Origin of the sequence: Amycolatopsis sp. WQ 127309 (assembly GCF_023023025.1) — a bacterium.
GTDB lineage: Bacteria > Actinomycetota > Actinomycetes > Mycobacteriales > Pseudonocardiaceae > Amycolatopsis.
In genome coordinates this window covers 7,260,521-7,316,949 of sequence record NZ_CP095481.1, presented here as the reverse complement: position 1 = coordinate 7,316,949, position 56,429 = coordinate 7,260,521, and the positions used below count along the sequence as shown (strand labels likewise).

49 protein-coding genes and 1 pseudogene (2 of these 50 running past the window's edge) are annotated in these 56,429 nt (G+C 73.1%); 18 read left to right on the top strand and 32 right to left on the bottom strand.

Annotation, left to right across the window (positions count from 1 at the left end):
* From MUY22_RS33060 to MUY22_RS33005, 12 genes are all read right to left on the bottom strand, one after another.
* A protein-coding gene (locus MUY22_RS33060) for an SDR family NAD(P)-dependent oxidoreductase (protein ID WP_247051089.1) crosses the window boundary here: on the bottom strand, window positions 1–1,930 show its beginning. The gene continues 7,067 nt to the left of window position 1, outside the view; the window shows 1,930 of its 8,997 coding nt (coding positions 1–1,930); its start codon is at window positions 1,928–1,930; the stop codon falls past the left edge of the window.
* A 24-nt stretch (window positions 1,931–1,954) separates the two neighbouring features.
* A complete protein-coding gene (asnB, locus tag MUY22_RS33055; protein WP_247051088.1) occupies window positions 1,955–3,925 on the bottom strand; it encodes an asparagine synthase (glutamine-hydrolyzing) in 1,971 nt (656 codons plus the stop codon).
* 5 nt (window positions 3,926–3,930) lie between these two features.
* The gene (locus tag MUY22_RS33050) at window positions 3,931–4,197 is read right to left on the bottom strand and encodes an acyl carrier protein (RefSeq protein WP_247051087.1); all 267 of its coding nucleotides are present in this window, start codon (window positions 4,195–4,197) and stop codon (window positions 3,931–3,933) included.
* Window positions 4,190–5,755 (bottom strand): ACP S-malonyltransferase, encoded by a 1,566-nt coding sequence (fabD, locus tag MUY22_RS33045; RefSeq protein ID WP_247051086.1) that lies wholly within the window; start codon window positions 5,753–5,755, stop codon window positions 4,190–4,192. Before fabD ends, MUY22_RS33050 begins: the two co-directional genes overlap by 8 nt.
* A gap of 17 nt (window positions 5,756–5,772) precedes the next feature.
* On the bottom strand, window positions 5,773–6,432 hold the full coding sequence (locus MUY22_RS33040; RefSeq protein WP_247051085.1) for a nitroreductase family protein: 660 nt from the start codon (window positions 6,430–6,432) through the stop codon (window positions 5,773–5,775).
* Window positions 6,429–7,205: an AfsR/SARP family transcriptional regulator gene (locus MUY22_RS33035; RefSeq protein WP_247051084.1), complete on the bottom strand. Its 777-nt coding sequence runs from the start codon at window positions 7,203–7,205 to the stop codon at window positions 6,429–6,431. Before MUY22_RS33035 ends, MUY22_RS33040 begins: the two co-directional genes overlap by 4 nt.
* A gap of 28 nt (window positions 7,206–7,233) precedes the next feature.
* Window positions 7,234–7,440, bottom strand: a complete 207-nt coding sequence (locus MUY22_RS33030) for an acyl-CoA carboxylase epsilon subunit (protein WP_247051083.1) — start codon at window positions 7,438–7,440, stop codon at window positions 7,234–7,236.
* Window positions 7,437–9,029 (bottom strand): acyl-CoA carboxylase subunit beta, encoded by a 1,593-nt coding sequence (locus MUY22_RS33025; protein WP_247051082.1) that lies wholly within the window; start codon window positions 9,027–9,029, stop codon window positions 7,437–7,439. Before MUY22_RS33025 ends, MUY22_RS33030 begins: the two co-directional genes overlap by 4 nt.
* 216 nt (window positions 9,030–9,245) lie before the next feature.
* Window positions 9,246–9,458: a hypothetical protein gene (locus tag MUY22_RS33020; protein WP_247051081.1), complete on the bottom strand. Its 213-nt coding sequence runs from the start codon at window positions 9,456–9,458 to the stop codon at window positions 9,246–9,248.
* Window positions 9,459–9,517: 59 nt separating this feature from the next.
* Window positions 9,518–10,618, bottom strand: a complete 1,101-nt coding sequence (locus MUY22_RS33015; protein WP_247051080.1) for a hypothetical protein — start codon at window positions 10,616–10,618, stop codon at window positions 9,518–9,520.
* Window positions 10,619–10,815: 197 nt separating this feature from the next.
* Window positions 10,816–13,857, bottom strand: coding sequence for a BTAD domain-containing putative transcriptional regulator (locus tag MUY22_RS33010; RefSeq protein ID WP_247051079.1), 3,042 nt, complete (start codon window positions 13,855–13,857; stop codon window positions 10,816–10,818).
* 660 nt (window positions 13,858–14,517) lie between these two features.
* A complete protein-coding gene (locus MUY22_RS33005; protein WP_247051078.1) occupies window positions 14,518–17,205 on the bottom strand; it encodes an AAA family ATPase in 2,688 nt (895 codons plus the stop codon).
* Window positions 17,206–17,327: 122 nt separating this feature from the next.
* On the opposite strand from MUY22_RS33005, the gene MUY22_RS33000 reads away from it, so the two are divergent.
* Window positions 17,328–17,756, top strand: a complete 429-nt coding sequence (locus tag MUY22_RS33000) for a hypothetical protein (protein WP_247051077.1) — start codon at window positions 17,328–17,330, stop codon at window positions 17,754–17,756.
* Here the strand turns inward: MUY22_RS33000 and MUY22_RS32995 are convergent.
* The 3 genes from MUY22_RS32995 to MUY22_RS32985 all read right to left on the bottom strand — a co-directional run bounded on the left by MUY22_RS32995 (window position 17,744) and on the right by MUY22_RS32985 (window position 21,967).
* A complete protein-coding gene (locus tag MUY22_RS32995) occupies window positions 17,744–19,225 on the bottom strand; it encodes a glycosyltransferase family 39 protein (RefSeq protein ID WP_247051076.1) in 1,482 nt (493 codons plus the stop codon). The two genes, MUY22_RS33000 and MUY22_RS32995, sit on opposite strands and share 13 nt — an antisense overlap.
* Entirely contained in the window at window positions 19,209–19,934 is a 726-nt protein-coding gene (locus MUY22_RS32990) for a TetR/AcrR family transcriptional regulator (protein ID WP_247051075.1), read from the bottom strand. The genes MUY22_RS32995 and MUY22_RS32990 overlap by 17 nt, the downstream gene beginning before the upstream one ends.
* Before the next feature lie 83 nt (window positions 19,935–20,017).
* A complete protein-coding gene (locus MUY22_RS32985; protein ID WP_247051074.1) occupies window positions 20,018–21,967 on the bottom strand; it encodes a potassium transporter Kup in 1,950 nt (649 codons plus the stop codon).
* A gap of 166 nt (window positions 21,968–22,133) precedes the next feature.
* On the opposite strand from MUY22_RS32985, the gene MUY22_RS32980 reads away from it, so the two are divergent.
* Window positions 22,134–23,588, top strand: a complete 1,455-nt coding sequence (locus MUY22_RS32980; protein ID WP_247051073.1) for a phosphatidylserine/phosphatidylglycerophosphate/cardiolipin synthase family protein — start codon at window positions 22,134–22,136, stop codon at window positions 23,586–23,588.
* A 4-nt stretch (window positions 23,589–23,592) separates the two neighbouring features.
* Here the strand turns inward: MUY22_RS32980 and MUY22_RS32975 are convergent, their stop codons facing one another.
* Window positions 23,593–24,750, bottom strand: a complete 1,158-nt coding sequence (locus tag MUY22_RS32975; protein WP_247051072.1) for an MFS transporter — start codon at window positions 24,748–24,750, stop codon at window positions 23,593–23,595.
* An 86-nt stretch (window positions 24,751–24,836) separates the two neighbouring features.
* Between MUY22_RS32975 and MUY22_RS32970 the strand changes: the two genes are divergently transcribed.
* Window positions 24,837–25,265, top strand: a complete 429-nt coding sequence (locus MUY22_RS32970) for a helix-turn-helix domain-containing protein (RefSeq protein ID WP_247051071.1) — start codon at window positions 24,837–24,839, stop codon at window positions 25,263–25,265.
* Here the strand turns inward: MUY22_RS32970 and MUY22_RS32965 are convergent.
* Complete coding sequence (locus MUY22_RS32965; protein ID WP_247051070.1) at window positions 25,255–26,190, bottom strand: AraC family transcriptional regulator; 936 nt, start codon at window positions 26,188–26,190, stop codon at window positions 25,255–25,257. The two genes, MUY22_RS32970 and MUY22_RS32965, sit on opposite strands and share 11 nt — an antisense overlap.
* A gap of 82 nt (window positions 26,191–26,272) precedes the next feature.
* Here MUY22_RS32965 and MUY22_RS32960 point away from each other — a divergent pair, with 82 nt between their 5' ends.
* From MUY22_RS32960 to MUY22_RS32950, 3 genes are all read left to right on the top strand, one after another.
* The gene (locus MUY22_RS32960) at window positions 26,273–26,695 is read left to right on the top strand and encodes a pyridoxamine 5'-phosphate oxidase family protein (RefSeq protein WP_247051069.1); all 423 of its coding nucleotides are present in this window, start codon (window positions 26,273–26,275) and stop codon (window positions 26,693–26,695) included.
* Between the two features lie 110 nt (window positions 26,696–26,805).
* Window positions 26,806–27,903, top strand: coding sequence for a ferredoxin reductase (locus MUY22_RS32955; protein ID WP_247051068.1), 1,098 nt, complete (start codon window positions 26,806–26,808; stop codon window positions 27,901–27,903).
* Between the two features lie 31 nt (window positions 27,904–27,934).
* Complete coding sequence (locus MUY22_RS32950; protein ID WP_247051067.1) at window positions 27,935–29,218, top strand: acyl-CoA desaturase; 1,284 nt, start codon at window positions 27,935–27,937, stop codon at window positions 29,216–29,218.
* A gap of 30 nt (window positions 29,219–29,248) precedes the next feature.
* Here the strand turns inward: MUY22_RS32950 and MUY22_RS49820 are convergent.
* Window positions 29,249–29,440 (bottom strand): annotated as a pseudogene (locus MUY22_RS49820) (hypothetical protein); the annotation flags it as partial.
* A gap of 67 nt (window positions 29,441–29,507) precedes the next feature.
* Between MUY22_RS49820 and MUY22_RS32945 the strand changes: the two are divergent.
* Together MUY22_RS32945 and MUY22_RS32940 are read left to right on the top strand one after the other, a co-directional pair.
* Window positions 29,508–30,668: an alpha/beta fold hydrolase gene (locus tag MUY22_RS32945; protein WP_247051066.1), complete on the top strand. Its 1,161-nt coding sequence runs from the start codon at window positions 29,508–29,510 to the stop codon at window positions 30,666–30,668.
* Window positions 30,665–31,282, top strand: a complete 618-nt coding sequence (locus MUY22_RS32940; protein ID WP_247051065.1) for a hypothetical protein — start codon at window positions 30,665–30,667, stop codon at window positions 31,280–31,282. Before MUY22_RS32945 ends, MUY22_RS32940 begins: the two co-directional genes overlap by 4 nt.
* A gap of 7 nt (window positions 31,283–31,289) precedes the next feature.
* Here the strand turns inward: MUY22_RS32940 and MUY22_RS32935 are convergent, their stop codons facing one another.
* Window positions 31,290–31,739, bottom strand: coding sequence for a MarR family winged helix-turn-helix transcriptional regulator (locus MUY22_RS32935; RefSeq protein ID WP_247051064.1), 450 nt, complete (start codon window positions 31,737–31,739; stop codon window positions 31,290–31,292).
* Between the two features lie 113 nt (window positions 31,740–31,852).
* On the opposite strand from MUY22_RS32935, the gene MUY22_RS32930 reads away from it, so the two are divergent.
* A complete protein-coding gene (locus tag MUY22_RS32930; protein ID WP_247051063.1) occupies window positions 31,853–34,279 on the top strand; it encodes an FUSC family protein in 2,427 nt (808 codons plus the stop codon).
* A gap of 34 nt (window positions 34,280–34,313) precedes the next feature.
* A complete protein-coding gene (locus tag MUY22_RS49530; RefSeq protein WP_256476013.1) occupies window positions 34,314–34,448 on the top strand; it encodes a hypothetical protein in 135 nt (44 codons plus the stop codon).
* On the opposite strand, the gene MUY22_RS32925 is transcribed toward MUY22_RS49530, so the two are convergent.
* The 9 genes from MUY22_RS32925 to MUY22_RS32875 form a co-directional block, all read right to left on the bottom strand.
* Window positions 34,445–34,855, bottom strand: coding sequence for an STAS domain-containing protein (locus MUY22_RS32925; protein WP_247051062.1), 411 nt, complete (start codon window positions 34,853–34,855; stop codon window positions 34,445–34,447). The genes MUY22_RS49530 and MUY22_RS32925 overlap by 4 nt on opposite strands.
* A 202-nt stretch (window positions 34,856–35,057) precedes the next feature.
* Complete coding sequence (locus MUY22_RS32920; RefSeq protein WP_247051061.1) at window positions 35,058–37,190, bottom strand: SpoIIE family protein phosphatase; 2,133 nt, start codon at window positions 37,188–37,190, stop codon at window positions 35,058–35,060.
* Window positions 37,191–37,360: 170 nt separating this feature from the next.
* Window positions 37,361–38,329, bottom strand: coding sequence for a glycine betaine ABC transporter substrate-binding protein (locus tag MUY22_RS32915; RefSeq protein ID WP_247051060.1), 969 nt, complete (start codon window positions 38,327–38,329; stop codon window positions 37,361–37,363).
* Window positions 38,330–38,356: 27 nt separating this feature from the next.
* Window positions 38,357–40,741, bottom strand: coding sequence for an ABC transporter permease subunit (locus MUY22_RS49815; RefSeq protein WP_371827516.1), 2,385 nt, complete (start codon window positions 40,739–40,741; stop codon window positions 38,357–38,359).
* Between the two features lie 146 nt (window positions 40,742–40,887).
* Window positions 40,888–41,655: a sigma-70 family RNA polymerase sigma factor gene (locus MUY22_RS32895; RefSeq protein WP_247051059.1), complete on the bottom strand. Its 768-nt coding sequence runs from the start codon at window positions 41,653–41,655 to the stop codon at window positions 40,888–40,890.
* A gap of 265 nt (window positions 41,656–41,920) precedes the next feature.
* Window positions 41,921–42,487 (bottom strand): SRPBCC family protein, encoded by a 567-nt coding sequence (locus tag MUY22_RS32890; protein ID WP_247051058.1) that lies wholly within the window; start codon window positions 42,485–42,487, stop codon window positions 41,921–41,923.
* Between the two features lie 98 nt (window positions 42,488–42,585).
* Window positions 42,586–43,173: an ABC transporter permease gene (locus tag MUY22_RS32885; RefSeq protein ID WP_247051057.1), complete on the bottom strand. Its 588-nt coding sequence runs from the start codon at window positions 43,171–43,173 to the stop codon at window positions 42,586–42,588.
* A complete protein-coding gene (locus MUY22_RS32880; RefSeq protein ID WP_247051056.1) occupies window positions 43,170–43,802 on the bottom strand; it encodes a TetR/AcrR family transcriptional regulator in 633 nt (210 codons plus the stop codon). Before MUY22_RS32880 ends, MUY22_RS32885 begins: the two co-directional genes overlap by 4 nt.
* Window positions 43,799–44,851 carry a medium chain dehydrogenase/reductase family protein gene (locus MUY22_RS32875; protein WP_247051055.1) on the bottom strand — a complete coding sequence of 351 codons (1,053 nt, stop codon included), beginning with the start codon at window positions 44,849–44,851 and terminating at the stop codon, window positions 43,799–43,801. The genes MUY22_RS32880 and MUY22_RS32875 overlap by 4 nt, the downstream gene beginning before the upstream one ends.
* Window positions 44,852–44,957: 106 nt before the next feature.
* On the opposite strand from MUY22_RS32875, the gene MUY22_RS32870 reads away from it, so the two are divergent.
* The 3 genes from MUY22_RS32870 to MUY22_RS32860 all read left to right on the top strand — a co-directional run bounded on the left by MUY22_RS32870 (window position 44,958) and on the right by MUY22_RS32860 (window position 49,190).
* Window positions 44,958–45,590 (top strand): TetR/AcrR family transcriptional regulator, encoded by a 633-nt coding sequence (locus MUY22_RS32870; protein WP_247051054.1) that lies wholly within the window; start codon window positions 44,958–44,960, stop codon window positions 45,588–45,590.
* 61 nt (window positions 45,591–45,651) lie between these two features.
* On the top strand, window positions 45,652–47,625 hold the full coding sequence (locus tag MUY22_RS32865; protein ID WP_247051053.1) for a hypothetical protein: 1,974 nt from the start codon (window positions 45,652–45,654) through the stop codon (window positions 47,623–47,625).
* A 2-nt stretch (window positions 47,626–47,627) separates the two neighbouring features.
* Entirely contained in the window at window positions 47,628–49,190 is a 1,563-nt protein-coding gene (locus tag MUY22_RS32860; RefSeq protein ID WP_247051052.1) for a hypothetical protein, read from the top strand.
* Between the two features lie 4 nt (window positions 49,191–49,194).
* Here MUY22_RS32860 and MUY22_RS32855 read toward each other — a convergent pair whose 3' ends face one another.
* Window positions 49,195–49,743 carry a TetR/AcrR family transcriptional regulator gene (locus MUY22_RS32855; RefSeq protein ID WP_247051051.1) on the bottom strand — a complete coding sequence of 183 codons (549 nt, stop codon included), beginning with the start codon at window positions 49,741–49,743 and terminating at the stop codon, window positions 49,195–49,197.
* A 110-nt stretch (window positions 49,744–49,853) separates the two neighbouring features.
* On the opposite strand from MUY22_RS32855, the gene MUY22_RS32850 reads away from it, so the two are divergent.
* Complete coding sequence (locus tag MUY22_RS32850; protein ID WP_247051050.1) at window positions 49,854–50,867, top strand: NADP-dependent oxidoreductase; 1,014 nt, start codon at window positions 49,854–49,856, stop codon at window positions 50,865–50,867.
* 128 nt (window positions 50,868–50,995) lie between these two features.
* On the opposite strand, the gene MUY22_RS32845 is transcribed toward MUY22_RS32850, so the two are convergent.
* On the bottom strand, window positions 50,996–51,817 hold the full coding sequence (locus tag MUY22_RS32845) for a MerR family transcriptional regulator (RefSeq protein WP_247051049.1): 822 nt from the start codon (window positions 51,815–51,817) through the stop codon (window positions 50,996–50,998).
* Window positions 51,818–52,041: 224 nt separating this feature from the next.
* On the opposite strand from MUY22_RS32845, the gene MUY22_RS32840 reads away from it, so the two are divergent.
* Window positions 52,042–52,386 (top strand): putative quinol monooxygenase, encoded by a 345-nt coding sequence (locus tag MUY22_RS32840; protein ID WP_247051048.1) that lies wholly within the window; start codon window positions 52,042–52,044, stop codon window positions 52,384–52,386.
* Here the strand turns inward: MUY22_RS32840 and MUY22_RS32835 are convergent.
* Entirely contained in the window at window positions 52,352–53,134 is a 783-nt protein-coding gene (locus MUY22_RS32835) for an oxidoreductase (RefSeq protein ID WP_247051047.1), read from the bottom strand. The two genes, MUY22_RS32840 and MUY22_RS32835, sit on opposite strands and share 35 nt — an antisense overlap.
* 75 nt (window positions 53,135–53,209) lie before the next feature.
* Here MUY22_RS32835 and MUY22_RS32830 point away from each other — a divergent pair, with 75 nt between their 5' ends.
* The 3 genes from MUY22_RS32830 (at window position 53,210) to MUY22_RS32820 (ending at window position 55,147) form a co-directional block, all read left to right on the top strand.
* Complete coding sequence (locus tag MUY22_RS32830; RefSeq protein ID WP_247051046.1) at window positions 53,210–53,698, top strand: MarR family winged helix-turn-helix transcriptional regulator; 489 nt, start codon at window positions 53,210–53,212, stop codon at window positions 53,696–53,698.
* Between the two features lie 86 nt (window positions 53,699–53,784).
* A complete protein-coding gene (locus MUY22_RS32825; RefSeq protein WP_247051045.1) occupies window positions 53,785–54,393 on the top strand; it encodes a TMEM175 family protein in 609 nt (202 codons plus the stop codon).
* Between the two features lie 19 nt (window positions 54,394–54,412).
* Window positions 54,413–55,147, top strand: a complete 735-nt coding sequence (locus tag MUY22_RS32820; RefSeq protein ID WP_247051044.1) for a hypothetical protein — start codon at window positions 54,413–54,415, stop codon at window positions 55,145–55,147.
* Here MUY22_RS32820 and MUY22_RS32815 read toward each other — a convergent pair.
* Window positions 55,114–56,429, bottom strand: the 3' portion of a protein-coding gene (locus tag MUY22_RS32815; protein ID WP_247051043.1) for an MDR family MFS transporter. The gene runs 157 nt beyond the window's last position; only the last 1,316 of its 1,473 coding nucleotides appear in the window; its start codon lies off the right edge, out of view; its stop codon occupies window positions 55,114–55,116. The two genes, MUY22_RS32820 and MUY22_RS32815, sit on opposite strands and share 34 nt — an antisense overlap.

The window sequence follows — 56,429 nt, the reverse complement described above, 5'->3', positions numbered from 1 at the left end:
CCGGCACCACCGGAACCCCGTTGACCACGTGGTCGCGGATGACGTCCTGCCCGGCGCGGAACGTCAGCGGGTACGTCCACCCGCCGTCCTCCTCGACGCCTTCGCCCAGCGACGGGTGGCCCGCTTCCAGGGGGCGGAACCAGAACGGCGTGCGCGCGAAGGCGTAGCCCGGCAGGTGCACCCGGCGGCCGGTCGCGGGCCACGCCGACCAGTCGACCGGCAGGCCGTGCGCCCAGGCGCGGGCGAACTTCTCCAAGCGGCCCTGGGCGAGCCAGGCGGCCGCCAGCTCGGTCACGTCGGACTCGTCGAGGCCGCCGGTCAGCTCGGCGGCCGAGCCACCGGGAAAGCAGCCGTCCGGCGCAGAACCCGCCGCGACGCTCTCCAGCTGCCCCGCCCAGGTTTCGAGGTCGCGGGCGCGGAACACCACCCGCGCGGGCATCGGCACCCGGCCGTGCCGGAGGGTGTGGGCGATGTCGGCGACCGCTATGACGTCACCCGACGCCAGCCGGGTCCGGGCCCACGCCGCGAGTCCGGCGCACGTCTCGCGCAGCCGCTCGTCGTCCATCGCCGACACCGGCAGCCATTCGTCCTCTTCGGACGGTCCGGACGGCTCGGCCGGGGACGGCGACTCCAGCAGCGCGTGGGCGTTCGTCCCGGCGAAGCCGAACGAACTGACCCCGGCCCGCAACGGCGAACCGTCGGGCGCCGTCCACTCCGACAGCTCGTCGACGACGCGGAACGGGCTGCCCGTCAGCGTGATCAGCGGGTTCAGCCGTTCGAAGCCGACCGTCGCGGGCAGGGCCCGGTGCCGCATCGCGGCGATCACCTTGAGGATCCCGGCGACGCCCGCGGCGCCTTCGAGGTGCCCGATGTTCGTCTTGACCGAGCCGATGCCGCAGTGCTGGCCGGAACTCGTGTCGCCCAGTTCCGCAAACGCTTTCTTCAGGCCGCGTACCTCGATCGGGTCACCGACGGGCGTGCCCGTGCCGTGCGCCTCGACGTAGCTCACCGACGCCGGCTCGATCCCGGCACGGCGGTAGGTGTCGGCGATCAGCTGCGCCTGCGCGTCCGGGTTGGTCACCGTCAGCGAGCTGGTCCGGCCGCCGTGGTTGGTGCCGACGCCCTTGATGATCGCGTGCACCGCGTCGCCGTCGCGAAGCGCGTCCTCGGCGCGCTTCAACAGCAGGACGCCGCCGCCCTCGCCGCGGACGTAGCCGTTCGCGCCGGCGTCGAACGCCTTGGCGCGGCCGGCCGGGGAGAGCATGCCCGCCTTGCTGAACGCGATGAAGTGCCGCGGCGACCAGATCAGGTTGACGCCGCCGGCGAGCGCCTGGTCGCAGTCGCCCGACGTCAGCGCCTGCACCGCCTGCTGCACCGACACCAGGGAGCTCGCGCAGGCGGTGTCGTTGACGACGCTCGGGCCGCGGAAGTCGAAGTGGTGCGAGACGCGGTTGGCGATCACCGCGTACGCCGCACCGGTCGGGTAGTAGGCGTCGATCGTGTCGAGCTCCTGCTCGATCAGCTCGGCGTAGTCCCAGTGGCACACGCCCATGAAGACGCCGGTGCGCGAGCCGGCGAGCCGGTCGGCGCGGTAGCCGGCGTCCTCGACGGCGTGCCAGCTCAGCTCCAGCGCCATCCGCTGCTGGGGGTCCATCAGCCGGGCCTCGCGCGGGGACACCTGGAAGAAGTCGGCGTCGAAGCACTCGGCGTCGGTGATGAACCCGCCCCAGACGCTGCTGGTCTTGTCGCCGTCGCGGCGCGGGTCGCCCGCGTGGTCGGCGGCGCGCCAGCGCTGCTCGGGCACCTCGCTGATCAGCGAGCGCCCTTCCGCGAGGTTCGCCCAGAACTCGTCGCTCGTGCGGGCGCCCGGCAGCCGCAACGCCTGGCCGACGACGGCGATGTCGTGGGAACCAACGGAACTGTGTGCCATGGGAATCCTCGTCTTCCGTGCCGGTCAGGCCGGCAGAACGCTGGTACGGCGGTCGACCACGCGCAGTCCGGCGCGCAGCGGCCCGCGATCCAGGGCCTGCCCGCGGACGAACCAGTGGTGCAGCCAGAACAGCGACGCCAGCAGGGTGAACGCCTGGTTCTCCTTGGTGCCGATGCGTTCGGCGGGGCCGTCGAAGACCCGGTCGACGAGCGCGCGGGCGAACCGCGTGTCGAGGACGCCGATCGCGTCGAGCGTGGCCTGGTCGGTCAGGGTGTCGCGGTAGTCCGGCCACGCGCGCACGAACGCGGCGCTGTCCGTGGCGCGGTAGGGGAACTTGCCCTTGGCGACGACCTGTTCCGGCAGCACGTCGGCGTAGGCGCGCTTGAGGAGGTACTTCTCGTCGAACGGGTCGCCGAAGCGGTGGTTGACCGACGCGGCCAGCCGCACGACCGCCGGGTCGAGGAACGGGCAGCGGTTCTCGACGCCGTGCCCGAGCGTCATCCGGTCGCCCTGGGTGGAGAGCAGGTAACCGGCCAGCAGCGTGCGGAACTCCAGCCACTGCGCCTTCTGCACCGCCCCGAGATCCGCGTAGCCCGGCTCATCGGCGACCAGCCGCTGGGCCGCGTCGAACGGCTCGCCCGCGTCACGCAGCAGCCGGGCGGCGAAGCGGCCGTTCTGGAAGCGCATCTGGTGGGAGAACAGCCCGGGCAGGTGCTCCTCGGTGAACTGCCGGTACAGGCCCAGCATCCGCTTCGGCGCGCCCTCGCCGGAAAGGTGTGGCAGGTACGGGTAGATCCGCGCGATCCGGTCGAGCCGGGTCCGCTCGTCGAGGTCGTGCCACGCGTCCAGCAGCAGCGCGTCCTTGAAGATCCCGTAGCCGAGGAACGCCTCGTCCGCGCCCTCGCCGCTGAGCACCACCTTGATCCCGGCCGCCTTCACCTGCTCGGCAAGCAGGTACATCGGGACGAACGCGGTGCGGAACGCGGGCACCTCGGCGTGTTTCACCGCGGCCGGGAACGCCTGGACGACGTCCTGGTCGCGGACGCGCACGGCGTGGTGGCGGGTGCCCAGCTCGCCGGTGACCGCGGCCTGCTCGGCGGACTCGTCGACGACGGCGTCCTCGAACTCCAGGGAGAACGTGCGCAGCGGCGCGGCCTGCCGGCTCGCGGCGAGGTGCGCGATGATCGAGGAGTCGAGCCCGCCCGAGACGTAGACGCCGACCTCGACGTCGCTGCGCAGCCGGACGTCGACGGCGGCCGCCAGCTCGGTGCGGACCAGCTCGATCGCGTCCGCTTCGGACTCCGGCGCCGGGCCGGGCTCCAGGTCGAGGGTGGCCCAGCGGCCGCGTTCGACGTCGTCGCCGCGCAGGCACAGGTACTCCCCCATCGGCACCTGCTCGATGTCGCGGTAGCCGCTCTGCGCCGGCAGCGGCGTCCAGGTGGCGAAGATCGACGCGAGGTGCTCGGGGTCGAAGGAGAACCGGAAGCCGGGGTAGGCCAGGAAGGCCTTCATCTCGGAGGCGAACAGCCACGCGCCGTCGTGACGCGCCACGAACAGCGGGCGCTTGCCGTACCGGTCGCGGACCAGCGTGAGCTCGTCGGCCAGGGAGTCGTAGACGGCGAACGCGAAGGCGCCGTTGAAGCGCGACAGGCAGTCGCGACCCCACGTGAGCCAGGCCTGCAGCACGACCTCGGTGTCGGAGTCGGTGCGGAACCGCGCGCCGAGCCGCTGCAGCTCGCGGCGGAGCTCGCGGTAGTTGTAGAGCTCGCCGTTGTAGCAGAGCCACCAGCGGCCGTCGGCGCTGCCGACGGGCTGGGAGCCGCTCGCGAGGTCGATGATGCTGAGCCGGACCGTGCCCATCACGAGCTTGTCGTCGAGGTAGCAGCCGGCCTCGTCCGGGCCGCGGTGCTCGATCTGACGCAGCAGGCCCGCGATCAGGTCCCGGTCGTCCCCGGGCGGACGCCCACTGCCGTAGACGCCGGCGATTCCGCACATGCCGGTTACCGGCCGTCCGCACTCGGGACGGCGCTCGCCTCGACGAACTCGACGATCGCGCGCAGCGACACGAGCACCGAGTCGAGCATGTCCTCGCCCAGTTCGACGCCGTAGCGCTCGTGGACGTGGTTCATCAGCGAGATGTAGCCGAACGAATCGAGCACCCCGGCCTTGAAGAGATCGGTGTCCCCGGTGATCTCGTCGCCGAACCGGAACAGCGCCTCGTCCTCCAGGTAGCTCTGCAGCTCGGCGGTCAACGTCGCGTCAGGCATGGGGTGCTCCCTCGATCAGTCCGGCCAGTCCGGCCCAGTGCTCGCGGATGAAGAAGTGGTCACCGGGCAGCCGGTGGCGCTCCAGCGGCTCGGTGGTTTCGCGCTGCCACGCGCTGATCTCGGCGTCGCTGAACGGTTCGCGGTCGCCGGTGACCACGGTGATCGGCACGTCCAGCGGCGGCTCGTCGTCGTGGACGTACCGGCCGAGGACGGTGAAGTCCGCGCGCAGCACGCGCTCGTAGTGCGCCATCAGGTCCTCGAACTGCCGCAGCTGCGCCGGGACACCGCCCAGCTGGTCGAGGTGCGCCCAGAACGCGTCGCCGGTCAGGCGCCAGGTGTCGCGCTCCCGGCTCGGCACGGCCGGCCCGCACTCGCCGGAGACGACGAGCCGCACCGGCGCGGGCAGGCCTTCGGCCCGCAGCCGGCGGCAGAGCCGGAACGCCAGCCGCGCGCCGAGGCTGTGGCCGTAGATCGCGTACGGCTCGCCGACGTGGTCCCGCAGCTGGTCCATCAGGTCGGCGACGACGGCGTCGGCGTCGGCCAGCAGCGGCTGCGCCACCCGCCGGCCGCGGCCCGGCCGTTCGAGCGCCACGACGTCCAGGTCGCGGGTGTGCTCGGCCAGGGCGCGGTAGGCGTTTTCGTCGCCCCCGGCGTAGGCCACGGTGAACACGCGGCGCGGTTTCTCCGGCGCCGCCACGGGTGTGTCGATCTGCCGGACCATCCGGGTCAGCACTCCTTCCCCGCCGATTTCACGGAAGTTCTCCGCCGGGCTCCGGCGCAGCACCGCGCGGACGCTGTCGGCCCAGCGCACGGTCCCGGCGATCTGGTCGCCGAGCGTCCGGGCGATGTCGCCGTCGCGGTACGGGCGCGCGGTCACGTTGGCGATCACGGTCCCGGCCAGCGGCGCGAACCGGAACCCGCGCAGGAAGGCGGCGAACTCGTCCCGCGCGGCGCGCATGTACCGCGAGTGGAAGGCGGCCGAGACGCGCAGCGCCGCCACCCGGAACCCGCGCCCGGACAGCGTTTCCCGCGCCCGCTCGATGTCGGCCACCGGTCCGGACAGGACGTTCTGCACCGGGGTGTTGCGGTTCGCCACGTCCAAAGCAGACAGTTCGTGCTCGGCGAGCACCTCGGCGAGTTCCGCCTCGGACGGCCCGACGACGGCCAGCATCGCGCCGTCGCGTTCGGTGGCCATCAGCGCCGCCCGCTGGGCGACGAGCTTCAGGCCCGTCTCGAAGTCGAACGCGCCCGCGGCGAGCAGCGCGTTGTACTCGCCGAGACTGTGCCCGAGCAGGACGTCGGCCGCCGGTTCACCGCGGTCGAGACCGTCCTGATAGGACAGCGCGTTGACGACGTAGAGCGCGGGCTGGGTGTAGCGGGTGTCGTCGAGGCGGCCGTCGGGGTCTTCGAGGCACAGCCGGGTGATGTCGTAGCCGAGGACGTCGCCGGCGAGGGCGACGTGCTCGGGGTAGCGGTCGAACAGGCCCGCTCCCATCCCCTTAACCTGGGTTCCCTGGCCGGGGAAGAGCGCGACGCTCGTGCGGTGGGCGACCGGCATGACTCCTCCGGATCTCTTCAGGACAGCGGGTTTCCCCAGGTGTCGAGGAACGCGACCGACTCCAAGGGCTGACGGGCCGGGCGCCGGAAGTCCGTCGTGGTCGTGTACGCGACGGGCAGCAGGCCGACCTGGGCGACGTCCGCCGGCAGGCCGAGGATCTCCGCGGCTTCGGCTTCGCGCTGCAGGTGCAACGTCGTCAGCACGGTGCCGAGGCCGCGTGATCGCAGCGCGAGCTGGAAGCTCCACACCGCGGGGTAGATGCCGCCGTAGAACGACGTCGCCTCGACGTGCCCCGACGGCCGCTCCCCCTGCACGCACGGCACGACGAACACCGGGACGCGGTCGATCACGTCGATCAGGTGCTGCACCGAGCCGACCATCCGGCGCACGGCCGGCACCGCGGCCGCCGCGCCGAGCTGGGCTCGGACCCCGGCCAGGTAGTCGCGGCCGACGTCGCGGAACAGCCCGCCCAGCCGCGCGCGCCGGCCGGCGTCCCGGACGACCAGCCAGCGCCAGGACTGCTGGTTGCCCGGCGACGGCGCGTAGGTGCTCAGCCGCAGGCAGGTCGCCAGCACGTGCGGCTCGACCGGGCGGCCGAGGTCGAGCTTGCGGCGGACCGCGCGGGTGGTGCTCAGGACGTGGTCGACGCTCGCGGTGTCGACGGTCGCCGTGGTCATCGGCCCTCCAGCGCGGGGGTGCGGGTCTGGCCGGTCAGCACGATCTGGTGCAGCCGGCGCAGCTCGTCCGACGGGTCGAGGCCGAGCTCCTCGTTCAGCACCCGGCAGGTGTGCCGGTACGCGCTGAGCGCGTCGGCGCGGCGGCCGGCCCGGTTGAGCGCGGAGACGAGCTGGTGGTGGAAGCGCTCGCGCAGCGGGTAGCGGCGGATCAGGGCCTGCAGCTCCGGGATCACCTCGGGCAGGTGCTCCTGCTCGAGGTCGGCCTGGACGCGCAGCTCCAGCGCGGCTTCGCGCAGGCCCTCCAGCCGGACGGCCTCGGCGTCCAGCGACGGACCCTGCCGCACGTCGGCGAGCGCGGCGCCGTGCCACATGGCGAGGGCCTCCTCCATCTTGCGGGAGGCTTCGGCGGCGTGGCCGGCGTCCAGCACCACGCGGCCCTCCCGCACGACCTGTTCGAAGCGGCGGGCGTCGATGGCGTCCGGGTCGACCGACAGCAGGTAGCCGTTGTTGACCGTGGCGAGGACCTTGGTGCCGCAGCCGACGTGCCCGGCCAGCTGCTTGCGCAGGTGGTAGACGTAGGTCTGGATGGTCCCCACGGCCGACTTCGGCGGCCGCTGCGGCCAGAGCTCGTGGATGATGCGGTCGATGCCGACGGCGCTCGGGCTCTCGAGCGCCAGCAGGGCGAGGACCTGCCTGATCTTGGTGGACGTCGTGCGGACCTCCCCGCGCGGGCTTTCCACGCGCAGGGGTCCGAGCAAGCTGAGTTCCAGCATGGGAATCTCCTCGGTCTCCTCGGCCGGGCTACCGGCGCTGAACGGGGCGGCGGGGTGCTCGTCCCGAGCTCCACATGCCCGGCGGCCGGTAGGCGCGGTCGTCGGGTCCCCAGGGCGCGACGGCCCGCAGCGGGAGCGGGGGCGGTTCCCGGCGCAGCGACGTGATCACCGCGAGCAGCGCCGCCAGTTCCGCGTCGTCGGGCGCGCCCCGCGTGATCACCACCGGCGGGGTCATGTCGGCGGGTTCCCGTGCTTGCGCTGCGGCAGCTGCGCGTGTTTCGAGCGCAGCGTCCCCAGCGCGTCGATCAGGATCCGCCGGGTGTCGGCCGGGTCGATCACGTCGTCGACGAGCCCGCGCTCGGCCGCGTAGTAGCCGTGCATCAGGTTCGTCCGGTACTCCTCGATCAGCTTCGCCCGCACCGCGTCCGGGTCCAGCGCCGCGTTGATCTCCTTGCGGAACACCACGTTCGCCGCGCCCTCGGCCCCCATCACCGCGATTTCGTTGGTGGGCCAGGCGAAGGACAGGTCACAGCCGATCGAACGGGAGTCCATCACGATGTAGGCCCCGCCGTACGCCTTGCGCAGGACGACCTGGACGCGGGGCACCGAGGCGTTGCAGTAGGCGTAGAGCAGCTTCGCGCCGTGCCGGATGATGCCGCCGTGCTCCTGGTCGCTGCCGGGCAGGAACCCCGGGACGTCGACCAGGGTGACGAGCGGGATGCTGAAGGCGTCGCACATCTGCACGAACCGCGCGGCCTTCTCCGACGCCGGGATGTCCAGCACGCCGGCCAGCACGGCGGGCTGGTTGGCGACGACGCCGACCACGTGCCCGTCCAGCCGGGCCAGCCCGCAGATGACGTTGCGCGCCCAGGACGCGTGCACCTCGAACAGCTCGCCGTCGTCCACGACCTCTTCGACGACCGCGCGCATGTCGTAGGCCTGCGCGACGTCGGCGGGCACGAGGTCCAGCAGCCGCTCACAGCGCCGGTCCGGCGCGTCGGACGGCTCGACCGACGGGGCCAGCTCACGGTTGTTGGCCGGCAGCAGCGAGATCAGGTACCGGACGTCTTCGAGGCACTCTTCCTCGGTGTCGTGGACGAACCCGCTCGCGCCGGACACGGTCGCGTGCACCGCGGCCCCGCCGAGCTGCTCGTGGGTGATCTCCTCGCCGGTCACCGAGCGGACGACGTCCGGGCCGGTGATGTACATCTGCGCGATGCCGCGCACCATGAACACGAAGTCCGTCAACGCCGGCGAGTAGGTCGCACCGCCGGCGCACGGGCCGAGCATCACGCTGATCTGCGGGATCACCCCGGAGAACCGGACGTTGCGCTCGAAGATCCCGCCGTACCCGGCCAGCGCCGTGACGCCTTCCTGGATGCGGGCGCCGGCGCCGTCGGACAACGAGACCAGCGGGGCGCCCGCCGCGCCGGCCATGTCCATCAGCTTCTGGATCTTCGCCGCGTGCGCTTCCCCCAGCGAGCCGCCGAAGATCCGGAAGTCGTGGGCGTAGGCGAAGACCGTGCGACCGAAGACCGTCCCCCAGCCGGTGACGACGCCGTCGGTCGCGGGACGCCGGTGCTCGAGCCCGAACCCGGACGAGCGGTGGTGCCGGAAACGCTCGATCTCGTGGAACGAACCGGCGTCGAACAGCAGCGCCAGCCGGTCCCGCACGGTCAGCTTGCCCTTGGCGCGCTGGGTCCGGGTCGCGTCCGGGGACGGCCCGTCCTCGGCGCGCCGACGGGCGGTGTTCAGCTCACCGACCAGGGCGCGCAGGTCCTGGGGTACCGCCGGGGGTGTCGTGGGTTCGTCGATCGTCGTCATCGGCGGGCCCCCGGGAAAACGCTTTCCCGACCCGTCGGGACTGCACCCGTTCGCGAGCACCGAATCGCGGTCACTTGGTCGTCCACCGTCGTTCTCCTCGGCCGGAAGAAACACCCGCACCGGACACAGCTCACCTGCACCGGTAATCAGAAATTGGGAAATTCGGAATTGTTTCGCGCTCGACCGGTTCTACGCCGTGCGCGCAGCCACCGGGATCTAGTGGTTCGGGCCCTCGCCGGAACCGCTACCGGCCGGCGCGTGGGCCCCGGAGTGCACACCGGGGTGCGCACCGGCCGCGACGGGCGCACCTCCTGGAACCGCCTGGCTCACGCCCAAGCCCGCCGCGACGAAGGCGAGCACCACGAAAGCCGTCCGCGCCCCCCGCGCCTTGCTGTCCCCCGACGTCGCGTCATCCGATCCGTTCCGCATGGTCACCACTCCCTCTTGTCATCCACAAGCCGTTCACGAGCCATCGACAAGAATGACGATCACAGCTCTGGTTCCCGATTCCGTCCGTCCTCGATACCGCTCACCTCCCCCGCCCCGGTATTCCGGACATAGCGGGCGGGAACCGCGGTATCGCCGCAGGCCAGTGTCCGGCGGCGGGCAGCGTCGAGACGCTCTTCGACGATCTCGGGCGTCGCCCCCTCGGCCAGCACGCGCACTCCGGTGCTGGGCGGGCGGAGGAACTCCGCACCCGCGAACCACCTCGGCGCCGGCGGGCGGACCGGCACCCCGGCCAGCGCGCGGCACAGCTCGGTCTGCACGTCGAACCCGGTCGTCACCTCGATCAGCCGGGCGATCCCGCGGGACCCGAAGCCCGGTCGCGCGCGCACGATCCGCGGGCCGCGCCCGGACAGCACGACCGACGTCTCGGCGGGCCCGAACTCGTAGCCCACCAGGTCCAGCATCGCCGTGACGGTGGCCCGGACCTCCCTCGCCTCGGCTTCGCCGACCGTCGCCGGGAACAGGTACCGCACGCCGTGCGCCACGGCCCGCTGCGCGGTGACGCCCACGACGCGGTGCATCCCGTCGTGCGTCAACGTCGTCACCACGACCTCGGGGCCGGGCACGAACTCCCCCGCGGCGAACGGCCCGGGGCGGTGCTCGTGGCGACGCGCCCACTCGGCCAGTGCCGCCCCGGACCGCACGACGGTCTCGTCGTCGCCCGAGCGGAGCACCGCGGGCAGGCCGATCTCCGCGACCACCCCGGGCACGGCGCCCGCGGTGGCGACCACCCGGGTCCGCACCATCGGGTGCCGGCTCGGCGCGAGCACCTCTTCCAGCCGCCGGTCGTCGGCCAGGACGTGCGGGGCCTCGGCGAACTCGGGGCACACGCGAGTGGCCGGGAACCCCTCGCCGTCCAGCACGTGGGTGATGCCGCACCGCAGGACGACCTGGGCGACGGCGCCGGCCACGGCGTTCTCGTCCCGCGCGTCCACCAGCGTCAGCCGGTCGGCGGCGAAGGGAGCGAACAGGGCGCGCTGACCGGCGTCGACGACGAGCCGGAGGTCGAGACCGCTGCGCACGGCCTTCCGCGCGAACGCGAGCGAAGGAAAGCAGAGCAGCAACCGCGCGGCCGGGCTCATGGGCCCACGTCCTCGTCAGGGCCCGCAGCACCGGCCCGGCCGTCCACCCACCGCCGTCTCATCGCGACTCCCCGCACTTCGGTGACCTGCGGTCCGCCGACGTCGTCCCGCGGCCACGACACCTCGTGACATGGATGTAGCTCCTGCCACACTGCCCGCGCCGGTTACCGATTCGTTCCCGCCGGCGCGCGGAGGCCTCAGGAGCGGGCTCTGGGCGGGACCCCGGCGGTCCGGAAGATCTCGGCGGCCCGCTCGAGGCAGTCCCGGGCCTGGTCCGCGGCGCCTCGCGCGGCGTGGACGTCGGACAGGCCGACCAGCGCGCGGGCCTCTTCGATCCGGTAGCCGATGCCGGCGGCCAGCGCGTGGGCGCGCTCGTGCAGCACGAGCGCCTCGGCGTAGTCGCCTTCGAGCCGGCGCAGGCGGCCGATCAGGTTGTCGATGACGACCCGCCGGATCGGCGTCCAGTGCGCTTTGTGGTGCGCCAGCCCGAGGCCGACGAACCGCCGGGCCTCCTCGATCCGGCCGAGCCGGTGCCCGGTCAGCGCCGACAGCGCGTACACCAGCGCGACGTCGCCGGGCGCGCCGAAGTCCTCCCCCAGCTCGCGAGCGACCCGCAGCTGCGCGTCGGCCTCCTCGACCGCGCCCGTCCCGAGGTGGGCCAGTGACAGGTCGATGAGCGCGACGAGCTCGTTCTCCCGGGCGCCGAGCTCGCGGTTCAGCGCCAGGGCCCGCTTCGCCGTGTCGACCGCTTCGGCGTAACGGCCCCACTGTTCGTAGAGGGAACTGAGGTTGACCAGCGACTCCGCCTCGGCCCGGCCGGCGCCGAGCTCCCGTTTGATCCGGATGGACTCCTGCAGCAGCGGGAGCGCCTCGTCGTACCGGCCGCAGGTGCACAGCAGCAGGCCGAGCATGCCGGTGTCCTTCGCGACGCCACGCCGGTCGCCCAGGTCCGACGCGATGGCCAGCGCCTCCGACGCCGCGTCGATCCCTTCGGCGAACTTGCCGAGCTTCCAGTGCGCCACCGCGGAGTTCGACAGGCTCAGGCGCAGCAGTTCGGCGTCGCCGAGCCGGCGCGACGAGACCACCGACACCTGCGCCATCTCGACGAACTCCGCGAACAGCCCGTCCGCGTCCAGCTGGAAGACGACGTTGCGGGCGAGCCGGGCGACGTGCCGGTCGAACCCGTGGGCGTGCGCGAGCGCGACGGCCTCCTGCAGGGTCGACTGCTCCCGGTCCAGCCACTTGCGCGCTGCTTCGCGGGTCGGCAGGTGCGGCAGCGCGGGATCGCTTTCCCCGGGCCCGGCCGGCAACCGCGCGCGGCCGGGGAACAGCAGGTCGCAGACGTGGTCGGTGACGTCGACGAAGTAGTCGAGCAGCCGCTCGTAGCCGGCCGCGACGTGGCCGGCGTCGTCTCCCGCGCACTCGGTCTGGTTGAGCTGGTTGACGAAGCTGCGCACCAGGTCGTGGAACGTGTAGTAGCCGATCTCGTGCTGCTGCAGCATGTGCGCGTCCAGCAGCACCTCCAGCACGGCCTCCGCTGTGTGCGGGGACAGGCCCAGCAGCGCCGCCGAGGAAAAGACATCGATGTCACGCCCAGGGTGCACCCCCAGCATGCGGAACGCCGTGCGGTGGCGCGGCCCGAGCCCTTCGTAGGAGATCCGCAGCGTCAGGTCGACCCCGCGTTCACCGGACTTGAGCTCGTCCAGGCGGCGCGACTCGTCGCTCATCCGGTCCACGAGGTAGCCGATCGGCCACCGCGGCCGGTTGCCCAGCCGGCTCAGCGCGATCCGCATCGCCAGCGGCAGGTGCCCGCACAGGGCGACGAGCTCGGCCGCCGCGTCGGCCTCGGCCGCCACGCGCCGGGTGCCCAGCACCCGGGCGGCCATCGCGACGCCGTCCTCGGTGGTCATCGTGCCGAGGGAGAGCCAGTGCGCGCCGTCCAGGTCGATCAGCCGCGTCCGGCTCGTGACGAGCACGAGCGAATCGGCGCCGAGCGGCAGCAGCGGCCGGACCTGGGCGAGGTCGAAAGCGTTGTCCAGCAGGACGATCAGCCGGCTCTCCGCCGTCATCGTGCGCCAGAGCATGGCCCGCGCGTCGGCGTCGTCGGGCTGCTGGTCGGCCTCCACGCCGAGCATGCCCAGCAGCGCCTCCGCGGCGGTGCGGGGCGACAGCGGCTGGCCGCCGGAGGTGTATCCGCGCAGGTTGACGTACAGCTGCCCGTCCGGGTAGCGCTCGGCGAGCAGGTGCGCGGCGCGCACGGCCAGCGTCGTCTTCCCGACGCCGCCCATCCCGTCGATCGCGACGATCCGCGGGCCGCGGTCGGCGGGAGCGTCGAGCCGGCTCAGCAGGCCGTCCAGCTCGGGCTTGCGGCCGGTGAAGTCTGCGAGGTCGTACGGCAGCGTCCGGGCGACGGTGGCGGCCGGCGGCTCCGCGGCCCGCACGGGCTCGGGCGCTTCCCGGGGTGGTTCGAGGGCGGGATCGTTGCGCAGCAGGCGTTCGTAGAGGTCCGACAGGTCGCTGCCGGGGTAGATCCCCAGCTCTTCGGAGAGCAGCGCGCCGACCCTCCGGTACTCCTCCAGGGCGTCCGCCTGCCGGCCCGAGCGGTACAGGGCGAGCATCAGCTGGCCCCGCAGCTTCTCCCGCAGCGGGTGGGCCGCGACGTGCTCCCGCAGCTCGCTGATCACCTCACGGGACTCGCCGCGCGAGAGGCGCAGGTCGGTGAGCTGCTCGACGGCGTCCAGGTACCGCTCCTGCAGCGCGACGTCCGCGGCCTTGATCGCGGGCCCGCCGCTGCCGGCGAGCACCGATCCGCGGCGCAACGCGAGCGCGCCCTGCAGGTGCGTGGCGGCTTCGTCCCAGTTGCGGTCCGACGACGCCCGCCGGGCCTTCTCCAGCAGGTCCAGGAAGACGTTCAGGTCGACCTGCTCCGCGGGCAGCACCGCGCGGTACCCCGGCCCCTCGGTCACGATGACCTCGCCGCCGGCCGGGATGACCTGGCGCAGCCGGGCGACGGCCTTGCGCACCTGGTGCGTCGCGGTGGCGGGCGGGTCGTCGTCCCAGACGGAGTCGACCAGCTGGGAGATGCTGAGCACCTGCCCGGACTCGAGCAGCAGGGCGACCATCACGCGCTCCTGGACGGCCCCGCCGAGGTGGATCCGGCGCGTGCCGGACCAGCACTCCAGCGAGCCCAGGACGTTGATGCGCAGATCCGGCTCCTGGCGCGAAGGCGAGCCGCCCATCAGAAGTCGACACCTGTCGCCACGCAGCCACCTCTCCCATCCGGTCACCCCGAGCGGCCGCGGACGGGCATGTGGTGCGCCCACTCGCGAATCCCATCGCCGCGACACCGGCTCCGGGTGAGAAAGAGGCCGCTCCCCGCCGGCCCGCACTCCTCGTACCGGAAGAACGTACCCGAAATTCTCGCACGCCGGTTCTGCGCAAAACCCGAGACTTCGACTCCCCTTGTGGATCATCTTCCCACAGGGGATGCCGGAAAAGCGGGCAGTGAAGACGAGACTGACGGGCAATCCGCCCACCGGTCGGCCGCACGGTCAGGACGCCGTTCGCAGGCACGGCCGCACCTTCACACCCACCACACCGGCGGTGGTCGCGCAACCACCGCACCCACGGCCACCGAACTGTCCGAACCGGACAACGCGGATCTTGCTCCCCGCCGCGGATGCCCGCGCGCGACATCGACAGGAAACCGACAGGTTCACCCGGCGGCCCTCACGGCTTTCGCCGCGCCGAGCGGCCGCCCCCTGAATCGTGTCGACCCGCCAGGCACGCGAACCGACCCGCCGGGTACGAAGCCGGTCTGTGCTTGGAGGGTCGACACGCGTGATCAGGAAGCCGACACACGTGATCGGCGGGTCGACACGACGAACGGGCCGGATCGGTCAGACGTCGAGGCCCGGCTGGTTCCGCAGCTGCCGGCGGGACGTGATGCCCAGTTTGCGGAAGATGTTGCGCAGGTGGGCATCCACGGTGCGGGGGCTGAGGAACAGCTGCGCGGCGATCTCGTTGGACGTCGCGCCGGTGGCGGCCATGCGGGCGATGTGCGTCTCCTGCATCGTCAGCCGGTCCGCGGTGCGCGCGGACCGGGCCCGCGCCGTTTCGCCGGTGGCGCGCAGTTCCTTCGCCGCGCGCTCGGCGAACGCTTCCATCCCGGCGCCCGTCAGGACATCGTGTGCGGTACGCAGGTGCTCGCGGCTGTCGCGCCGGCGGCCTTCGCGGCGCAGCCATTCCCCGTACAGGAGGTGCGCCCGGGCCCGGTACGCGAGCAGCGGGCTCTCCCCCAGGTGCTCGACGGCGTCGCGGTAGTGGTCCTCGACGCCGGTCACCACGCCCCGCGCGTACGCCGCGACGCCGAGGCCCGTGGCGGTTCCGCTCGCCGCGGTGCGGTCGGTCAGCGACGCCAGGGCCGCGGTGGCTTCGGCGGGATTTCCGGTCCGGGCGGCCGCCTCCACCAGCTCGGGCAGGGCGGCTCCGGCGAGGGAGAGCCCGCCGTGCGCGGTGGCCTGGCGGGCGGCCGCCAGCGCGGCCGGGTAGTCGGCCAGCCCGTTGTGCAGCACGGCCGACGCCCAGTGCACGTTGGCGACCAGCTGGCCCGCGCCGCGGGCGGTCGCGGTCGCCGTGGCGGACTCGAACAGCGCCAGGGCCTCCTCGCGGCGGCCGCGCATCGCCGCCAGGTGCAGCCGCGGGTACAGCATCGGCGGCCCGTCGACCGCGTCGGCGATCGCCTCCTCCTCGGCGATCGCCGCCATCGCCTGCCCGGTGTCGCCGGTCAGCGCGCCCTGCGAGGCCAGCTGGGCGAGGCCGAGCCGCAGGACGAGCGGCGAACCGGATTCGCGGCCGGTCTTCATCAGCCACCCGGTGATCGCCGCCTGGGCGTGGGGATCCCACGTCTCCGACGCGAGCATGATCGCGAGCGCCGGCCGCTGCGTCCACAAGGGACTGTCGATGTCGTCGAACAGCTTGCGCAGCAGGGGAACCGCGGCCCGGTGGTCTCCCCCGGTCACGAGCACCAGTACGTCGAGGACGTCCGGTGACGCCGGCGCGGGCCCGGCGGACCGGACCGCGGCCAGCACCGTGTCCAGCACGCCACCGGGCCGGCCGACGAGCAGGCCCATCTCGAGCGCGTCGAGGTAGCACTCGCGCGACCGGTCCGGATCCAGCTCCGCCAGGCGTCGCGCGGCCCGCACCATGAACATCGGGCCGTCGCCGTCGTGGTGCCGCTGGAAGGCGACCTGACCGCGCAGGAGATCGACCTGCGCGTGCCGGATCTCGTCCAGGGCCGCGGGTTCGACGACCGTGAGGAGCTCGGCCGCCGCGTCGGGCGCTCCGGCGTCGAGTGCGGCCCGGGCCGCGACGATCGTCCGTTCGATCCGCTTCCCCGCGTCCAGCGACAACGCGGCGGCGCGGTCCAGGAAGGCCGCGGCGGCCACCACCCCGCCGCGGGACCGGGCCCGGGACGCGCACCGCTCCAGCTCGGCGGCGACGTCGTCGTCGGGGCCGGCGCAGGCCTGGGCGCGGTGCCAGGCCCGCCGGTCCGGATCGGCTGCCGGGTCGGTGACCTCGGCCAGCACCCGGTGGGCCGCGTAGCGCTGGCCCGCTTCCGCGGCCTGGTAGACCGCCGACCGGGCCAGCGGGTGGCAGAAGCGGACGCGGGTGGCGAACTCGACCAGCCCGGTGGCGGCCGCGGCCGCGCCGGCGGTGGCGACGTCGATGTCCAGCCGGCGCGCGGCCGGCCACAGCAGGCCAGGATCGCCGGTCGGGTCGGCGCTCGCGAGGGTGAGCAGCAGCCGCGCGCCGGCGGGCAGGTCCGCCAGCCGGGCCTGGAAGCCGCGTTCGATCCGGGACGGCACCGAGGAGGAGTCCGGCGCGGCGAACCCGCCGGCCGTCGAGAGTTCCCGCAACGCCAACGGGTTCCCGCGTGCCTCGGCCAGCAGCCGGGCGCGCACCTGCTCGTCGAGCGTCACGTGGCTCCGCGCCGCCAGCAGCTCCCGCGCGTCGGTGTCGCTCAGCCCGCCGACGTCCACGCCCGGCAGCCCGGCCAGCGCGCCCGCACCCGGCGGCCGGACCGCGACCACCACCGCGACGCGCTCGGCGCCGACGCGGCGGGCGAGGAAAGCCAGCGCCTTGGCCGACTCCGCGTCCAGCCACTGCGCGTCGTCGACCACGCACAGCAGCGGGCGTTCCGCCGCCGCGGCCGCCAGCAGCGCCAGGGTCGCCAGGCCGACGCGGAACAGGTCCGGGGTGCCTTCGGCCAGCCCGAACGCGACGCGCAGGGCGTCGCCGTGCCGCCCGGGCAGGTCGGGCAGGTGCGCCAGCACCGGCACGCACATCTGGTGCAGCGCGGCGAACGGCAGCTCCGACTCGAACTCGGCGCCACCGGCCCGCACGACCCGGAACCCGGGCGCCTGTGCGGCGTGCTCCAGCAGCGCGCTCTTGCCGATCCCCGCCTCACCGCGGAGGACGAGCACGCCGCCCTCGCCCGCGCGTGCCGCCGTCGTCAGCTCGTCGATCCGCCGGATCTCGGCGCGCCGCCCGAAGAGCGGTCCACGGGGGTGCGCCGGCGTCCGCATCCCGCGAATGCTAGCCGGGCCGTGATCGATCGCCTACCCGGTCACCTAGGTGATTACCGCCGACGCGAACGGCCGTCCGCCGGTGCGAACGTGAAGGCCCGACCAGCACACCGGAGGCAGCCATGACCACCCAGGACACCGCGCTCACCACCCGTCCCGCGACCACCCGCCGAGACGTGCTCGGGCGGGTCCTGCTCACCATCGCCTCGCTCGCCACCGTCGGCGCGGCCGTCCGCGGGATCGTGTACACGAGTCAGGTCGCCGACGACCGGGTCTGGATCGAGGCCTGGCGGATGACCGCTTTCTGGCTGGTGGCCGGGCTGTTCGCGCTGCTCGCCGGGAAACCGCGGGCGCAGCGCGGGGTCTGGGAGCTGCTCTTCGCCCAGAAGGCGTCGCTCGTCGTCATCGCCGTGGCGCTGGGTGACGTGCCCGAGGCCGGCGAGGCCGGGTACGTCGACTTCGGCCTCGTCGTGATCCTGGTGGCGTCGTACTTCCTGTGCCGCGGCTGGCTCGGCTGGCGCCGCGACGCCGAGTCCGCTCAGCCCAGGTGAGCCAGCTCCGGCCACAGCTGCGTCCAGGTCCCGCGCGGCTGCCGGCACAGGTAGATCGCCGCGCCCTTCTCGACCTCTTCGTTCGACAGGCCGTCGGGCAGGGTGAGCGGCGCGATCTCCGTCGCCTGCGCCCAGAAGCGGTGCAGGTAGGCGGGGGTGAACTCACCGACGCAGAGCACGGTGGCGTCGCTGCCCGGGGGCGGCCCCCAGAACCCGTAGGCGTTGTGGCCGCTGGCGACCGGGTTGCGCAGGCCCTCGGCCGGGCCGAGGGTGGTCAGCGCGCCGGCTTCGCCGTAGTTGCTGGTGAAGATGACCGTGTCGGCCGGGTACCGGTCCGCGACGGTGACGATCTGGCGCACGTACCCGGGCCAGCCGTAGGTCTCCATCACGGTGCTGCTCAGGCCGATGCCGTTCGTGATCTTCGGCGGGAACACGGGCAGGCCGATCACGATCGCGAACACGGCCGTGGCGGCGATCGCGACAGGCCACGACCGCCGGCCATCCCGCGTGTTCGCGGCCTCCACCGCCACCGCGCCGGCGGCGAACAGGCCGGGCAGCATCGGGGCCGCGTAGTAGGACTTGCCCGACGTGACGGCGATGAACACCACCGCCGTGATCGCCACGACCAGCAGCCACCGGTGCGGCCGCCCCGCGCCGGTGCACAACCGGCGTACGCCGATCACCCCGAGGCAGAGCAGCGGTGGGCCGGTCAACACCAGCAGCAGCAAGGGAACCTGGGTGAGCGCGTTGCCCTCCCGGCCGGACAGCACCCCGGCCATCCGCACGGCAGGCCACGGCCAGCCGTAGGAGGCGTTCCACAGGATGTTCGGCACCGCGATCAGCAGCGCCGATACGGCAGCCAGCCACGGCCCCGGGGTGCGCAGCACCGCTCGCCGGGTGACGACCAGGCCGAGCCCGATGCCGACGAGCAGCGCGGCGATGGTGTCCTTGTTCTCCAGCCCCACCCCGGCGAGCAGGCCGGCGAGCAGCCACGCCGGGATCGTGCCCAGCCGCAGCGCCCGCGCCGTCGCGACCATCACGCCCAGCCAGCACAGTTGATCGACGACGGTGGTGCCGAACAACGCCGACGCGGCCACGAACGCCGGGCAGGCCGCCACCGCGGTGGCCGCGACGAGCTGGGCCCGCCGACGTCCGCCGAGCTCGGCGGCGAGTTTCGCGGCCAGTAACACACACCCGGTCGCGGCCGCGATGGCCAGGACACGCAGCGGCAGCACCCCGCCGGGCAGCGCGGCGGCCAGTCGCGCCAGCGCCGGCGTCACCGGCGGCTGGTCGACGTACCCCCAGGCCGGGTGACGGCCGGTGAGCACGTAGTAGAACTCGTCGCGGTGCCAGCCGTAGCGGGCGGCCACGGCCAGGTGGATCACCGCGACCACCCCGGCGACCAGCAGGACCGGCCGCCACACCACGCGCGGCCCGGTTTCCCGGGTGTCCTCAACCGTCTGCGTCATCGTCGTTTCCCCCAGGAGATGGCTCGGCCGGCAGGAACGCGGCCAGCACCAGGTGGCGCACCGTGCGCCGGCAGTCGTCGTCCTTGAGCATCGACGAGTCCTGATCACCGTGGCGGTGCCAGGCGAACCAGGCGACGGACTCGACGAGGAACCGCGCCGACGTCGCGACGTCCGGGACCGGGCGCAGGTGCCCGGAGCGGATGCGGCGGCGCAGGTAGTCGCCGAGCTGGTCGAGGACCACGCGCCGGCCGCGCACGAAGTGCAGCTCGGCGAGCTCCGGGATGTCCCGCGCGCAGCTCTCGACCAGCGCGAGCAGGCCCTGGTGGCCTTCGATGTAGGCGTACAGCTCGTCGATGATCCCGCCGAGCTCGTCGGCCACCGGCTTGCTTCGCCGGCCGAGAGCGGCGTCCAGCGCCGGAAAGCCGGCGGACGCGACCGACCGCGCGTCGACCTCCGCGATGCCCGCCGCGCCCGGCGAGGTCACCGGAATGGTCAGCCCGGCCAGCGCCTCAGGTTCGGCGAGGTGCAGGAAAGCCAGGTACAGCAAGGCTTCCTTGCTGTCCACATAGGTGTAGAGGGCGCCGTGGCTCAGGCCGAGCCCGGCGGCCACGTCGGAGATCCCGGCCGCCTTGTACCCCTTGCCGGTGAACACCCGCGCCGCGACCGCGGCGATCTCGCCCAACGGCCGCGGCTGTACCCGTCCGCGCATGCGGTGAGTATTGACTGAACGAGTCAGTCAGTCAAGCGCCCGCAGCCGACCGCAACGGCCGGCCCCGCGGGCTGTCGCTCGGGTTACACCTCGATGTGCGAGCCCATCACGACCGTGCGGTCGCGGGGCAGCGCGAACTGCTCGGCCGCGTCCGCGGTGATGAACGACGTGGCGATGAACAGCCGCTTGCGCCAGCCCGCCATCGTCTTCGCCTCGCCGAGCTGGAGCTCGATCTTCGACAGGAAGTACGACGCGTCGTCCACCTGCAGCCGGCCCTCCGTCTCCTTCGGCTCGAGCGACCGCAGCGCGGCGGGGACGTCGGGGCGCTCCATGTAGCCGAACCGAGCGCTGACGTGGGTGATGCCGTCGTGGGCGTGGCCGAGGTCGTCGACGACCGTGCGCTCGCTCTCCGGCACCCGGGGCACCGGCTCCGTCTCGATCGAGACGATCACGACGTGCTCGTGCCGGACGTGGTTGTGCTCCGCGTTGGCCCGCATCGCCAGCGGCGCGGTCACCTTGCCGCGGTTGAGGAAGACGGCCGTGCCCGGGACGCGCTGGGTGACGGGCTTGTCGTTCTCCAGGTCGTCGATGAACTCGCGCAGCGAGCCCTCGTGCTGCTCGCGCTCCGCGGTGACGATCTGCCGGCCCCGCTGCCACGTGATCATGACGGTGAACACGGTGAGGGCGATCAGCAGCGGCAGCCACGCGCCGTGGATCAGCTTGGTCAGGTTGGCCGCGACGAACAGCAGGTCCACCGACAGCAGCACGGCCGCGCCGAGCCCGATCAGCCACTTCGGCGTGCCCCACTTCACGCGCGCGACGTAGAAGAACAGCAGGGTCATGATGGTGATCGTGCCGGTCACCGCCATGCCGAACGCGTAGGCCAGCGCCGCCGAGCTGCGGAACGCGAAGACCAGCGTCAGCACCGAGACCAGCAGCAGCCAGTTGATCCACGGGACGTAGATCTGCCCGATGTTCGACTCCGAGGTGTGCCGGATCCGCAGCCGGGGCAGGTAGCCGAGCCGGGCGGCCTGTGCCGTGACCGAGTACGCCCCGGTGATGACGGCCTGCGACGCGATCACGGTCGCCGCGGTGGCCAGCAGGACCAGCGGGAGCCGGGCCCAGCTGGGCACGAGCAGGAAGAACGGGCTGCTGACGTTGGCCTGGTCCTTCAGGATCAGCGCGCCCTGCCCGAGGTAGCTCAGCACGCACGCGGGCAGCACCAGGAACAGCCAGCCGCGCGTGATCGCGCGCCGGCCGAAGTGGCCCATGTCGGCGTAGAGCGCTTCGGCGCCGGTGACGGCCAGCACGATCGCGGCCAGCGCGAAGAACGCGATGCCGAAGTGCCCGGCCAGGAACCCCAGCGCGTACGTCGGCAGCAGGGCCTTCAGGATCTCGGGCTGGCCCGCGATCCCGCCGATGCCGAACGCCCCGATCGTGACGAACCAGAGGATCATCACCGGCCCGAACAGCCGGCCGACGGTCGCGGTTCCCTTGCGCTGGAACAGGAACAGCACCACGATGATGACGGCGGTGATCGGCACGACCAGCTCGTCGAACGAGGGCTGGACGATCTTGAGGCCCTCGACCGCGGACAGCACCGAGATCGCCGGGGTGATCATGCTGTCGCCGAAGAACAGCGAAGCGCCGAAGATGCCCACGCCGGAGAGCACCAGCGCGGTCCGCGCGCCGCGCTGCCCGCTCCAGCGCCGCAGCTGCGTGATGAGCGCCATGATGCCGCCCTCGCCGTCGTTGTCGGCGCGCATGGCCAGCAGCACGTAGGTGACCGTGACGATGATCATCACCGACCAGAAGATCAGCGAGACCACGCCGTAGACGTTGTCGGTGCTCACCGGGACGGGGTGCGGGTCGCTCGGGCTGAACACCGTCTGCAGGGTGTAGATCGGGCTGGTCCCGATGTCGCCGAACACCACGCCCAGGGCCCCGATGACCACGGCGAGCCGCACGGCCTCGCGCCCGCTCGGCGCGTGTCCCGGGGCCACCGGATCGGCGGCCGGGTTCTGATCAGCCATGACGTTCCCCTCCGAGCAGGCAGCCGGGACCCTCGTCGCCCGGTGCACCGTGCCGGACCCTACCGACACCCGGGCCGCTCCCCCGGCGCCCGGCCCGCGACGCGCCGACCGGGTAGCGGAGCGTCACTGCGCGGCGGGCCGGGCCGATCTGTAGTGCCATGGAGGGGTGACGACATTCCACTCCTTCCTGGACAAGGCGGACGAGCGGCTGGGCGACCGGCTCGAGCACGTCCTGTGCGCCCACCACCGGCGGCGGCTGCGCGGGCTCGGGTGGGGTGACGTCCTCGAGCCCGGCGGCCCGGCCGGCCGGTTCGGCGGCCGGGCCGCGGTCCGCGACGGCAACCGCGTCGAGATCCTGATCGACGGTGAAGAGGCGCTGCCGGCCGTCCAGGACGCCATCCGGCACGCGAAGTCGCACGTCCACATCGCCAACTGGCACGCGAGCGCGGACTTCCGGCTGACCCGCGAGCCCGGCGCGCCCACCCTGCGTGAGCTGCTCGCCGAGACCGCCGGCCGCGGGGTCGACGTGCGGATCCTGCTGTGGGGCGGGCCGCCCGTCCCGGCCTTCAAGCCGACGCGGGGCCTCGCGAAGGAAGAGCAGCGGAAGCTCACCGAGGGCACCGGCGTGCGCTGCGTGCTGGACTCGCGGGAGCGGACCCTGCACTGCCACCACGAAAAGCTGGTGGTGGTCGACGACGTCGTCGCGTTCGTCGGCGGCGTCGACTTCACCGCGCTCGAAGGCGACCGGCACGACAGCCCCGACCACCCGCCGCGGCAGATCGGCTGGCACGACCTGGTGTCCCGGCTCGAAGGACCGATCGTCGCCGACGTCGCCGAGCACCTCCGGCACCGGTGGACCGAGGTGGCGGGCGAGGACCTACCGGCGCCGAAGGTGCCCGAACCGGCCGGCGAGACCCGCGTGCAGCTGCTGCGGACGGTCCCGAACAGCACCTACGACTTCGCGCCGAAGGGCGAGTTCACCATCCTCGACGGCTACCTGCGGGCCCTGCGGTCGGCGCGGCGGCTGATCTACCTGGAGAACCAGTTCCTGTGGTCCCCCGAGATCGCCGAGGTGCTGCTCGACAAGCTGCGCAACCCGCCCGAGGACCGCTTCCGCGTCGTCCTGCTGCTGCCGCGCAAGCCCAGCAACGGCGCCGACACCACCCGCGGCCAGCTCGGCCGCCTGGTCGACGCGGACAACGGCAACAACCGGCTGCTGGCCACGACGATCAGCGCGCACGAGGGCGACACCGCCGCGCCGGTGTACGTGCACGCGAAGCTCGGCATCGTGGACGACGAGTGGCTGACGGTCGGGTCCGCGAACCTCAACGAGCACTCGCTGTTCAACGACACCGAGGTCAACATCGCGACCGACGACCGGGACCTGGTCCGCGCGACGCGGCTGCGGCTGTGGGCCGAGCACCTGGGCCGCCCGGTGGACGAGCTGGACAAGGACCCGGCGGACGTCGTCGACGACCTGTGGCGGCCGCTGGCCGAAGAACAGGCGGAGCGGGAACGCCGGGGCGAGCCCCGCACCCACCGGCTGGTGCTGCTCCCCGGCGTCTCCCGCCGGGCGGGCCGGCTCCAGGGCCCGCTGCGGGGACTGCTGGTGGACGGCTGAGGCGTCAGGCCGCACCGGCACGGTGTCCGCTGAGCGCCCAGGTGACGAGGGCGCCGCACGCGAAGGCCGCGCCGAGGATCGTGGAACCCGCCCAGCCGACGGCGTCGAACAGCGCGGTGGTCGCGGCGGCGCCGAGGGCGGAGCCGAGCGAGTAGAAGACCATGTAGCCGCCGATCGTGCTGCTGGTGCGGTCGGCGTACGCGGCGGTGAGGACGTGCTGGTTGCCGACGTGCACGACCTGCACGGCGAAGTCGAGCACGACCACGCCGAGCACCAGCAGGACCAGTGACCAGCCGAGCTGCCCGATCGCGAGCCAGGAGCCGAGCAGCAGGACGAGCGCCACGCCGGTGCCGCGGCGGGCGTGCCCCGCGTCGCCCCAGCGGCCGGACCGGGCGGCGCCCAGCGCACCGGCGAGCCCGGCGACGCCGAACAGGCCGATCCGCGCTTCGCTCAGGTGCCACGGCTCGCCGGCCAGGGGCAGCGCCATGCCGCTCCACAGCGCACCGAAGGACGCGAAGAGGAAGAAGGCGATCAGCCCGCGGCTCAGGAACGTCGGCTGGGTGAACAGACACCCCAGGGACCGGAGGACCTGCCCGTACGTCTCACGTCCGGTCCGGACGTCCGCCGGCAGCGCGACGAGGCTGAGCACACCGAGGACGGCGGCGAGCACAGCCAAGGCGAGGTAGCTGCCCCGCCAGCCCCACGGGCCGGCCAGGCCGCCGGTCACGATCCGGGCGCCGAGGATGCCGAGCACGACGCCGGAGGTGACGACGCCGAGGTTGCGGCCACGCTCGCCGGGCGGGGACAACGCGGCCGCGTAGGCGACCGCGGTCTGCACCACCACGGCGAACAGCCCCGCGACGGCGAGACCGGCGAACGCCACCCAGGCGACCGGCGCGATCGCCGTCACGGCCAGGCCGGTCGCCACCACTGCCAGGTGCGCGGCGATCAGGCGCCGGCGGTCGAGCAGGTCGCCCAGCGGCACCAGCAGCACCAGCCCGGCGAGGTAGCCGAGCTGCCCGGCGGCCACGAACCAGCCGACCGAGTCGCGGGGCACGCCGAGGTCGCGCCCCAGCGCCCCAAGCACCGGCTGGCCGGCGTAGACCCCGGCGACCGCCACCCCGCACACGATCGCCAGCAGCAGCCTCGTCCCGCGCCCCACTCGTCACCTCCGTCGATTGGTTGCGAATTGCAACTCTTCGGAGAGTAGGTCAGAATGGTTTCACTACGCAACTCTTTGGAGGGGTGATGGACTGGACGGACCCGAGCTGCCCGGTCGCGCGGGCGGTGGACGTCGTCGGCGACCGGTGGAGCCTGCTGATCGTCCGGGACGCGATGGACGGCGCCCGCTCGTTCACCGACTTCCAGCAGCGCACCGGAATCGCCCGCAACATCCTCGCCGACCGCCTCCGCAAGCTCGTCGCGCACGGCCTGATCGCGCAGGTCGAGGCCCCGTCGGGCAAACGCCGGGTCTACGCGCTCACGGAGGCGGGCAAGGAGCTGTTCCCGGTGATCGTCACGCTCCGGCAATGGGGTGAGCAGCACGCTTTCGAAGCGGACGAGCCGCATTCGGTCCTGGTCGACGAGCACGGCGCGGCGGTGCCCCGGCTCGTCCCGGCGGCCGCGGACGGCTCCCGGCTGACGAGCGACACGACGTCCGTGCGCTTCAAGCGTTAGAAGTCACCGAAGCCGCGCGCCGGAACTCGCTCGGGCTGGCGCCGCGAACCCGTTTGAACGCCGCGCTGAACCCGAACGGATCGGCGTACCCCACCGCGCGGGCGACGTCCGCGACGGTGGCGGTTTCCCGCTCGGTCAACAGATCCGCCGCGAGCGTCATCCGCCAGTGGGTCAGGTACGTCAGCGGCGGCTCGCCGACCAGGTCGGCGAAGCGCTTCGCCAGCGTCGACCGCGAGACGCCGGTGCGGTCCGCCAGCGCCGCGACCGTCCAGGGCGCCGCCGGTTCGGCGTGCAGCAGGCGCAGCGCGTCGCCGACCACCGGGTCGCGCTGGGCGGACCACCAGGCCGGCGCCCCGCTCCCGGGCCGGTCGAACCATTCGCGCAGCGTGCACACCAGCATCCAGTCCAGCAGCCGGTCGAGGACCACCTGCTGCCCCGGCGCGTCGACGGCGACCTCGGCCGCGAGGTGGTCCAGCACGGCATCACCGGTGCCGCCGCTGTCCGCGCGCAGCACCACGGGCAGCGCGTCCAGCAGCCGGCGGCTGAGCTCGCCGCGCACCGGGTACGCGCCGACGATGAGCGTCGTCGCGCCGCCGTCGTCGTCGGCCCAGCCGAGCCGGTGGCGGGTGCCGCCCTGCTCGGGCGTCGCGCAGAACTCGCCACACGCGACCGGCGCGGCCCGCGTGCCGACCTCGTCGACGAAGGTGAACGTCGCGGGCCCGCGGACGACGACCGTCTCGCGGGCCCGCAGCGGCTCGGGCGGGCCGTGCTCCGGCACGATCCAGCCCGCCCCGCCGAGGACGGTGCACAGGGTCAGCGGCGCGCCGTCCACGAACTCCAGCGCCCAGGGCGGGGACAGGGTCGAGCTGCCGAACAGCGAGCCGTGGGCCCGCACCCCGCGGATCAGGTCGTCGAACACGTCCACCCGGCCGAGGTTAGACGAATGGACAGGCCATCCGGGCTTTCACCTATGGGATTGTCCGAGCCGGCCGGGTTGAATCGGCGTCATGAGCACCGACGCCCTGACCGCCGAAGACCTCGAGTTCCTCCGCCGCCCCCTGCACGGCTTCCTGACCGTGGCCGCGGGCCCGGTTCCGCCGCAGCCCCGGCCGGTGTGGTTCGAGGCCGCTCCCGACGGCACGCTCCAGCTGTTCACCGAACCGGACGCGCTCAAGGTGCGGCGGCTGGGCCGCGACCCGCGCGCCTCGATCGTCGTCGCCGCGCCGGTGGGTGAACGCGAGCGGTGGGTTTCGGTCGCCGGGCGCACCACGCTGGAACCCGGCGGCGCCCACGACCTGGCCCGCCGCCTGGCCGGCCGCTACTGGGACCTCGAAGACCCGGCCCGTGCCGCGGACCTCGCCGGAATCCTCGCCGTCGATCAGCTTCGCCTGGTGATCCACCCGGAGTCCGTGCGCCGCTACACGTACTGATCGCCACTCAGGCTGCGAGTTGAGTGCACGCCTGTACACTCAATCAGCATGATCGCCACCACCTGGTCCCACGAGGTCGTGACCGCCGGCCGCGAGCGGGGCGGTGCCTGATGGCCGAAGTGGGAATGCGGCCCCCGGCGTCGCCGTTGCGGCGCCGCGCCTTGCGTGCCGTGCGCTGGCTGTTCACCCCGTTGCGGGCGGACGACTACCTCGAGCTGATCAACCCCCTCTGGTCGACCCGCGAGCTGCGCGGCCGCGTCGAGCGCGTCGTCCCCGAACGGGGTGACGCCGCCACCGTGCTGATCCGGCCGGGGTTCGACTGGGTCGGGCACCGGCCCGGGCAGTACGTCCGGCTGGGCGTGGTCATCGACGGCGTCCACCACTGGCGCGCGTACTCGCTGACGTCGAGCCCGGACCGCGCGGACGGGCTCATCTCGGTCACCCCCAAGAAGGTCGACGGCGGGGTCGTCTCGCCGTACCTGGTCGAGCGGGCCCGGCCCGGCGAGGTCGTGCGGCTCGGCGAGGTCGAAGGGGCGTTCACCCTGCCGGACCGGCTCGACCGCGGCCTGCTGTTCGTCACGGCGGGCAGTGGCATCACGCCGGTGATGAGCATGCTGCGTCACCTGGGCCCGGGTCCCGGCCTGCGCGACGTCGTCCACGTGCACTCGGCGCGCGAGACCGACGGCGTCACCTTCGGCGACGAGCTGGCGGGGCTGGAAAAGCAGCACGAGGGCTTTCGCCTGGAGCTGCGCATCACCAGCCGCGACGGCCGGTTCTCCCCCGCCGACCTGGACGCCCTGTGCCCGGACTGGCGCGACCGCGACACCTACGCCTGCGGACCCGGCGAGCTGCTCGACGCGCTGCAGGCGCACTGGAAGAGCCACGGCGACGTCGAACGGCTGCACCACGAACGGTTCCAGCCGATCGTCGGGGGCGACGCCGCCGACGGCGCGGGCGGCACCGTGCGGTTCGCGCACCGCAACGTCGACGCGGACTGCCCGCCCGGCACGCCGATCCTGGTCGCGGGCGAGAACGCGGGCGTCGACATGCCCTTCGGGTGCCGGGTCGGGGTCTGCCACACCTGCGTGCTGCCGATCCGGGACGGCCGGATCCGCGACCTGCGCACCAACGTCGTCAGCCAGCTGACCAACGAGATCGTGCGGACCTGCGTGAACGGCGCCGAAGGCCCGGTCACGGTCGAACTCTGAACGGCCGAACTCTGAGCGGAGAGAGGAACTCATGTCCACGCAGACGGCTCAGTCCCCGGAAGTCGCCCACCCGTTCGCGCACCTGAGCGCGCACCAGCTCGACGAACTCGCCCGCGAGTTCGACGCCATCCACGACCAGGTCCGCGGTGATCTGGGCGAGCGCGACCGCCGCTACATCAAGGGCGTCATCAAGCTGCACCGCCAGATCGCGGTGGCCGGCCGGGCGCTGCTGCTCGGCTCCCGGTCCAAGCCGGCGTGGCTGGCGGGCACCGGTTGCCTGGCCGTCGCGAAGATCCTGGAGAACATGGAGATCGGGCACAACGTCCTGCACGGCCAGTGGGACTGGATGAACGACCCCTACATCCATTCGTCCACCTGGGACTGGGACACCGCCTCGACGGCGGCGGCGTGGAAGCACTCCCACAACTTCGTCCACCACACCTACACCAACATCCGCGGCAAGGACAAAGATCTCGGGTACGAGATCATGCGCATCGACCCGCACCAGAAGTGGCACCCGGCGTACCTGGCGCAGCCGCTGTACAACCTGCTGCTGATGGCTTTCTTCGAGTGGGGTGTCGCACTCCACGACCTCGACGTCGAAGCCATCCGCTCCGGCGAGAAGCCGATGAAGGACGTGTGGCACGACATCAAGGGCATCTCCGGCAAGGCCCGCGACCAGATCCTGAAGGACTACGTCGGCTGGCCGCTCGTGAGCGCCCTCGCCGCGACAGCCGTGGGGCGGCTCGCGCGACCCGAACCCCGCTCCCGGCTGCGGGTCCTGGCGGACCGGGCCGGTGGCCGGCGCCGCAAGGGCGCGGTGCGCGCCCAGCTCGAGGCGATCCGCGCGGAAGGCGGCGGCACGTTCGCCGCGACGTTCTGGGCGAACTTCACGGCCAACATCATCCGCAACCTGTGGGCGCACTCGATCATCTTCTGCGGCCACTTCCCGGACCAGACCTACACGTTCGGCCAGGACGAGGTCCGCGACGAGACCCGCGGCGGCTGGTACGTCCGGCAGCTCGTCGGCGCGGCGAACATCACCGGCTCCCCGCTGTTCCACCTGATGAGCGGGAACCTCGGGTACCAGGTCGAGCACCACCTGTTTCCGGACATGCCCAGCAGCCGCTACGCCGAGATCGCCCCGCAGGTCCGCGAGATCTGCCGGCGCTACGGCCTGCCGTACAACACCGGGCCGTTCTCCCGCCAGCTCGGCACGGTGCACCGCACGATCCTGCGGCTCGCCTTCCCGGGCGGCAAGCCCCGCCCGAAGCCGGGGCCGTACCCGGGCGACGAGGTGGAGCGCGCCGCCTAACCCGAGCGCACCGCGTGGGACGAGGTCGGCCGCGGCCGCGGCTTCCTGGCCGCTGCGGTAGCGGCCGGCCCGTCGGCCGGCGGTGGAGACCGGCACCTGGAACCGTTGCGCGGCTCGCCACAGCGGCCGGCCCTCGTCGACGACACGGCCGGCCAGGCGCAGCCTGCCGGTCGGGTCGGCGGTGTCGCACCGATCGCCCCCGAGCGGGAATACATCCGACACTTAGTCACTTTTCATGACTATCAAGGTTCCGATCTATCTGGCCGGACCGAGGCATGAGGAGCTGATGATGTCGGTCATCGAGATGACCACCTTCACGGTGGCCCCCGAGAAGACGCAGGCGATGCTGGACGCGCGCCCCGGCATGGTGGCGGCGTTCCGCGACGACCGGCGCGGGTTCCTGGCGGCCCGGCTGGTGCGCCTCGACGAGAGCACGTGGCTCGACTTCGTCGAGTGGGCCGACGACGCCGCCTGGGACGAGTCGAAGGCCAAGGGTGCGAACCGGCCCGCGATCGGCGCCTTCTTCGCCACGATCGGCACCCTGGTCGGCGCCGAACGCGGCGCGCGTTACGACGACGCCGAGGACGGGCCGCGCCGGGTCCGCACCGTCGCCTACGGACCCGAACCCTCGCAGGTCGGCGAGCTGTACCGGCCCGAGGGCGACGGCCCGTTCCCGGTCGTGGTCGTCGTCCACGGCGGCTACTGGTCGGCCATGTGGGACCGCCGGCAGATGACCGGCGTCGTCGACGACCTCGTCGGCCGCGGGTACGCCGTCTGGAACATCGAGTACCGGCGGATCGGCGAGGCCGGCGGCGGCTGGCCCGGCACCTTCCTCGACGTCGCCGCCGCCGTCGACGCGCTCGACGGCCTGGACCCGGCGCTCGACACCGGCCGCGTCGTGCTGCTCGGGCACTCCGCGGGCGGGCACCTGGCGACGTGGGCCGCGCACCGCGGCGTGCTCCCGCCGGAGGCCCCCGGCGCCGGGCCGAAGATCGTCCCGGCCGGCCTGGTCACGCTGGCCGGCGCGCTCGACCTCGAGACCGCCGACGCCACCGCCTTCGGCGCGGACCTCGCCGATCCGGCCGCCGAGCCACCGAAGGACGCGCCCGAGCCGGCCTGGCCCGAAGCCTGGCCCGCGGTCGCGGCGGCCGCCGGCGACGGGATCGTGCGGCTCCTGCTGGGCGGCCACGTCGCCGAACGGCCCGAGCGCTACGCCTGGACGTCGCCGCTCGCGCTGCCCGACGCCGGCGTGCCGGTGCTCGCCGTCCACGGCACCGCCGACGAGGCCGTGCCCGCCGAGTGGAGCCGCCGCTACGCCGAGAAAGTCACCGGCCGCTACGTCGAGGTCGAGGGCGGCACCCACTTCGACGTCGTCCACCCGGGCCACCCGGTCTGGGCCACCGTCACCGGCTGGATCCACGAGACCGTCACGAACAAGGAGCAGGCATGACCCTCGACCACGAAGCCGTCTTCGAGCAGGCGTGGGCCGCGCCGGGCACCACGCCGGTGGAACTGCCGGCGGTGCCGGTGAACGACGTGCTGCGCGAGCGCTACGACGTCCGGCCGCCGTTCGCCTACACCGGCGCGCAGCTGTGGGACATGGAGACGCGCAAGGCCGCCGCGCCGGACAAGTACATCCCGACCGTGGTGCGGCCGGGCAGCGCCGAGAAGTTCCCGAGCGTGCGCCACGGCCGGTTCGAGGACTTCACCAGGGTGTCCGACCAGCGCCTGTGGGCCGACCCGGAGCACTACGCGACGATCATCGAGCACGTGCGCCTCGACCACGAGCACCGGCGCGCGTTCTTCCTCGGCGCCGAGCGGTTCGAGGCCCCGGACGGCCGGGTCTTCACCGCCGGTACCGGCCAGCCGCTCTTCCACGTCGAGCACTCCGTGGCCGGCCCCGAGGACGCCCCGCTCAACCTCTGGCGGATCGTCCACCTGACCACCACACCGGACCAGGCCCTGGTGGACGCCTTCGACCGGCTGGCGGCCGATCGCTACCTGCGGGTGTTCGTCGAGGTCCACCTCCGCGCCGACCTCGGGCGGGAGCTGGTCCGCCGCTGACCCGGGCTCAGTCCGGCAGCAGGCTCACGTCGTAGTGGCGGGCGACGGCCTGGTTGTAGCGGGCGAACGACTCCCCGATCACCCGCAGCTCGTCCTCCGGCGCGCCGTCGAACATCACGGCCAGGTTGTCGCGGCGGCGGTCGTGGACGCGGCGGGCGCGCAGCCGCCCCTCCGCGGTCGCCACGACGATGCCGCGGCGGCGGTCCGCCGGGGCCGGGGTCCGCTCGACCAGGCCGGCCGCCGTCATCGCCGCCACCTGGCGGCCCACCGTGGACGGGTCCAGGCCGAGCCGCGTCGCCAGCGTGGTGATGTCGGCCGGCCCGGTCACTTCGAGCGTGCGCAGCAGGAGGTAGCCCGCGCGGTCGAGCTCGTCGTAGATGTCGGTGCGGCGGCTGAGCAGCTCGAAGTTGCGCACCATGACCGCGGTGTGGGCCTCGATGAGGTCGAGCGCGTCCATCACGTGAACCTACCTTCCGGCCGATTGCCCGGCCGCAAGGCATATCGGTATCATACCGGTAATTATCGGCATGATACCGATATCCGCGACCGGGGGTAGGAGAAATCACTCGAATGGGACGCGCGTCGACGGCGATGCACCGGATCAGGGACAAGGCGAGGGGCTCGGACCCGGGGCTGACCCGGTTGTGGAGCGCGGTCTCGGCGGCCGTCGCCATGACGACCGGGCTGGCCGTCGAGTACGTCTTCGCGACGCTGACCGGGGCCGCGCCGCAGGCCACCCTGGTCGCGGTCCTGCTCGGCGCCATCACCGCGATGATGGGCTCGATGGCCCTGAGCGGCACCGGGGTGTGGCCGAAGGTCCGCACCGCCGCGCTGTTCCCGGTGGCGATGGGGCTCGGGATGGCGCTCGGGATCGCGGTCGCGCCGCACACCGACCTCATGCTCGCGGTGTTCGTCGTCGTGATGTTCACCGCTGTGTTCGTCCGGCGGTTCGGCGTGCCGTTCTTCTTCTACGGCTTCATGGTCTGGATGGGCTACTTCTTCGCCGCGTTCCTGCACGCGACGCTCGACGGGTTGCCCGCCATGCTCCTCGCCGTCGTGATCGCGACCGTCTGGGTGCTGCTGCTGTCGCTGACCGTGTTGCGTGGCAACCCTTCCCGCACGCTGGCCCGCACGCGCCGCGCGTTCGGCGCCCGGGCCCGCACGGTCGTCCGGCTCTGCGCGACCCTCCTGGAGGACGGCCCCGACGAGCGGCTCACCCGGCGGATCCACGCGGCGCAGGCCCGGCTCGCCGAGTCCGCGCTGATGATCGAGGCGTGGTCGGCCGAGGTCCCGGTGCTGCCCGGCGCCGTCCCGGCGGCGTCGATCCGGCGCACGACGATGGACGCGCAGCTCGCGATCGACCTGCTCGTCACCGCCTGCGCGCAGCTGGGCCCCGGCGACGCGCCGGACCTGGTGACCCGCGCGGCCCACCTGCTGGACCTGTTCGCCCGCAACGACTACGCCACCGCCGGGCGCACGGCCGAGGCCCTCCTGGCCCAGGCGGGCGGCTCCCCCGTCCGGCTGGTGGCCGTCGCGGTCACCGACTACCTCGACGTCGTCCGCCGCGCCGGCCAGGACGGCTTCGCCGGCACCGGCGACTTCGAGCCCGCCGTGTCGATCGCGCTCGGCGCACTGCCCGGGTCCGCGGCCGCGGCCGGCGACGTCGAACCCCGCGGCGGCGCGTGGAACCCGTTGCGCCGCCTCGACTTCACGACCCGCCAGGCCGTGCAGGTGGCCGTGGCGGGCGGGCTCGCGATCGTGCTCGGGCGGCTGCTTTCCGAGCAGCGCTACTACTGGGCGGTGATCGCCGCGTTCGTCGCGTTCACCGGCACGGCGACCCGGTCGGAGGTGTTCCTCAAGTCGGTCAACCGCGTGGCGGGCACCCTGGTCGGGCTGGGTGCGGGCATCGGGCTCGCGCACCTGACGGCCGGGCACCCGGCGGCGGTGCTCGCGGTGATCGTCGGCAGCATGTTCTGCGGCTTCTACCTGCAACGGCTGTCCTACGCCTACATGATCTTCTTCGTCACGATCATGGTCAGCCAGCTCTACAGCGTGCTCAACGAGTTCTCGACGGGCCTGCTCGTGCTGCGGCTGGAGGAGACGGCGATCGGCGCGGCCGTCGGCGTCGGGGTCGGCTTGGTGCTGACGCCGCTGAGCACCCGCGACACCGTCCGCACCACCCACCGCGCCCTGGCGCGCACGCTGTCCGAGCTGTTGACCGCCGCGGCGGACCGGATCGAGGGCCACGCGGGCGTCCTCGACCTCGACGCCCGGGTCCGCGTCCTGGACAACGACCTGCGCCAGCTGCGGCTCGTGGCCGCGCCGCTGGTGGCCGCCGTGCCGTGGGGTGGCGGGTCCCGCACCACCCGGCACCGGCTGACGCTGGCCGCCACGCTGGTGCAGCACACCCACCGGCTGGTCGCCGTCCTGCGCCGCGGCCGCGCGGGCGACCGGTCCCTGGCCGCACCCGCCCGGGCCCTGGCCGACGTCGCGACGGCCGTCGCCGACCCCGGCGACGCGGACCTGACGGCGTTGCTGGGCCTCGTGGAGGCCGCCCTCGCGCAGCACTGCTCCCCCGCGGACGAGCCCGTCCTGGTCGAGCTGATCCACCTGCGCCGGCTGCTGCACGAGATCGCCACCGGCGACGAGCCGGGCCTGCTCCCCGAGCCGGCCGTCCCGGGCACCGGCGCGATCACCGGCCGCGTCCACGACGCGGCCGGGGCGCCGCTGGCGGAGGCGACCCTGACCCTGGTCGACGCGCACGGCAGGCAGACCGCCCGGGCGACGTCGGCAGCCGACGGGGGCTTCACGCTGCAGGCCCCGCGAGCGGGCTCCTACGTCCTGATCACGGCCGCGGGCCGGCACCGCCCGGCCGCCACGACGGTACTGGCCCGCCACGGCCGCGAAGTGGTGCAGGACATCTGGCTGACGGCGGCCCGGCCCCAGACCGCCCCGGCCCGCCGCCCGTGCCACCGCCACGACGTCCGGCTCCACTGACGGGCGGGAGGCGTCACGACAGCACGACGCGCGGATGCCGCGCGCTGGCCACCCGCTGCGGATGCTCGAACTGCCGCAGGCGGACGGCCCGGCGACCGCGACCGGGCCGGGCAGGCGGGTCGGCGAAAGCTCGGGACCACCAGCCGGCTACCGCCGGGACGCGGCCTAGCTTTCGGTCACCGGCTCGGCCAGCTGGGGCAGCAGCTCGAGCCACGCGAGCGCCTGGCCGAGGTCGCCGTGCACCGGCAGCTCCCGCTCCAGCCCCAGCGCCGTCAGCGGGCGCAGGACGGCGCTGCTGCGGGTCACGATCGCGAACGGGATCCCGGCGGCCTTCGCGTCGGCGGCGGTCGTCACCAGGATGGTCACGGTGCGCGCCGAGCAGAACGTCACCGCCGTCGCGTCGAACACCATCGCCGCCGGGCCCAGGCCGAGCTCGCGGTGCAGCAGTGCGGCGAGCCGGCCGGTGACGGTCAGGTCGAGTTCACCGGCCGCCGCCAGGACGGTCGCGCCGGCGCTGGTCGTGATGCGGAAGCACGCGGTCGATCCGGACGGGTCGGGCGACCGGGTTTCGGACACTGCGGAGGGCCTCCTCGGGGGGACCGTGAGGCCAAACCACAGGGGCACCAGTCCGGTCGCACGCCGGCCCCAGGCGGGGACCGCGGGTTCGGGGTGCGACGGCTCCCGGGCGGAACCGCTGCCTCATGACGGTACAGCCGTGCCACGTCCGACGCAGCACCGTCCCGGTGAGTGGATGACCAACCGTCGTTCCGGGCGTCGGTCAGTCACGGGCGGTGATGATCAGGGCGGCCTGGTCGTCGGCCGCCTCGGCTTCGCCGGTGAACGCCCGGACGGCGGCCGTGATCGCGTGCAGGAGCTGCCGGGCGGTCGCGTGGCGGGGCGCGGCGGCCACCGCGTCGACGAGCCGCCGGTCGCCGAACTCTTCCCGGCCCGGGTCGCGGGCTTCGAGGAAGCCGTCGGTGAGCAGGATGAGGCTTTCGTGCGGCCGCAGCCGGATCCGCCGCTCGGTGAGCCGCGGTGTGGTGTGGATGCCCAGCAGGCGGCCGGGGATGTCCAGCTCCTGGATGCGGTGGTCGGCGTCGAGCAGCAGGGGCAGGTTGTGGCCGGCCCGGATGAGGTCGAGGACGAGCCCGTCGGCGTCGCGGGCGAGGTGGCCGTAGACGAGCGTCGCGAAGTCGGTTCCGTGCGCGTGCGGCCGGTTGCTGAGCGCGGTGTCGATGGCGGTGACCACGGCGGTCGGGTCCCGCAGCAGCGGCGCGACGGCGCGGGCCGTGTGCCGGATCAGCGCGGTCGTGGTCGCCGCGTTGGCGCCCCGCCCGCAGACGTCGCCGAGCATGAACGCCCACGTGCTCTCGTCCAGCTCGAAGACGTCGTAGAAGTCGCCGCCGATCTCGAGGCCTTCGCCCGCCGGGTGGTAGAAGGTGGCGAGCTCGGTGCCGGGCACCTCGGGCAGGTCGGGCATGAGCAGGCCGGCCTGCAGGTCGCGGGCGAGCCGGACCCGCTGGCGGTACTGGCGGGCGCTGCGGGCGGCCGACGCCGCGCGCCGGGCGAGCTCTTCGACCAGCGTGACGGCGTGCTCGTCGAACGGGTGGTCACCGGTGGTGAACAGGGTCACCGCGCCGAAGGTGTGCCCACGCTCGGTGAGGGGGACGCACAGGGACTCGGTGAAGCCCGGCCCCGCCGCGCGCACGGTCCGCCCCGAGGACAGCACGCTCGCGACGGTGCCGCCGATCTCCAGGTCCGGCTCGGCGGGCGACGGGTCCGCGGCGGCCTGGGCGACCCGGCGCAGGTGGCCGTCTTCGACGATGTCGACGACCGCCAGCGGAGCGAGCTTGGGGACGTAGAGGTCCGCGAGCCGCTGCAGGGTCTGGACGTGGTCCAGATCCGCGGCGAGGGCGGTGCTGGCGTGGAGCAGGAACGCCAGGTCGTCGCGGATCGCCCGTTCCTTCTCCTCGGCGACCAGCCGGGCCCGCTCGGCCTCGTGCCGTTCGATGGCCAGTGCGGCCGTCTCGGCGAACAGGCGGGCGAGGGCCAGGTCGTTGGCCTGCGGGGCGCGGGGCGCGCGGTGGTACATGGCGAACGTGCCGAGCAGCCGGCCGTCGCGGGCGAGGATGGGCGTCGACCAGCAGGCCGCCAGCCCGGCGCGGCCGGCCAGGTCCCGGAAGTCGGCCCAGAACGGGTCTTCGCCGATGTCGGTGACGATCACCGTCTGCCGGCGGTGGGCGGCGGTGCCGCACGAGCCGACGCCTTCACCGGTGGCGATCCCGTCGATGGCCTCGTTGTAGAAGCCCGGCAGGCTGGGCGCCGCGCCGTGGCGCAGGTGGCGGCCGTCCGGGTCGGCGAGCAGCACGGAGACGAGCACGTCCGGCGTGAGGTGCTCGATGGTGGCGGCCATGCCGTCGAGCACGTCGGCCAGCGGGGCCTGCCGGGCGATCTGCTCGAGGAGCGCGCGGTGCTCGGCGGTGAGCCGCTGCGCGTGCTTGATCTGGGTGGTTTCGACGCCGATGACGCGGACGCCGGTCACCGCGCCGGCGGCGTCCCGGCGGGGCTCGTAGGTGAAGTCGAAGAACGCTTCCCGGACGTCGGTCCCGGTCCCCAGCAGCACCCGGGCGTCGCGGCCGGTGAACGGCTGCCCGGTGCGGTAGACGCGGTCGAGCTGGTCGAGCAGGCCCTGCCCGGTCAGCTCCGGCACGAGCTCCCCGAGCGGGCGGCCGGCGGGCAGCCGGCCGGCACTGCCGACGGCCTTGCCGAACGCGGGGTTCGCGGCCTCCAGCACGTGGGCGGGCCCGCTCAGCGAGGCGAACAACGCGGTGGACTGACCGAACAGGTCCCGCAGGTCGGCGTCCGCCGGGGCCGGGTCGCCGGCCGTCCGGCCGGCGCTCGCTGAAGACATCGGCCCGCTCTCGCTTCCGTTGGTACCTGAAATCCGGTCAGGCGCTGAGCGGTCCGGCCCGCTCGTCAACGGTGTGCCTGTCTCCTCAAGCCTGGTCGACACGTGACGCCCACCACGGTGCGCGTCACCCGCCGCTCGAAGCATACCGACCGCCCCGCCGGCGGGTCGGTTCAGCTGATGAAGCCCGCCGCCTTCAGCCAGTCGTGGGCCACCGTGGCGGGCTTCCGGCCGTCCACGCTGACCTGCTTGTTCAGGTCCGTGAGCGTCGCGGTGTCGAGCTTCGCGGCGATCGGCGTGAAGACCTGCTCCAGCTGCGGGTACTTCCGGGCGATCGCCGAGGCGATCGAGATGGCGGGGTTGTAGGTCGGGAAGAAGTGCTTGTCGTCGTCGAGCACGGTCAGCTTCTGCCCGGCCACGCGCCCGTCGGTGGAGGCGACCGAGCCGAAGCCGCAGGGGTCGCCCTTGCCGATGCTGGTGTAGACGACGGCGTCGTTCAGCACGTGCACCTGGGCTTCGGGCAAGGTGAACCCGTAGGTCTTCGCCACGCCCGGGAAGCCGTCGTCCCGGCTCTTGAACTCCGGGCCGATGCAGGTCGAGGCCGCGGCCGGGTCCTTCCGCGCGAGCGCCGCGTAGTCCGAGATCGTCTTGACGCCGGTCTTGGCGAGGGCCGCCGGGTTGCCGGCGAGGGCGTAGGTGTCGTTGGCCGGCGAACGGGACCACCAGGTGACCTGGTTCGCCGCGTCGGCCTGCTTCACCGCGTCGTACTGCGCCTGCGGGTCGGCGATCGGCTCGGTCTGCTTGAGGTAGCTGATCCAGGCGGTGCCGGTGTACTCCCAGTACAGGTCGATCGCGCCGCTGGTGAGCGCCTGACGGACGTTGCTCGAACCGGTGATGTTGGTCTTGTCCTGCGGGCTCGCCCCGGCCGCCTGCAGCGCGACGATCGCGATCTGGCCGAGCAGCAGCTGCTCGTCGAACTCCTTGGAGCCGACGCGGATCTGCGCGCCGCTCAGCGCGTCGATCTTCTTGATGGACCCCGCGCCCACCTGGGCGCCGGTCTCGTCCTTGCCGATCGTGCACCCGGCCGTGAGCGCCGCCGCCGCGACGAACGCGAGGACGGCGGCTGTCGTGCGCTGGAGCATGGGTGGGGCCTCCTTGACGTGGTGGAGCTACATGCCGCGCGGGTGCAGGACCTCCTCGGCGACCAGGCCCAGCCAGTCGGCGAAGAGCGCCAGCGCGGCGACGACGATGCCGAAGGTCAGGCTCAGGATCGGGCGGTACAGCCCGATCCCGGCGACGAGCCCGCCGCCGAGACCGCCGCCGTCGATGAAGGTGGCCAGCGTCGCGCTCGCGACGGTGAGCACCAGCGCCGTCCGGATCCCGGCGAGGATCACCGGGACGGCCAGCGGCAGCTCGATCCGCCACAGGATCGCCGTCTTCGTCATGCCCATGCCCCGCGCGGCGTCCACGAGGGTCGGGTCGACGCCGTCGAGCCCGACGATCGTGTTGCGCAGCACCGGCAACGTCGCGTAGACGACCAGCGCCGCCACCGCCGTGGCGGTGCCGGTGCCGGTCCAGAGCGCGAGCAGCACGACGAGCCCGATCGACGGGATCGCCTGGCCGAGGTTGCCCAGGCCCAGCCCGGCCGGGCGGGCCCAGCGGGCGCCCGCGCGGGTGAGCAGGACGCCGAGCGGGAGGGCGATGACGATGGTGCAGACCGTCGAGATCAGCGTGAGCCGCAGGTGCGCGCCCAATTCGGTGAAGATCTCGCCGGCGTTGAGGTAGCGCTGTTCGATCGAGTCGAGCGGCTGCGCACGTACGATCAGGAAGAGCGCCAGCAGGCCGACGGCGAGCAGGACCGGGCGCACCAGCAGCCCGAGCCGGCTTCGGGACCGTTCGGGCGCCTCGGTCTCCGGACGCGGATCGGGCGCTCCCCCGTCGTCCGGGATCGCGGGCGCGGGCGTCCCTTCCGCGGGCCGGAGCGCCGCGATCAGGCGCGGCACGTCGCACACGCCCAGGGCGCGCTCGCCTTCGGTGACGACGACGGCGGTGCTTCCGGTGCGCACCATGGTGTCCAGCGCGTCCCGCAGGGTGGCCCGGTGCGAGACCGCGGGCAGGCCGTCCGCCGGCGCGGCGAGGTCGAGGTCCGCCAGCGGGATCAGCGCGAGCCGCTTCAGGTTCCGCTTCGAGCCGGCGAAGGCGGCGACGTAGTCGTCGGCCGGCGCGGCGAGGATCGCCTGGGGCGTGTCGTACTGCGCGAGCACCGAACGCGGCCGCAGCACGGCGATCCGGTCGCCGAGCTTGAGCGCCTCGTCGAAGTCGTGCGTGACGAACACGATCGTCTTGCGCACGTCCCGTTGCAGGCGCAGGAACTCGTCCTGCAGCCGGGCGCGGGTGATCGGGTCGGTGGAGCCGAACGGCTCGTCCATCAGCAGCACCGGCGGGTCCGCGGCCATCGCCCGCGCGACGCCGACGCGCTGCTGCTGGCCGCCGGAAAGCTCGCGCGGGTACCGGGTTCCGTGCTCGCGGGTCAGGCCGACGACGTCGAGCAGCTCGCCCACGCGGGCGGCGACGCGGCGCCGGGTCCAGCCGAGCACCCGCGGCACCACGCCGATGTTGGCGTCCACCCGCAGGTGCGGGAAGAGCCCGACCTGCTGGATGACGTACCCGGTGTGGCGCCGGTGTTCGTCGAGGTCGAGGGCCGAGACGTCGGTGCCGCCGACCGTGACGGCACCCGAGGTGGGCTCGACGAGCCGGTTGATCATCCGCATGGTCGTCGTCTTGCCGCACCCGGACGGCCCGGTCAGCACGACGATCTCGCCCGCGGGGATCCGCATCGTGAGGCGGTCGACCGCGGGCGCCGCCCGGCCGGGGTACCGCTTGCTCAGGTCCCGCAGCTCGATCGTCTCGCCGGCGGTGCCCGCCGCGTCGGCCGACGCCGCCGCCTCCCGGGCGAGCGGACGTCGCCACGTCGTCAGCTTGCCGACCAGCACGAACGCCAGGTCGAACAGCAGCGCCAGCACCATGATCCCGAGCGTCCCGGTCAGCACCTGGTTCAGCGAGTTCACCGAGCCGAACCGGCCGAGGCCGTCGAAGATCTCGTTGCCGAGCCCGGGGCCCTTGACGTACGCGCCGATGGCCGCGATCCCGATGGTGATCTGCGTCGAGACGCGGATGCCGGAGAGGATCACCGGCCAGGCGAGCGGCAGCCGCACACGCCACAGCAGCCGCGCCCGGCCGAGTCCCATCCCGCGGGCGGCGTCCACCACCGCCGGGTCGACCCCGCGCAGCCCGACGATCGTGTTGCGCGTGATCGGCAGGAGCGCGTAGAGCACCAGCGCGCACAGGACGTTCGTCAGCCCGAGCCCGAACGGGCCGATCAGGATGCCCAGCAACGCGATCGACGGGATGGTCAGGAACGCCGCGGTCGTCGTGGTCGCGAGCGAGCCGAGCCACCGCCGCCGGTAGGTGAGCAGCCCGAGCGTCATCCCGATCAGCACGGCCAGCGCCATCGCCGCGAGGGTGAGGTCCACGTGGAGGATCGCGTCGTTCACGACGTCGATCCAGTTCTCGCGGAGGTAGTCGGAAAGGCTCAGGACCGCGCTCCTCGGGCGTCGAGGGGCGGAAATTCACCGACCGCCCCAGTCCGGCTCGGACCCCCAACCCCAGCACGTCGGCGGGTTCCTGTCCACCGCCCCGATCAGGCCGCGACGTGCGCGACCGCGGCGGGCAGCTCCTCGTTGAGCCGCCGGAGACTCGCGACCAGCTCCTGGCAGTCCGCGCAGCCGTCGAGGTGCGTCCGGATCCGGCTCGCCTTGTGGTGCCCGATCCCGTCGCGCACCCACCGGCCCAGCTGGCCGCCGACGTCGCGGCAGTTCCGCCGCTGCGACGCCGGGACGTGCTGGTCCAGATAGGCCTGACGCAGCCCCTCCCGGGCGCGGTAGGCCAGCGCCGCGACGCTGTTCGGCGACATCCCCAGGTCCCGCGCGATCCGCGCCGGCGACTCGCCCTCGATCTCCGTGCGCCACAACACGGTCCGCCACCGCTCGGGCAGGCCGGCGAACGCGGCCGCGGCGACGGTGGCGTGCAGCCGGCTGCCCACCTGCTCGTCGCTTCCCGCGCTCGGCAGCACGTCCGGCACCTCGGCGACCACCGAGACGGACGCGTCGTGCCGGCGCCAAGTGATCATCGTGTTCCGGATCGTGGCGAGGAGATAGGGCCGGAAATCCTCGTTCGGCCCCTCCCCCGAGCGCAGAATCCGTAGTACGCGGGTGAATCCTTCGGCGATCAGGTCGTCCCGCTCCGCCGCGTCGGCCGCGATCGCGGCCGCCACCCGGCGGGCGGCGACGTAGTGCCGGTCGTACAGCCGGCCGTACGCCGCGACGTCCCCGCCGCGCACCGCTTCGATCAGGACCGCGTCGTCCGGGACATCCCTCGTCCCGGCCTCCGCCGGTACCACGTCGGTCACCGCTCCCCCTCGCCCATGCTCTTGCTCATGCCCTTGCCCGTGCCGCTGCTCACGCTCTTGCACGTGCAGATTGATCCGAGATACTCACCCAACGAGGGAGCGGGCGCAAGGTTTCGGCGCCAGGTCCCGGTTTCTTCCGGAACAGACGCCGTAAAACCGGAGTTTGTCAGGCGCGGCGGGTTCGGACGCGCATTCGCCGGCCGGGCGATGACGGTAAAAATACCGGCAGCCCCCTTTTCGGAAGGCCACCGGTATTCCCCGGAGATCAGTGACAGCCGGACCGCGCCTCGGCGGTGTCCCGCAACCGGTGCACCCAGTCGGCGAGGCCTTGGTCGAGGCTGCTTTGATTACCGGGAACGTCGGCTTCGACCGGCGGGCCCGCCCAGGATTCCTCGGTGGTCGCGAGCACGCCGTCCTTCGTCTGCTTGAACGTCCACAAGTGCACGCCGGTGATCCCGTTCACGGGCGCGCCCCACGCGGTGCACCCCAACGGCTTCACGGTCTTGATCGTCGACACGGCGTGCATGTTCTGCGGCGACCAGGAGAACACCGAGCCCGGTCGCAGCGGCCCCGGCGTTTCCTTGTGCGCGGGGGCGATCTCCGGGATCCAGCTCTGCCAGTGGTCGATGTCCGTGTGCAGCCGCCAGATCTCCGCCAGCGGCGCCTTGATGAGCGCACTCGCCCGGCTGACCACCGGCGCGGTCTTGTCGACGGTGACGCCCCGGCAGTCCTGGAAGGTCCCGGAACTCGCCGAAGCGACCGACTGCGCGGACAGCGTCACCGCCGCGCCGAGGGTCACGACGCCGATACCGCGAAGAATGGTGTTGGTCATGATCAGTCCTTTTCGATCGTGGGGAAAGTGGTGACGGCCCGGCGGACGCCGGAAACGTCGAAACTGTCGAACAACAATTCGAGCAGCGAAAACGTCACTCAACGGTTCGCGCCTTCGGCGAGCCGGCGGTGTTCGAGGACGGTCGCGACCGCGTAACCGCCACCTCCGGCCACAGCGAGGACCCAGAACAGCCCGGGCGTGCCGAAGGCGAGCGAGGCGGTGGAGACCAGGGCGAGCCAGCTGCCGAGGCCGTAGTGCAGGACGTTGCGGCGCACGGCGCCTTCGCCCAGGTAGAGCAGGCCGACGACGAGGCCGGAGCCGGCGGGCCAGAGCACGGTGGCCAGGTCCGGTGAGTCCATTGTGGACGTCAGGCCGGTGATGGCGAGGAAGAGCGCCGTGAAGCCGCCGACCCAGGACAGGCCGAGGAGCCGGCCGCTGAGGACGTCGGCGCCGCCGCGCTGGGCCCGGGCCGCGGCGAGGGTGGCGAACACGGTGCCGGCGGCGAGACCGAGCCCGAGCAGGGTCATCGGCAGCCACCCGGGCAGCCGGACCAGCGGGTCGTCGCCCCCGGACACGGCGGCGGCGCCGTGGCCGAAGACGTAGGCGAGGCCGAAGCTGAGGTAGGTGGCGCGGTTGTCGGTGTCCCCGGCGCGGGCGACCGGGGCGGTGGCGATGGCGGTGGTCATGACGGGAGTCCTCCGGAAGTGAGGTGGGACAGGGGGAACGCGATCCGCTCGACGATGTCGGCGGGCCACGGGAAGACGTCGGTGACGGCGCGCTGGTGGGCGAGCCCGTGCAGGCCCAGCCACAGCGCGACCGCGTCGGCGGCGGGATCGGCGCTGGTGCAGTGCCCGGCGGCGACGCAGTCCGCGAGGCAGCCGGTCAGGACGCGCAGTGCTTCTTCGCCGAGGGCGGCCAGCTCGCCGGGCGCGGCCTCCGGGCTCCAGGTGCCGCCGAACATGGCGCCGTACCGCTCGGGGTGGTCCTGGGCGAAGCCGAGGTAGGCGTGGCAGACGGCGTGCAGCCGGTGCCGGGGATCGGGGCCCGCGTCGGCGAGGGCGGCCCGGGCCCGGCCGGACAGCTCGGCGAACCCCTGGCGGACGACGTCCAGCAGGATCGCGGGCCGGTCGGGGAAGTGGCGGTAGATCGAGGGCGCGGTGATCCCGGCGCGGCGGGCGACGGCGCGCAGGGTCACGGCCCGCGGGTCACCGCCGGCGTCGAGCAGGGCGGTCGCGGCGGCCAGGATCTCGGCGCGGAGCCGGCCGCCTTCCCCACGCCGGTTCCGCGAGCGGGGCGGACCGGCGCCCGGGGTCACGGCCGGCCCGGGTCCGCCACGATCACGACCTTGCCCGCGACGGTCCGCGACTCGGCGAGCGCCAGTGCCGCACCGGCGTCCGACAGCGGGAACTCCGCGGCGATCTGCGGGCGCAGGACGCCGCTTTCCACCAGCCGGAGCACCTGCGTGAGGTCCTCGCGCAGCCGGGCCCGGAAGGTGTTCAGGCGGCGCTTGCCCGCCCAGAAGTTGTAGAACCGCGCGCTCTTTCCGTTGGGCAGCAGGTTCCACAGCGCCAACCGGGCGAACAGCCTCAGCACCGGCAGCTGCGAGTTGCCTTCGGTGTCCTTGGACGCCGCGGTGCCGTACGACACCAGGGTTCCGCCGCGGCGCAGCAGCCGCCACGAGTCCGCCACGCCGGCCCCGCCGACGTGGTCGAACACCGCGTCCACGCCGTCCGGCGCGAGCTCGCGGAGCTTCCGGTACATCTCCGGGTCGTGGTAGTCGACCGGGGTCACGCCCAGCTCGCGCAGCGCCGCGTGGTGGCGCGGCGACGCCGTGCCGAGCACGGTGATCCCGGCGTGGCGGGCCAGCTGCGCGAGCGTGGAGCCGACGCCGCCATTGGCGCCCAGGACCACGATCGTCCCGCCGGCGCGCACGGTGGTGTTCCGGTGCAGCATCTGCCAGGCCGTGACGCCGTTGACCGCGACGGTCTCGGCGGCGGCCGCGGAAACGCCGTCCGGCACCGCCACCAGGTCCGCGGCGGCCAGCACCTGGGCGCTGGCCCAGCTGCCGACCTTGGTGACCGCGGCGAACCGGCGGCCGGTCAGGGCCGGGTCGACGTCCGGGCCGGTCGCGGTGACCGTGCCGACGACGTCGTAGCCGGGGACGAACGGGAACGGTGGCTGGCTGAAGTACTTCCCGAGCCGCATCTGCTGCTCGGCGAAGGACACGCCGGTCGCGTCCATGCTCAGGACGACCTGGCCCGCGGCCGGCGCCGGGAGGGTGCGGGTGCGGATCTCCAAGCCGGTGACCTCGACCTTGCCCGGCAGGACGACCTCGGTGGCGGTGGTGACAGTGGTGGTTCCCATGGCTGATCCCTCTCGGCTCGCTGTGCTTACAGCCGTAACCCTACGAGCGTTAGCGTACTGAGCGCAAGAGCTAACGCTTGTAAGTTTCATGGCGTAAACTGACGGCATGGACACCGAAGGCACCGCGACCCGCACCCGCAACCGCCGCGGCGAGGGCGCCCGCCTGCGCGACGAGATCGTGGCGGCGGCGGTCGAGCTGCTCGACGAGACGGGCGACGAAAGCGCCATCACCCTGCGCTCGGTCGCGCGGCACGTCGGGATCGCCGCGCCGTCGATCTACCGCCACTTCCCCGACCAGCCCGCGATCATGCTGGCCGTCGTCCGCAACGCCTTCGCCGAATTGGACGTCGAACTCCGCACGGCCCGGGACGCCGCGACCGGCCCCCGGCAGCGGCTGGTCGCGATCTGCGACAGCTACCTCGGCTACGCGCAGGCCCACCCCGGGCGCTACCGCACGATGTTCGGCGGGCTCTGGATGCCCGACCTGACCGACAGCTCCCTGACCGAGACCGACCTGGCCACCCTGGGCCGGGCGAGCATGGAGCTGCTCCACGACGCCCTCGCGGACTGCGTGAGCGCCGGCGTCGCCACCAGCACCGACCTCGCGGCCGACACCGTCGCGCTGTGGGTCGGCGTGCACGGACTGGCCCACCAGCGCGGTGTGTCCCCCGCGTTCGTGTGGCCGCCGGACATCGCCGGCCGCGTCGTCACCTCACTGGCGCACCTGAGCGCGGACTGAGTTTCCGCCCAGTACCGGCGTTTTCTCGTATCAACGCGCCCCACCTCCTACTCTCAGTGGGGTGGACGGCATCGACAGTCTCCGGCACGCGATCGAAACCATTCCCATTCCCGGCGCCCCACCGCGGCTGTCCCGCCAGGGCGCGGCGGTCGGGCTGGCGCTGCTGGACACCTCGCTGCGGCTCAACCACGTGCGCCGGCTGACCGAACGGCTGACCGTCGTCGAGCACGGGACGGCGCGGCGCAGCACCGAGATCGACGTCAGCCTCAAGCTCCTCGACGAGGGCCAGCGCCAGGCCACCGCGCAGCTGCAGGACCTGATCGGCCAGGAACACGGCGAACGGGCCACCTCGCGACCGGCCCGGCAGCGTTCCCTGTGGGTGCCGCTGGCCCGGCTGCCGCGCCGCGACGTCTCCCCCGTCGACGTCTTCGACAGCTCGGGCCAGAAACTGCCGCGGCTCACCCAGCACGAGGCGTCGCGGCTGGTCGCCGCCGGGCTCTACCGGCTGCTGCGCGGGATCCTCGCCGGCGACGAGAACGCGCAGACCGCCAAGCACGAGCTGAACACCTTCCTGTTCCAGGTGCACGAACCGCGCTGGCTCATCCAGCAGGCGCTGCTGACCCTGCTCACCGAGCGGAACCACCCGGAGGAGGAGTTCGCGCTGGCCCCGGCCGGCGGCACGGTGCCCGGGTACGGCCGGCAGTGCCGGGAACTGGCGCTGGACATCCTCGCCGGCTGCGCCGATCTGCTCGTCGAGTACGCCTACCTGCTGAACGTCGCGGTACGCGACTACATGCTGGTGGTGGCGCTGGACGACTCGGTCGAGGAACACCGGCTCAGCTACGAAACGCCGCTGCACGTCGACGCGCGCCAGCCCGTCGCGAGGGAGCAGTGGCGGCGCCTGGCGTCGAGCCGCCGCGGCTACGTCGTGAGCTACGAGACGATGATCCCGGCGACGCTGAAGTCGTACCACCTGGTGGCCGGCACCGCGCCGGAGGCCGAGATCTCCCGGATGTACCTGTCCACCGACGCCGACCAGCACCAGGTGGACGGCCTGGTCGAAGACCTGGCTTCGCTGGCCGAACGGCAGGACGCCGCGCCGCTGCAGGAAGCCGACGGCGCCCGGCACAAGATCCTGGAGCTGCAGGCGCAGACCGTGCTGCGCCGGCTCGCGGACCTGGTGCGCCGCCGCAAGTGGGAGGCCGGCCAGTCCGGCGTCGAGCTGTCGCCGCGCAGCCTGCCGGCCTGCCACCGGCTCACCGCCGCGGCCACCACGGGCGAGGCCGTGCGGACGGACTCGGGTGAGCTCGACAACTCGCTGCGCCGGCACCCGGAGTTCACCGCCGCGAACCTCCGTGAGGCCGCCCAGGAGCTGACGGACCGGGAGTTCGGGCAGGACCTGGTGCTCGTCAACGGGATCGCCGACAACGAGGCGCGGGCGTACTGGCGCCGGTCGGGCGGCCGCGACGCGCGCGGCGACCACGTCCGGGTGCGCGCGACGCTGGTGCTCAAGGACTCCACGAAGTCCGGCCCGCTCAACGTGACGTTCTACGCGCTGGCCGTCGCGACGGTCTCGTTCGTGCTCGGCTGGATGCTGGTGGGCAGCCCGTGGTTCTACGGGCGGGCCGCCACCGAGGCGCTCGGCCACATCGGCGACGGCCAGTCCGTGATCACCATGCTGTTGCTGCTGCCGGGTTTCCTCTACAGCCGCTTGTCGCTGCCGCCGCGCCGCACCGTGCTCGGTTACCTCGGCACGCTGCCGCAGGCGCTCGTGCAGCTGAGCATCGCGGCCGTCGCCGGGTTCGCCGCGGCCGTCGCGACGCAGAGCCGGGGCGAGGTCGTGCAGGTCACGCTCACGATCGCCGTCGGGCTGCCGGTGCTGGCCGCGCTCGTGCTGTTCAGCCAGGTGTCGTGGCGGGTCTCGGCGATCCCGCTGTCCCGCATCGGGGCGCCGCGGTGGGCGGGCGCCGGGGCGTGGGACCGCCGCAAGCCGCTGGACGCCGACGTCCGGTTCGACTCGTCCGGGGGGTGGTGAGGGTGCGCAACCAGCGGATCTCCGTGCGGAACGTCGCCGACCTGGCCCGGGCCGGCTTCGAGATCGCGCGCCAGCCGGTGACCAAAGTGGACTTCGAGGTGCACCACGCGGCGGCCCGCCACGGCTACCTGCGCGAGCTCGTCTCCGACGACTCCGACACCACGATCTTCCTGGAGACGCTGTGCTCGGCCACGAACGGCGCCGGCGTCGTGATCGGCACCCGCACCCGAAAGCCGCTGGACGGCACCGAAGTCGTCGAACGCGTCGACGGCCAGCAGCCGGCCGAACGCCCGCAGCAGCGCCCGGGCGCCTGGGTGTTCCACCAGACGACCTCGCCCAACCCGACGTTCATCTACGAGTCCGCGCAGACGTTCGAGGGCCTGATCGGGATCGACCCGGGCGCGCAGGAGGTGTGCGAGTGGCACGGACTGGCCATCCGCGACCTGGCGAGCGAGATCTCCGACGCCGCGGCCGGGCTCATCGACGCGCCGCTGTTGTCGCTGCAGTGCCCGGCGCAGCTGCCGACGATCGTCAAGACCCGCAACCACGACCTGCGCACCCGCAAGGAGGCCGCGCCGCCGTGCGCGTCGCTGGCGGTCCGGTTCTCGATCGCGCTGCGGGACGCCTCCGCGGCCGCGCGGTTCGAGCTGGCCGACCGGTTCCGGGAGCTGTGCGAGAAGAACGGCTACAGCTTCTGGCTCGCCGACACGCGCCCGGGGCACCGGCAGGGCAACTGGTTCGAGGTCTACCACGCCGACGGCGAGTTCTCCCCGCTGTACAAGGGGGATCTCCGGTCCCGCCAGCGGGTCGGCACGTGCCTGCCGGTGACGTTCGTCGGGCCGGCGCGGATCGGCTCCACGCACGCGATCACGGCGTTCCTGCAGCGCTACCCGCAGGTGGGGGTGGTCGGCTGCGCCGGGACGACGTTGTCGGACGTCGCGTTCGTCCACCTGCAGCTGTCGATCCACGGCGTGGCCGCCGACCGGCTCAACCGCATCCTGGGCAAGCTGCTGGGCGAGCCCTCGACCCCGGCCCGGCCCTACAAGCTGCTGCGGGAGCTGTTCAAGCGGCTCGGCCTGCCACCGGACCCCGACGGCCCGGGCTCGGCCGCGCCGGACCCGACGGGCGACTACCAGACCTTCGCCGGCCCCGCGTTCGCCTACCGCCCGTTCCAGATGCCCGACTGCATGGCCGTGTGGGTGTCGTGGGAGATCGCCCGCCAGCACCAGGGTCTGGCCGCCCCGCTGGACTGCCTGTACCGCGCGCTGGCCCAGATCGCGCCGCGGGCGGAGGCGTGGCCGTCGGCGGCCGAGCAGACCACCGTCGAGTACCTCATCTGCCGCGCCACCGAGCAGTCGGTGGTCCGTGGCAAGGCGAAGCTGGCCGTGCCCAAGTCGGCCCTGCGCCAGTTCGCCTCGGGTGGCGCCGAGCTGCCCGCGTCGAAGCTGTGCGCGTCACTGGAGGAGGCGTGGAAGGCCCACGTGGACCAGTCCGGTGTGGACGGGGTGAGCGAGCTGACAGTGGCGTGGCGCGAATCCTGGCTCGGTCACTGGACCTACTCGTGAGGGGCTAGCCCTTCACCAGGACGGCGCCCATGACGACGCCGAAGAGGCGTTCGACGCGCGGTTCGAGCGCGGGCTGGTCGCCGAGCCAGGCCAGCGACGCGGCCAGGGCGAACAGGTCCGCGCCGTCGATGTCGGTCCGGGCCGCGCCCGCGGCCTGGGCCCGGGTGAGCAGCCGGGTGCCGGCCGCGCGCATCGTGACGCAGGAGTCGTGCAACGCGGACTCCGGGTCCTCGATGGCGTTCACCATCGACGTCACCACGCCGCGGTAGTTCGTCGTGCACGCGACGAAATCGCGCAGCCACGCCAGCAGCGCGTCCGCGGGCGGGCTCGCGGTCTCGACCTCGGCCGCTTTCGCCGTCAGCTCGTCGAAACCGGTGCGCAGCAAGGCTTCCAGCAACGACTCGCGCGTCGGGAAGTGCCGCAGCAGGGTCGCGAGCCCGACCCCGGCCCGGCGGGCGATGTCGCGCATCGAGGCGTCGACGCCGTGCTCGGTGATGACGGTGCCCGCGACGACGAGCAGGTGGTCGTGGTTCGCCTTGGCGTCCGCCCGCATCTCCGCCTCCTTTGACATCCGGACCACTGATCCGCATAATCGGATCAGTGGTCCACATAAGTGGATCGTTGATCCGTTCAGCGTACCCGGTGCGCAGACAGGAGAACGCCGTGTCACCACGGACGATGAAGGCGATCCGGTTGCACGAGTTCGGCGGGCCCGAGGTCCTGCGGTACGACGACGTGCCGGTGCCCGAGCCGGGGCCGGGTGAGGTGCTCGTGCGCGTCCACGCGGTCGGCGTCAATCCCCCCGACTGGTACGCCCGCGAGGGGATGCCGGACGTGCCGCCCGAGCTGAAACCGCCGTTTTCGCTGCCGCTGATCCCGGGGACGGACGTGTCGGGTGTCGTCGAAGCCGTCGCCGACGACGTCGAGGCGTTCGCCGCCGGCGACGAAGTGCTCGGTCTCCTCCGCTTCCCGGCCAGCCTGCAAGGCGCCGCGTACGCGGAGTACGTGACCGCGCCGGCCACCGACCTCGCCCGCAAACCGGCCGGCGTCGACCACGTCGCCGCCGCCGGCCTGGCCATGGCGGGGCTGACCGCGTGGCAGTTCCTGATCGAGCTCGGCCACGACCACCCGTCGCCGTTCCAGGCGGCCCGGCACCGCCCACTGCCCCTCGGCGCGGACACCACGGTGCTCGTCAACGGCGCCGCGGGCGGCGTCGGGCACCTGGCCCTGCAGCTGGCGAAGTGGCGCGGCGCGCACGTCATCGCCGTCGCCTCGGGCACGCACGAGGCGTTCCTGCGGGAGCTCGGCGCGGACGAGTTCCTCGACTACCAGAAGGTCCGGCCCGAGGAGGTCGCCCGGGACCTCGACCTGGTGCTGGACACCGTCGGCGGCCCGGACAGCCGGCGGTTCCTGCGCACCCTCAAGCGCGGCGGCGCGCTGTACCCGGTGTACTTCGGCGAGTTCGACGACGAGGAGAACGAGAAGCTGGGCGTCACGGTCACGGCCACCCAGGTCCGCTCGAACGGCGCGCAGCTCGCCGAACTGGCGCGCCTGCTCGACGCCGGCACGATCCGCGTCGCGATCGACAGCACGTTCCCGCTGGAGAAGGCGGCCGCGGCGCACGAGCGGGCGGCGCGGGGGCACCTCCGGGGCAAGATCGTCCTCACCGTCGACTGAAGCGGCCGGCCAGACCGGCTCGGCGTCGCCACGGCGCTCGCCGCGGAAGGGGTGCGCGTGACCATGGTCGAGCGCCGCGAGGATCGTGACGACGGCGAATCCGCTGCTCGCCGCGTTCCGGCGCAGTCCTAAGCCCGGTCGGAGCGGAAGATCGGCCAGCCGACCTCGGTCCGCCACTCGGCTTCGGCGGACGTCTCGATCGGGTCCCGCAGGTAGTACTCCCGCAGCGGCCCTTCGACGCCGATCTCGTGCCGGGCGGCGTAGGTGCCCAGGTCGCCGTAGGTGAGGTCGATGTCGTTCAGCTGCCCTTGGTGCACCGCGATCGCCAGTTCGGCCGGCGGGACGACGAACGCCGTGACCCGCCCGACCGGGCGGAGGCCGGCCTCGACGGGGACGAACACCACGGCCCCGCCCCGCTCGTGTTCGTACAGGTCGCTGTCGAACAGGCCGCCGCTGGGCCCGGTGCGGCGCAGGTGCTGCGCGCCGATGACGCCGTTCAGCTCCCCCAGCGCGCCCTGCCACCAGCTCAGCACGTCGGCGCGGTCGATGACGGCCCGGATCCCGATGGCCGGCTGGGCCGGCACGGACCGGTGCTCGATCACCGGACCGCCGGGAGCCCGCCGCAGGAGGTCACGCAGGTCGTCGACCGCCGCCCGCGCTTCGACGAGCTTCGTCTCCAGGCGGTCCAGGTGCGCGCTGATCAGCTTGTTGCGGTCGGCGACCGCGCCGGCGGCCAGGACGGCCTTGACGTCGGCGACCGGCATGTCGAGGCCGCGCAGGCGGCGGATCACCTGCGCCGCGGGCACCTGCTCGAGGGAGTAGTACCGGTACCCGGTCGCCGGGTCGACGTCGGCCGGTTCGAGCAGCCCGACGTCGTGGTAGTGACGCAGGGTCTTCGCGCTGAGGTGCGTCACCCGGGAGAACTCGCCGACCGTCAGACCTGCTCGCATGGCGCTCATTCTGAACCTTCCCCCGGCCGGAAGGTCCACCCGCCGGTCGCCCCTTGTCCCTCCCCCGGCCGCCGGGCCCAGCATCACCGGTACCGGCCACCGCGGCCGGCTCCCGGCGGAAGGACGAAGTCATGGACAGCACCGCACTTCCCGGCGTCATCGCCACGCACATCGCGGCGCCCTACTGAGAACCCTTATCCGGCGAGCGAACGGAGCCAGATCACATGAGCACCACGGTCCTCACCGAACTCTTCGCCCGGCCCGGGCGAGGTGACGACGTCGCCGCCCTGCTGCTGGAGATCCTGCGCGAAAGCCTGGCACACCAGGGCTGCGAGACGATCCGGATCATCCGGGACCAGGACGATCCCGACCACGTCGCCGGGCTGACCCAGTGGACCGAGCGGCAGGACTACACCGGCTACCTCGGCTGGCGGACCGCGCACGGCTTCACCGGCACCTTCGAAGCGATGCTCACCCGGCCGCTGGTGATCAGCTACTACGACGAACTGTATGCCGGGCAAGGGATCGCCGCGGTCACAGGGTCGGGAGCAGGCCGCCGTCCACGGTGATGGTCGTGCCCGTCACGTAGGACGCGCGTGGCGAGGCCAGGAACGCGATCAGCTCCGCGGCCTCGTCCGCTCGGCCCGGCCGGCCCAGCGGCACGGTCAGCGACGCGTGGAACTGCGCGCGGACCTCGTCCACGGTGCGGCCCGAGTTTCCCGCCAGCTGCGCCAAAGTGGCGTCGAGCGCGCTGGTCTCGACGACGCCGGGCAGCACCGTGGTGACGCGGACGCCGTGCGGGCCGCAGGCGGTGGCGAGGCCCTTGCTGTAGGCGTTGAGCGCGGCTTTCGCGGCCGCGTAAGGAATACCCGACGGCTGCGGGTAGCGGGCGGCGCCGGACGAGACGTGCACGACGGCGCCGCTGCCCTGCGCGGTCAGGTGCGGCACCAGGATCCGGTCCAGGCGCACGACCGACAGCAGGTTCGCGTCCAGGTTCGCCTGCCAGTCGTCGTCGGTCGCCGCGAGCACGCCGGCAGGTACGTGGCGGTTGCGGCCGGCGTTGGCCACCAGGACGTCGAGGCCGCCCAGGTGACCGAGCGCCGCTTCGGCGGCGGCCTCGATCTCGGCCGGCACGGTCAGGTCGGCGGTCACCAGGTGCACGCCGTCCGGCACGTCGGCCGGCGTGCGGGCGATGGCGACCACGCGCGCGCCGGCCGCGACGAGGCGGGCCACGGTGGCGGCACCGATCCCCCGCGTGCCACCCGTGACGACGGCACGCGCACCCGCAAGACCCAGGTCATCGCGGCTTTCGAGCATGGCGGACCTCCGAAAGTGCTTGAGTTGACTATATCGTTTAGCACGCTACACGATGTAGTTCGCTACAGTGAGCCGGTGACCACCGTCCCGGCCGCCGGCCACCGCGACAGCCCCGGCCTGATGTTCGCCCTGCTCGGCAACGAGACGATGCGCCGGCTGCGGGACGCGCACACCGCGAACGACCTGACCCCGCGCCAGTTCCAGATCCTCGGCCTGCTCCACGACCGCGGCCCGCTCGGCCAGACCGACCTGGCGACCGCCGTCGACACCGCCGCCAGCATCCTGGTCACCCAGCTCAACCCCCTGGAGGCGGCCGGTCTCGTCTCCCGCGACCGCGACCCCCACGACCGCCGCCGCCACGTCGTGCTGCTCACCGCCCTCGGCCGGGAGCGGCTGGAGAAGGCCGCCGCCGCCCAGCAGGCGGTCGAGGACGACGTGTTCCGGGCGCTCACCCCGGCCCAGCGCGCCCAGCTGACCCGGCTGCTGATCCTGGTCCGCGACGACCTCACCGGCGGCCACGAACAGTGCGGCACCCCGGCTTCCCTGGACCGCGATACCCGCTAGGCCGCGCTGGTCCTGCCGTCGGCGACCCCGCCACACCGCGCCAGTAGCCTGGGCCGGCTGTGGCCGATCACCGACAGGAGCTCCCCATGGAACGGCAGAGGTCGCCCGAGAGGCTGGTCTTCTTCAGCGACGCCGTCGTCGCCATCGCCCTGACGCTGCTGGTGCTGCCGCTCACCGAGCTCGTGCCGGAACTGATCGCGGCCGGCGCGCCCGCGACGGAGGCCGTCACCGGGAATTGGCCGAAGATCTTCAGCTTCCTGCTCAGCTTCGCCGTGATCGGCCGGTTCTGGCTCACCCACCACCGCATCTTCGAGCACGTGCGCGCGTTCAACACCCCGCTCGTGCTCGTCAACTTCTGCTGGCTGCTCACCATCGCCGTGCTGCCGTTCCCGACCCAGCTCATCGGCGCCTTCCAGTCGCAGCGCTTCACGGTGCTGTTCTACCTCGGCACCCTGCTCGCCGGCAGCGTGTGCCACACCGCGCTGCTGTTCATCGTCCGCCGCGACCCCGCGGTCCACGGCGACGCCGAACCCGTGTCGGACGCCTGGGCCCGCAGCTTCGTCGTGAGCACGGGCATCTTCGCCCTCGCGGTGGTCGTCGCCTGCGTCCGGCCGGGTTTCGGGTACTACGTCCTGCTGCTGCTCGCCCTGCAGCCGCTGTTCACCCGCCGGCAGCCGGCGGCCACGCCGGCCTGACGGCGGAGCAGGTGGCAGGATGCCGCGCATGCGAGTGACGCGCTACGGACCGTCCGAAGAGGCCGGACGCGGCCGGCTGGACACGAACACCGTCGCGCGGCTCGACGACGTCGGGACCTTCACCGGCCTGCTCGGCGTCCTCGGCGCACTGCGGGCCGAGCACGACCCGGCCCGTATCCTCTGCACGCTCGACGACGTCAACCAGTGCGCGTACACGAGCGGGCACGCGCGCGAAGACGACCGGCTCTGGTCGGACAGCGACGACGCCGACGCCCGCGCCGCCCACATCGCCGCCGCCCTCGACGATCCCGGGTCGCGGGTCGCGTGGGCGGACCTGCCCGGCGAGCGCCTCGGCGGGGAAGCCGACGTCGCGGCCCTCGTCGAGGTGAACCGGGACCCGGACGGCTTCCTCGACGACGTCGTGCTCGTCCAGCGCGTGCCCGTGCCCCGCGACGACCTCGCGATCGCCGGGATCCCGAACGGCTACTTCACCGCCGACTGGACCGTCTTCCAGAACCACGCGATCGTCCGGCGGCTGGCCGCGCACGGCTACCGGCACGTGGGGATCGGCGCGTCGCTGCTCGGGTTCGACCGCGCGGCCCCGCCGTCCGAAGACGAGGCCCGCGCGGTCGTCGCCGATCTCAAGCACCTCTACGGCGCGCCCGGCGCCTGGGCACAGCTCGCCGCGTTGCTCACGGAGCGGCCGTACCTGCTTCTCGGCTACACGGAGGACTTCCCGGACTTGACCGGCTGAGCCGCCGCCAACGTCGCCGCGGCCGCGGCGTCGTTGGCGGCTTGGACCTGCTTGCGCCCCGGCAGCCACACGCACAGCGCGGTCGCGAGGAGCGAGAAGCCCGTCGCCCACCAGAACGCGACGTGGAAGCCCGTCACAGCCGCGCCCGGCCCGGCGCCGGCGATGGCCTGCTCCAGGACGACGGCAAGCACCGCCGTGCCGAACGACCCGCCGACCTGCTGCGCGATCCGCGTCAGGACGCTCGCGTGCCCGATCTCGGCGCGGGCGAGCCCGACGTAGGAGGCCGTCATGACCGGCATGGTGACGGCGCCGAGCCCGACGCCGCGGATGAGCAGCCACAGCGCGAGCAGCCAGCCGTCGCTCGTGGCGTCGACGAACGCGAACGGCACGGTCGCGGCCGCGACGACGACGAACCCGGCGACGGCGATGGACTGCGCCCCGATCCGGTCGGTGAGCGGGCCGGCGATCTGGCGGCTGAGCAGGGCCCCGATCCCCTGCGGGACCAGCATGAGCCCGGCGGTCAGCGCCGTCACGCCGCGGACTTCCTGGTAGTACAGGGGAAGCAGCAGCATGGCGCCGAACAGCGAGAAGCCCGACAGGAACAGCACGGCCGTCGACGACCCGACCGAGCGCGCGGCGAGCAGCCGGATGTCCACGAGCGGGTCGCGGTGACGCAGCGCGTAGAGCGTGAAGGCGACGAGGAAGACCACGCCGATCGCGAGCGGCGCGAGGACGTCGAACCGGCCGAAGCCGGCCGCACCGGCGTTGGAGAGGCCGAGGAGCACGGCCACGATGCCCGGGACGAGCAGCACGAGCCCCCACACGTCGAGCCGGGCCCGCGCGGCGGCCGGCGGGTCCTCGGGGAGGTAGCGGCCGGCGAGGATCAGGCCGGCGACGCAGAACGGCACGTTGACCCAGAACATGAAGCGCCAGCTGTAGTCCGTGATGATCGCGCCGCCGGCGAGCGGGCCGAGGATCGGCCCGAGCAGCCCGGGCAGCGCGACCCAGGTCATCGTCCTGCCGAGCGCGTGTCCCCCGGCGGCCTGCATGATCAGCGTCGTCATCACCGGCAGCATCAGCCCGCCGCCGAGGCCCTGCAGGACGCGCCAGCCGATGAGCGATCCCGCGTCCCACGCGAGGCTCGACCCGATCGAGCCGGCGAGGAAGACGGTGAGGGCGAACATCCAGACCCGCTTGCCACCGAAGCGGGTGAGCGCCCAGGTGCTGAGCGGGACCGCCGCGCCGAGCGCGAGCATGTAGCCGGTCGTCACCCACTGGATCG

Excerpts from the sequence above, each read along its gene's own strand:
- MUY22_RS49530 (WP_256476013.1), top strand. The coding sequence starts at position 34,314 with ATGCCGCGCGCTGGCCACCCGCTGCGGATGCTCGAACTGCCGCAGGCG.
- MUY22_RS32995 (WP_247051076.1), bottom strand. The coding sequence starts at position 19,225 with ATGACGCAGACGGTTGAGGACACCCGGGAAACCGGGCCGCGCGTGGTG.
- MUY22_RS32840 (WP_247051048.1), top strand. The coding sequence starts at position 52,042 with ATGAGCACCACGGTCCTCACCGAACTCTTCGCCCGGCCCGGGCGAGGT.
- MUY22_RS32955 (WP_247051068.1), top strand. The coding sequence starts at position 26,806 with ATGGCCGAAGTGGGAATGCGGCCCCCGGCGTCGCCGTTGCGGCGCCGC.
- MUY22_RS33035 (WP_247051084.1), bottom strand. The coding sequence starts at position 7,205 with ATGCTGGAACTCAGCTTGCTCGGACCCCTGCGCGTGGAAAGCCCGCGC.
- MUY22_RS32970 (WP_247051071.1), top strand. The coding sequence starts at position 24,837 with ATGGACTGGACGGACCCGAGCTGCCCGGTCGCGCGGGCGGTGGACGTC.
- MUY22_RS33030 (WP_247051083.1), bottom strand. The coding sequence starts at position 7,440 with ATGACCCCGCCGGTGGTGATCACGCGGGGCGCGCCCGACGACGCGGAA.
- MUY22_RS32990 (WP_247051075.1), bottom strand. The coding sequence starts at position 19,934 with ATGCGCGGACGGGTACAGCCGCGGCCGTTGGGCGAGATCGCCGCGGTC.
- MUY22_RS32960 (WP_247051069.1), top strand. The coding sequence starts at position 26,273 with ATGAGCACCGACGCCCTGACCGCCGAAGACCTCGAGTTCCTCCGCCGC.
- MUY22_RS32825 (WP_247051045.1), top strand. The coding sequence starts at position 53,785 with ATGGAACGGCAGAGGTCGCCCGAGAGGCTGGTCTTCTTCAGCGACGCC.
- MUY22_RS33020 (WP_247051081.1), bottom strand. The coding sequence starts at position 9,458 with ATGCGGAACGGATCGGATGACGCGACGTCGGGGGACAGCAAGGCGCGG.
- MUY22_RS32855 (WP_247051051.1), bottom strand. The coding sequence starts at position 49,743 with ATGCGGGCGGACGCCAAGGCGAACCACGACCACCTGCTCGTCGTCGCG.
- MUY22_RS32870 (WP_247051054.1), top strand. The coding sequence starts at position 44,958 with ATGGACACCGAAGGCACCGCGACCCGCACCCGCAACCGCCGCGGCGAG.
- MUY22_RS32885 (WP_247051057.1), bottom strand. The coding sequence starts at position 43,173 with ATGACCACCGCCATCGCCACCGCCCCGGTCGCCCGCGCCGGGGACACC.
- MUY22_RS32890 (WP_247051058.1), bottom strand. The coding sequence starts at position 42,487 with ATGACCAACACCATTCTTCGCGGTATCGGCGTCGTGACCCTCGGCGCG.
- MUY22_RS32875 (WP_247051055.1), bottom strand. The coding sequence starts at position 44,851 with ATGGGAACCACCACTGTCACCACCGCCACCGAGGTCGTCCTGCCGGGC.
- MUY22_RS32950 (WP_247051067.1), top strand. The coding sequence starts at position 27,935 with ATGTCCACGCAGACGGCTCAGTCCCCGGAAGTCGCCCACCCGTTCGCG.
- MUY22_RS33000 (WP_247051077.1), top strand. The coding sequence starts at position 17,328 with ATGACCACCCAGGACACCGCGCTCACCACCCGTCCCGCGACCACCCGC.
- MUY22_RS32935 (WP_247051064.1), bottom strand. The coding sequence starts at position 31,739 with ATGGACGCGCTCGACCTCATCGAGGCCCACACCGCGGTCATGGTGCGC.
- MUY22_RS33050 (WP_247051087.1), bottom strand. The coding sequence starts at position 4,197 with ATGCCTGACGCGACGTTGACCGCCGAGCTGCAGAGCTACCTGGAGGAC.
- MUY22_RS33010 (WP_247051079.1), bottom strand. The coding sequence starts at position 13,857 with ATGGGCGGCTCGCCTTCGCGCCAGGAGCCGGATCTGCGCATCAACGTC.
- MUY22_RS32920 (WP_247051061.1), bottom strand. The coding sequence starts at position 37,190 with ATGTCTTCAGCGAGCGCCGGCCGGACGGCCGGCGACCCGGCCCCGGCG.
- MUY22_RS32945 (WP_247051066.1), top strand. The coding sequence starts at position 29,508 with ATGTCGGTCATCGAGATGACCACCTTCACGGTGGCCCCCGAGAAGACG.
- MUY22_RS32940 (WP_247051065.1), top strand. The coding sequence starts at position 30,665 with ATGACCCTCGACCACGAAGCCGTCTTCGAGCAGGCGTGGGCCGCGCCG.
- MUY22_RS33005 (WP_247051078.1), bottom strand. The coding sequence starts at position 17,205 with ATGCGGACGCCGGCGCACCCCCGTGGACCGCTCTTCGGGCGGCGCGCC.
- MUY22_RS33040 (WP_247051085.1), bottom strand. The coding sequence starts at position 6,432 with ATGACCACGGCGACCGTCGACACCGCGAGCGTCGACCACGTCCTGAGC.
- asnB (WP_247051088.1), bottom strand. The coding sequence starts at position 3,925 with ATGTGCGGAATCGCCGGCGTCTACGGCAGTGGGCGTCCGCCCGGGGAC.
- MUY22_RS32820 (WP_247051044.1), top strand. The coding sequence starts at position 54,413 with ATGCCGCGCATGCGAGTGACGCGCTACGGACCGTCCGAAGAGGCCGGA.
- MUY22_RS32915 (WP_247051060.1), bottom strand. The coding sequence starts at position 38,329 with ATGCTCCAGCGCACGACAGCCGCCGTCCTCGCGTTCGTCGCGGCGGCG.
- MUY22_RS33015 (WP_247051080.1), bottom strand. The coding sequence starts at position 10,618 with ATGAGCCCGGCCGCGCGGTTGCTGCTCTGCTTTCCTTCGCTCGCGTTC.
- MUY22_RS32930 (WP_247051063.1), top strand. The coding sequence starts at position 31,853 with ATGGGACGCGCGTCGACGGCGATGCACCGGATCAGGGACAAGGCGAGG.
- MUY22_RS32845 (WP_247051049.1), bottom strand. The coding sequence starts at position 51,817 with ATGCGAGCAGGTCTGACGGTCGGCGAGTTCTCCCGGGTGACGCACCTC.
- MUY22_RS33025 (WP_247051082.1), bottom strand. The coding sequence starts at position 9,029 with ATGACGACGATCGACGAACCCACGACACCCCCGGCGGTACCCCAGGAC.
- MUY22_RS32985 (WP_247051074.1), bottom strand. The coding sequence starts at position 21,967 with ATGGCTGATCAGAACCCGGCCGCCGATCCGGTGGCCCCGGGACACGCG.
- MUY22_RS32835 (WP_247051047.1), bottom strand. The coding sequence starts at position 53,134 with ATGCTCGAAAGCCGCGATGACCTGGGTCTTGCGGGTGCGCGTGCCGTC.
- fabD (WP_247051086.1), bottom strand. The coding sequence starts at position 5,755 with ATGCCGGTCGCCCACCGCACGAGCGTCGCGCTCTTCCCCGGCCAGGGA.